The sequence below is a fragment of the Simplicispira hankyongi genome, from assembly GCF_003570885.1.
Lineage (GTDB): Bacteria > Pseudomonadota > Gammaproteobacteria > Burkholderiales > Burkholderiaceae_C > Simplicispira > Simplicispira hankyongi.
The window spans coordinates 168,458-225,102 of sequence record NZ_QXJC01000005.1; the positions used below are offsets into that span (position 1 = coordinate 168,458).

General features: G+C 66.3%; 48 protein-coding genes (2 of these 48 running past the window's edge). 22 read left to right on the forward strand and 26 right to left on the reverse strand.

What is annotated here, in order from left to right:
- The 6 genes from D3F03_RS12815 to D3F03_RS12840 all read left to right on the forward strand — a co-directional run.
- Nucleotides 1-724: the 3' portion of an IS4 family transposase gene (locus D3F03_RS12815; RefSeq protein ID WP_245960610.1), read on the forward strand. Its footprint begins 590 nt before the window's first position; only the last 724 of its 1,314 coding nucleotides appear in the window; its start codon lies off the left edge, out of view; the stop codon is at nt 722-724.
- A gap of 85 nt (nt 725-809) precedes the next feature.
- Nucleotides 810-1,631: a TfpX/TfpZ family type IV pilin accessory protein gene (gene tfpZ / locus D3F03_RS12820; RefSeq protein ID WP_119109805.1), complete on the forward strand. Its 822-nt coding sequence runs from the start codon at nt 810-812 to the stop codon at nt 1,629-1,631.
- Between the two features lie 157 nt (nt 1,632-1,788).
- Complete coding sequence (locus tag D3F03_RS12825; protein ID WP_119109806.1) at nt 1,789-2,811, forward strand: ABC transporter substrate-binding protein; 1,023 nt, start codon at nt 1,789-1,791, stop codon at nt 2,809-2,811.
- Nucleotides 2,795-3,631 carry an ABC transporter ATP-binding protein gene (locus tag D3F03_RS12830; protein ID WP_119109807.1) on the forward strand — a complete coding sequence of 279 codons (837 nt, stop codon included), beginning with the start codon at nt 2,795-2,797 and terminating at the stop codon, nt 3,629-3,631. The genes D3F03_RS12825 and D3F03_RS12830 overlap by 17 nt, the downstream gene beginning before the upstream one ends.
- Nucleotides 3,632-3,635: 4 nt before the next feature.
- On the forward strand, nt 3,636-4,463 hold the full coding sequence (locus D3F03_RS12835; RefSeq protein ID WP_119109808.1) for an ABC transporter permease: 828 nt from the start codon (nt 3,636-3,638) through the stop codon (nt 4,461-4,463).
- Nucleotides 4,460-6,025 (forward strand): O-antigen ligase family protein, encoded by a 1,566-nt coding sequence (locus tag D3F03_RS12840; RefSeq protein ID WP_245960611.1) that lies wholly within the window; start codon nt 4,460-4,462, stop codon nt 6,023-6,025. The genes D3F03_RS12835 and D3F03_RS12840 overlap by 4 nt, the downstream gene beginning before the upstream one ends.
- A gap of 9 nt (nt 6,026-6,034) precedes the next feature.
- On the opposite strand, the gene moaC is transcribed toward D3F03_RS12840, so the two are convergent.
- Entirely contained in the window at nt 6,035-6,532 is a 498-nt protein-coding gene (moaC, locus tag D3F03_RS12845) for a cyclic pyranopterin monophosphate synthase MoaC (protein ID WP_119109908.1), read from the reverse strand.
- Between the two features lie 142 nt (nt 6,533-6,674).
- Here moaC and D3F03_RS12850 point away from each other — a divergent pair, with 142 nt between their 5' ends.
- The gene (locus D3F03_RS12850; RefSeq protein WP_199665464.1) at nt 6,675-8,210 is read left to right on the forward strand and encodes a M48 family metalloprotease; all 1,536 of its coding nucleotides are present in this window, start codon (nt 6,675-6,677) and stop codon (nt 8,208-8,210) included.
- Here the strand turns inward: D3F03_RS12850 and D3F03_RS12855 are convergent.
- The gene (locus D3F03_RS12855) at nt 8,178-8,531 is read right to left on the reverse strand and encodes a phage holin family protein (RefSeq protein WP_119109909.1); all 354 of its coding nucleotides are present in this window, start codon (nt 8,529-8,531) and stop codon (nt 8,178-8,180) included. The two genes, D3F03_RS12850 and D3F03_RS12855, sit on opposite strands and share 33 nt — an antisense overlap.
- 21 nt (nt 8,532-8,552) lie before the next feature.
- Nucleotides 8,553-9,281 carry a TerC family protein gene (locus tag D3F03_RS12860; protein ID WP_119109810.1) on the reverse strand — a complete coding sequence of 243 codons (729 nt, stop codon included), beginning with the start codon at nt 9,279-9,281 and terminating at the stop codon, nt 8,553-8,555.
- Between the two features lie 460 nt (nt 9,282-9,741).
- Here D3F03_RS12860 and D3F03_RS12865 point away from each other — a divergent pair, with 460 nt between their 5' ends.
- On the forward strand, nt 9,742-10,089 hold the full coding sequence (locus D3F03_RS12865; RefSeq protein WP_119109811.1) for an HPF/RaiA family ribosome-associated protein: 348 nt from the start codon (nt 9,742-9,744) through the stop codon (nt 10,087-10,089).
- Nucleotides 10,090-10,185: 96 nt separating this feature from the next.
- Here the strand turns inward: D3F03_RS12865 and D3F03_RS12870 are convergent, their stop codons facing one another.
- Nucleotides 10,186-11,055, reverse strand: coding sequence for a gamma-glutamyl-gamma-aminobutyrate hydrolase family protein (locus tag D3F03_RS12870; protein ID WP_119109812.1), 870 nt, complete (start codon nt 11,053-11,055; stop codon nt 10,186-10,188).
- 152 nt (nt 11,056-11,207) lie between these two features.
- Between D3F03_RS12870 and D3F03_RS12875 the strand changes: the two genes are divergently transcribed.
- Nucleotides 11,208-11,516 (forward strand): DUF2007 domain-containing protein, encoded by a 309-nt coding sequence (locus D3F03_RS12875; RefSeq protein WP_119109813.1) that lies wholly within the window; start codon nt 11,208-11,210, stop codon nt 11,514-11,516.
- Between the two features lie 7 nt (nt 11,517-11,523).
- Here the strand turns inward: D3F03_RS12875 and D3F03_RS12880 are convergent, their stop codons facing one another.
- Genes D3F03_RS12880 through purB form a run of 3 tightly spaced genes read right to left on the reverse strand, consistent with a single transcriptional unit; the run spans nt 11,524 to nt 14,559 of the window.
- Nucleotides 11,524-12,084 (reverse strand): YaeQ family protein, encoded by a 561-nt coding sequence (locus D3F03_RS12880; protein WP_119109814.1) that lies wholly within the window; start codon nt 12,082-12,084, stop codon nt 11,524-11,526.
- Between the two features lie 14 nt (nt 12,085-12,098).
- Nucleotides 12,099-13,160 carry an acyltransferase family protein gene (locus tag D3F03_RS12885; protein ID WP_245960612.1) on the reverse strand — a complete coding sequence of 354 codons (1,062 nt, stop codon included), beginning with the start codon at nt 13,158-13,160 and terminating at the stop codon, nt 12,099-12,101.
- Between the two features lie 4 nt (nt 13,161-13,164).
- Nucleotides 13,165-14,559, reverse strand: a complete 1,395-nt coding sequence (gene purB / locus D3F03_RS12890; RefSeq protein ID WP_119109815.1) for an adenylosuccinate lyase — start codon at nt 14,557-14,559, stop codon at nt 13,165-13,167.
- 120 nt (nt 14,560-14,679) lie between these two features.
- On the opposite strand from purB, the gene D3F03_RS12895 reads away from it, so the two are divergent.
- A complete protein-coding gene (locus tag D3F03_RS12895; protein WP_119109816.1) occupies nt 14,680-15,294 on the forward strand; it encodes a glutathione S-transferase N-terminal domain-containing protein in 615 nt (204 codons plus the stop codon).
- A 12-nt stretch (nt 15,295-15,306) separates the two neighbouring features.
- Here the strand turns inward: D3F03_RS12895 and D3F03_RS12900 are convergent, their stop codons facing one another.
- The 9 genes from D3F03_RS12900 to D3F03_RS12940 form a co-directional block, all read right to left on the reverse strand.
- Nucleotides 15,307-15,756 (reverse strand): nuclear transport factor 2 family protein, encoded by a 450-nt coding sequence (locus D3F03_RS12900; protein WP_119109817.1) that lies wholly within the window; start codon nt 15,754-15,756, stop codon nt 15,307-15,309.
- Nucleotides 15,753-16,538: an SDR family NAD(P)-dependent oxidoreductase gene (locus D3F03_RS12905; RefSeq protein WP_119109818.1), complete on the reverse strand. Its 786-nt coding sequence runs from the start codon at nt 16,536-16,538 to the stop codon at nt 15,753-15,755. The genes D3F03_RS12900 and D3F03_RS12905 overlap by 4 nt, the downstream gene beginning before the upstream one ends.
- Nucleotides 16,535-17,077: a DUF3833 domain-containing protein gene (locus D3F03_RS12910; RefSeq protein WP_119109819.1), complete on the reverse strand. Its 543-nt coding sequence runs from the start codon at nt 17,075-17,077 to the stop codon at nt 16,535-16,537. Before D3F03_RS12910 ends, D3F03_RS12905 begins: the two co-directional genes overlap by 4 nt.
- Nucleotides 17,074-18,369 carry an MFS transporter gene (locus tag D3F03_RS12915; RefSeq protein ID WP_119109820.1) on the reverse strand — a complete coding sequence of 432 codons (1,296 nt, stop codon included), beginning with the start codon at nt 18,367-18,369 and terminating at the stop codon, nt 17,074-17,076. Before D3F03_RS12915 ends, D3F03_RS12910 begins: the two co-directional genes overlap by 4 nt.
- Nucleotides 18,370-18,371: 2 nt before the next feature.
- The gene (locus D3F03_RS12920; RefSeq protein WP_119109821.1) at nt 18,372-18,917 is read right to left on the reverse strand and encodes a chalcone isomerase family protein; all 546 of its coding nucleotides are present in this window, start codon (nt 18,915-18,917) and stop codon (nt 18,372-18,374) included.
- The gene (locus tag D3F03_RS12925; RefSeq protein ID WP_119109822.1) at nt 18,914-20,143 is read right to left on the reverse strand and encodes an SAM-dependent methyltransferase; all 1,230 of its coding nucleotides are present in this window, start codon (nt 20,141-20,143) and stop codon (nt 18,914-18,916) included. The genes D3F03_RS12920 and D3F03_RS12925 overlap by 4 nt, the downstream gene beginning before the upstream one ends.
- Nucleotides 20,140-21,009, reverse strand: coding sequence for a DUF1365 domain-containing protein (locus D3F03_RS12930; RefSeq protein WP_119109823.1), 870 nt, complete (start codon nt 21,007-21,009; stop codon nt 20,140-20,142). The genes D3F03_RS12925 and D3F03_RS12930 overlap by 4 nt, the downstream gene beginning before the upstream one ends.
- Nucleotides 21,006-22,310, reverse strand: a complete 1,305-nt coding sequence (locus tag D3F03_RS12935) for an NAD(P)/FAD-dependent oxidoreductase (protein ID WP_119109824.1) — start codon at nt 22,308-22,310, stop codon at nt 21,006-21,008. Before D3F03_RS12935 ends, D3F03_RS12930 begins: the two co-directional genes overlap by 4 nt.
- Nucleotides 22,311-22,551: 241 nt before the next feature.
- Nucleotides 22,552-23,175, reverse strand: coding sequence for a glutathione peroxidase (locus tag D3F03_RS12940; RefSeq protein ID WP_119109825.1), 624 nt, complete (start codon nt 23,173-23,175; stop codon nt 22,552-22,554).
- Between the two features lie 136 nt (nt 23,176-23,311).
- Between D3F03_RS12940 and D3F03_RS12945 the strand changes: the two genes are divergently transcribed.
- Nucleotides 23,312-24,295 (forward strand): MerR family transcriptional regulator, encoded by a 984-nt coding sequence (locus D3F03_RS12945; protein ID WP_245960613.1) that lies wholly within the window; start codon nt 23,312-23,314, stop codon nt 24,293-24,295.
- Nucleotides 24,296-24,307: 12 nt separating this feature from the next.
- Here D3F03_RS12945 and D3F03_RS12950 read toward each other — a convergent pair whose 3' ends face one another.
- From D3F03_RS12950 to glnE, 5 genes are all read right to left on the reverse strand, one after another.
- Entirely contained in the window at nt 24,308-25,510 is a 1,203-nt protein-coding gene (locus tag D3F03_RS12950) for an HD-GYP domain-containing protein (RefSeq protein WP_119109826.1), read from the reverse strand.
- 76 nt (nt 25,511-25,586) lie between these two features.
- On the reverse strand, nt 25,587-28,733 hold the full coding sequence (locus tag D3F03_RS12955) for an efflux RND transporter permease subunit (protein ID WP_119109827.1): 3,147 nt from the start codon (nt 28,731-28,733) through the stop codon (nt 25,587-25,589).
- 11 nt (nt 28,734-28,744) lie between these two features.
- The gene (locus D3F03_RS12960; RefSeq protein ID WP_119109828.1) at nt 28,745-29,914 is read right to left on the reverse strand and encodes an efflux RND transporter periplasmic adaptor subunit; all 1,170 of its coding nucleotides are present in this window, start codon (nt 29,912-29,914) and stop codon (nt 28,745-28,747) included.
- Nucleotides 29,915-29,971: 57 nt separating this feature from the next.
- Nucleotides 29,972-31,432, reverse strand: a complete 1,461-nt coding sequence (locus D3F03_RS12965) for an efflux transporter outer membrane subunit (protein WP_119109829.1) — start codon at nt 31,430-31,432, stop codon at nt 29,972-29,974.
- Nucleotides 31,433-31,580: 148 nt separating this feature from the next.
- The gene (gene glnE, locus D3F03_RS12970; RefSeq protein WP_199665466.1) at nt 31,581-34,325 is read right to left on the reverse strand and encodes a bifunctional [glutamate--ammonia ligase]-adenylyl-L-tyrosine phosphorylase/[glutamate--ammonia-ligase] adenylyltransferase; all 2,745 of its coding nucleotides are present in this window, start codon (nt 34,323-34,325) and stop codon (nt 31,581-31,583) included.
- Between the two features lie 98 nt (nt 34,326-34,423).
- On the opposite strand from glnE, the gene D3F03_RS12975 reads away from it, so the two are divergent.
- Both D3F03_RS12975 and D3F03_RS12980 read left to right on the forward strand, forming a co-directional pair.
- Nucleotides 34,424-38,587 carry a YhdP family protein gene (locus tag D3F03_RS12975; protein WP_119109830.1) on the forward strand — a complete coding sequence of 1,388 codons (4,164 nt, stop codon included), beginning with the start codon at nt 34,424-34,426 and terminating at the stop codon, nt 38,585-38,587.
- Nucleotides 38,584-39,399 carry a carbon-nitrogen hydrolase family protein gene (locus D3F03_RS12980; RefSeq protein ID WP_119109831.1) on the forward strand — a complete coding sequence of 272 codons (816 nt, stop codon included), beginning with the start codon at nt 38,584-38,586 and terminating at the stop codon, nt 39,397-39,399. Before D3F03_RS12975 ends, D3F03_RS12980 begins: the two co-directional genes overlap by 4 nt.
- Here D3F03_RS12980 and D3F03_RS12985 read toward each other — a convergent pair.
- Both D3F03_RS12985 and D3F03_RS17305 read right to left on the reverse strand, forming a co-directional pair.
- On the reverse strand, nt 39,396-40,043 hold the full coding sequence (locus D3F03_RS12985) for a YiaD family glycine zipper/OmpA-like lipoprotein (RefSeq protein WP_119109832.1): 648 nt from the start codon (nt 40,041-40,043) through the stop codon (nt 39,396-39,398). The genes D3F03_RS12980 and D3F03_RS12985 overlap by 4 nt on opposite strands.
- Before the next feature lie 135 nt (nt 40,044-40,178).
- A complete protein-coding gene (locus D3F03_RS17305) occupies nt 40,179-40,358 on the reverse strand; it encodes a hypothetical protein (RefSeq protein WP_199665470.1) in 180 nt (59 codons plus the stop codon).
- Between D3F03_RS17305 and mltA the strand changes: the two genes are divergently transcribed.
- Nucleotides 40,306-41,511, forward strand: a complete 1,206-nt coding sequence (mltA, locus tag D3F03_RS12990) for a murein transglycosylase A (protein WP_119109833.1) — start codon at nt 40,306-40,308, stop codon at nt 41,509-41,511. The two genes, D3F03_RS17305 and mltA, sit on opposite strands and share 53 nt — an antisense overlap.
- 101 nt (nt 41,512-41,612) lie before the next feature.
- Here the strand turns inward: mltA and D3F03_RS12995 are convergent, their stop codons facing one another.
- Nucleotides 41,613-42,095, reverse strand: coding sequence for an Lrp/AsnC family transcriptional regulator (locus D3F03_RS12995; RefSeq protein ID WP_119109912.1), 483 nt, complete (start codon nt 42,093-42,095; stop codon nt 41,613-41,615).
- Between the two features lie 188 nt (nt 42,096-42,283).
- Between D3F03_RS12995 and D3F03_RS13000 the strand changes: the two genes are divergently transcribed.
- The 5 genes from D3F03_RS13000 (at nt 42,284) to D3F03_RS13020 (ending at nt 51,900) form a co-directional block, all read left to right on the forward strand.
- Nucleotides 42,284-45,847 carry an indolepyruvate ferredoxin oxidoreductase family protein gene (locus tag D3F03_RS13000; protein WP_119109834.1) on the forward strand — a complete coding sequence of 1,188 codons (3,564 nt, stop codon included), beginning with the start codon at nt 42,284-42,286 and terminating at the stop codon, nt 45,845-45,847.
- Between the two features lie 224 nt (nt 45,848-46,071).
- A complete protein-coding gene (yajC, locus tag D3F03_RS13005; protein WP_119109835.1) occupies nt 46,072-46,404 on the forward strand; it encodes a preprotein translocase subunit YajC in 333 nt (110 codons plus the stop codon).
- A 94-nt stretch (nt 46,405-46,498) separates the two neighbouring features.
- The gene (gene secD, locus D3F03_RS13010; RefSeq protein WP_119109836.1) at nt 46,499-48,388 is read left to right on the forward strand and encodes a protein translocase subunit SecD; all 1,890 of its coding nucleotides are present in this window, start codon (nt 46,499-46,501) and stop codon (nt 48,386-48,388) included.
- A gap of 90 nt (nt 48,389-48,478) precedes the next feature.
- Nucleotides 48,479-49,429, forward strand: coding sequence for a protein translocase subunit SecF (gene secF, locus D3F03_RS13015; RefSeq protein WP_119109837.1), 951 nt, complete (start codon nt 48,479-48,481; stop codon nt 49,427-49,429).
- 116 nt (nt 49,430-49,545) lie between these two features.
- Entirely contained in the window at nt 49,546-51,900 is a 2,355-nt protein-coding gene (locus tag D3F03_RS13020; protein ID WP_119109838.1) for a DUF1631 family protein, read from the forward strand.
- A 121-nt stretch (nt 51,901-52,021) separates the two neighbouring features.
- Here D3F03_RS13020 and dprA read toward each other — a convergent pair whose 3' ends face one another.
- Complete coding sequence (gene dprA / locus D3F03_RS13025) at nt 52,022-53,167, reverse strand: DNA-processing protein DprA (protein ID WP_119109913.1); 1,146 nt, start codon at nt 53,165-53,167, stop codon at nt 52,022-52,024.
- 34 nt (nt 53,168-53,201) lie between these two features.
- Nucleotides 53,202-54,428 carry a LysM peptidoglycan-binding domain-containing protein gene (locus D3F03_RS13030; RefSeq protein WP_119109839.1) on the reverse strand — a complete coding sequence of 409 codons (1,227 nt, stop codon included), beginning with the start codon at nt 54,426-54,428 and terminating at the stop codon, nt 53,202-53,204.
- 181 nt (nt 54,429-54,609) lie between these two features.
- Between D3F03_RS13030 and def the strand changes: the two genes are divergently transcribed.
- The 3 genes from def to fmt all read left to right on the forward strand — a co-directional run.
- Complete coding sequence (def, locus tag D3F03_RS13035) at nt 54,610-55,119, forward strand: peptide deformylase (RefSeq protein WP_119109840.1); 510 nt, start codon at nt 54,610-54,612, stop codon at nt 55,117-55,119.
- Complete coding sequence (locus D3F03_RS13040; RefSeq protein ID WP_119109841.1) at nt 55,116-55,613, forward strand: hypothetical protein; 498 nt, start codon at nt 55,116-55,118, stop codon at nt 55,611-55,613. Before def ends, D3F03_RS13040 begins: the two co-directional genes overlap by 4 nt.
- Nucleotides 55,614-55,681: 68 nt before the next feature.
- Nucleotides 55,682-56,645: the 5' portion of a methionyl-tRNA formyltransferase gene (gene fmt / locus D3F03_RS13045; protein WP_119109842.1), read on the forward strand. It continues 23 nt past the right edge of the window; 964 of the gene's 987 nt are visible here — the first part of the coding sequence; the start codon lies at nt 55,682-55,684; its stop codon lies beyond the right edge, outside the window.

The following is a 56,645-nucleotide window of genomic DNA, read 5'->3' on the forward strand; positions in this document are numbered from 1 at the left end:
CCTGGATCACTCCATCACCTTGTTTGACCGCGCGTATTTCTCGGCGTCGTTCCTGCTCAACTGGCAGGGCGCAGGCGAGCAACGCCACTGGCTCATGCGGGCCAGAGACAACTTGCGCCATGAGGTTGTGCAATGTCTGGGCGCGGGCGACTGGTTGATTCGCATGCCCATCTCGCAGCGTGCCAGGAAACTTTACCCCGAACTGCCAAGCCACTGGCAAGCGCGCCTGATCCAGACCGAGGTGCAAGGCAAGACCAGACGCTTCATCACCTCAATGCTTGACCCCGAACGCTTTGGCGCATCGCAACTGGCACAGATGTATTGCCAGCGCTGGGAGATTGAGCTTGGCTTTCGTGAGATCAAGCAGTCGCTGCAACAGGGCGCAGGCGTGCTGCGCAGCAAGCAGCCGGAGTTGGTCAAACAGGAGGTCTGGGGCGTATTGATTGCGCATACTTTGCTCAGGCGCTGGATGCGCCTGATGGCCCAGCATGTGAAGGTCGAGCCTGTACGCATCAGCTTGCACACAGCCAAGCATGCCATCATTGGCGCACTGAACACCGTGCATCTGGCACGCGCTGGAGCGCTGCCCCAACACCTGCAGCTGCTGCTTGAGCAAGCCCGTTACTTTGTGCTCCCCCCTCGTCGTTCAGGGCGAAGCTTCCCCCGCGAGGTCAAGCGCTCTCGCAGCAAGTTCCCAACAAAGAAAATGCCAGTCAGGGCTTAACTGACTGGCATTGCGCTTTTGCGGGCGTTTTCGCTGATGATGGGAACTCTACGGTCTTTCCCTCTCTTCATTTTTTGCTGCTGCCGTGACTGAAGTCCCTGCTTTCCCTTCCGCATTCCGATCCCGCGGTGCCCATGCGCTGCGCGCTGCTACCATCCATCTGCTGTTGTCTGCGACCATGGCGGGCGTGGTTGCTGCCCTGGTGTTTGGCTTGTGGTTCCCCTCGCCGCTGCGCGAACTGGTGGGTGGTACTGAACTTTTCTGGTTGATCGTGGGGGTGGATGTGGTCTGCGGTCCGTTGCTGACCCTGGTGGTATTCAACCCCGGCAAGCCGCGCCCCGAACTGCGGCGCGACTTGGCCCTGGTGGCGCTCATCCAGTTGCTGGCACTTGGCTACGGCATTCATACGCTGGCACATGCCCGCCCGGTGGCGCTGGTGCATGAGGTGGACCGATTTCGCGTGGTGACCTATTCCGACCTGAACGAGGGCGAAGACGCGATTGTTCCCGATTGGGCGCAGCCCTGGAGCCTGGCGCGCCCGCGCACCGTGGGGCTTCGCCCTGTGAGCACTTCGGCTGAGAAGCTGGCCAGCATCGATGCCTCGCTGCAGGGCGTTGAGCCCAGCCAGCGCCCAAGCTGGTGGCAGGACTATGCGCTCAGCACCGCCCAGGTGCTGCAACGCGCCCGCCCACTGAGCGAACTGCGTGGCAAATACCCCAGCCAGGCGGCGCTGATGGATGCGGCGGTAGGGCGCGCATTGGCCAACCACAAGCCGGGCGAAACCACCGATGGCGCTGCGTTGCGCTGGCTGCCGCTGGTCAGCCGTCGAGCGATGGATTGGGTGGTGCTGATCGACCCGCACACCGCCCGCCTGCGCGGGTATGCCCATGTGGATGGTTTCTTTTGATTGAGTCCGCCTGCGGCGTGTGCGTGTCCTCGGCATTTCATACGCCTTGCACGGCGATGGAAGCGGGCAGGTGGTAGCATTTTCCTTTTGGTTGCGGCAGCCCGGCTTCGCGTGCCGGCATCCGATCCATCCAACAATTCGCCCCAGGAGACCCCCCATGCTCACCCGCCGCCACCTCATCGCCTCCACGCTCGCCAGCGCAGCCCTTCCCCACCTGGCCTTTGCCCAGGCCATCGAAAAGCCCAAGCTCACCATTGCCGTGGGCGGCAAGAACCTGTTCTATTACCTGCCGCTGACCATTGCCGAGCAGTTGGGCTATTTCAAGGACGAGGGGCTGGATGTCACCACCGTCGACTTCGCCGGCGGCTCCAAGGCGCTGCAGGCCGTGGTGGGGGGCAGTGCGGACGTGGTGTCGGGTGCCTTCGAGCACACGGTGAACATGCAGTTGAAGGGCCAGCCCATGCGCGCCTTTGTTCTGCAGGGACTGGCGCCGCAGATCGTGCTGGGCATCAACCCCAAGACCATGCCCCACTACCAGTCGGTGGCCGACCTGCGTGGCAAGAAGATCGGCGTCACGGCGCCGGGCAGCTCGACCAATGTGCTGGTGAACTACGTGCTGGCCAAGGCGGGCGTCAAGCCCAGCGAGGTCAGCTTTGTCGGGGTGGGCGCCAGCAACGGCGCGGTGGCGGCGATGCGCTCGGGGCAGATCGACGCGATCAGCAACCTCGACCCGGTCATCACGCTCTTGCAGCGCTCGGGCGACTTGAAAATCGTTTCCGACACGCGTCTCGTGTCAGAGGCCGAAAAGGTGTTTGGCGGCCCCATGCCGGCCGCCTGCCTGTATGCGCCGGAGCATTTCGTCCAGGCCAACCCCGGTACCGTGCAGGCGCTGACCAACGCCATCGTCCGCGCGGACCGCTGGATCCAGGCCGCCGGGCCGGGCGATGTGATCAAGGTGGTGCCCGAGAGCTATTTGCTGGGCGACCGGGCGATTTACATCGACGGTTTCCTGGCGGCGCAAAAGGCGCTGTCGCCCGACGGCATGTTCCCCACCGCGGGCGCGCGCACGGCGTACCGCGCGCTGGCCAGCGTCGACCCGAAGATGGCGGCGGCCAAGCTCGACCTCGATGCCGTCTATACCAACGCATTCGTCAAGAAGGCACATGCCGGCAAGCGCTGAAGCGGCCGGCGAACCGGCGCTGCATTTGGCAGGCGTTGCCTGCACCTTCATCAGCAAGGACGCCCCCGGCCAGCGCTACACCGCTGTGCAGGAGGTGGATTTGCGTGTCGGCGCAGGAGAGTTCGTCAGCGTGGTCGGCCCCACGGGCTGCGGCAAGAGCACGCTGCTGAACGTGGCGGCCGGCCTGCTGGCGCCGAGTCTGGGCCGCGTGGCGGTGTTTGGCGAGCCGCTTGTCGGCCTGAACCGCCGGGCTGGCTACATGTTCCAGGCCGAGAGCCTGATGCCCTGGCGCACGGCGCTGGCCAATGTGGCTGCCGGCCTGGAGTTTCGTGGCATGCCGGCCAGGCAGGCGCAGGCCCTGGCCCAGGAGTGGCTGGGCCGTGTGGGTCTTGCGGGCTTTGGCAACCGCTACCCCCACCAGATGAGCGGCGGCATGCGAAAGCGCGCCAGCCTGGCGCAGGTGCTGGTGCTCGACCCGGACATCATCCTCATGGACGAGCCGTTTTCTGCGCTTGATATCCAGACGCGCCAGCTCATGGAAAACGAGGTGCTGCAGCTCTGGCAGGCCAAGCGCAAGGCGGTGCTGTTCATCACCCACGACCTGGATGAAGCCATTGCCATGAGCGACCGCGTGGTGGTGATGAGTGCGGGGCCGGCCTCGCACCCTATGGGCGAATTCGTGATCGATATCGAACGCCCGCGCGACGTGGCCGAAATCAAGATGACGCCGCGCTTTCGGGAGCTGCATGCCGGCATCTGGGATGTCATGCGCGCCGAGGTGCTCAAGGGCTATCAGCAACAGTTGCAGAAAACCGCCTGAGACCATGTGGCAAAAAATCAAACCCCGCGCGGCGACGCTGCGCGCTTGGCAGCTTGGCCTGCTGGTGCTGCTCTTTCTGTTCTGGGATGCCATGACCCGGCCGGGCTTCATCCCACCGTTCATGTTCGACAACGACCGCCAGGCAGCCTTCTTTTTCGGCCAGCCGCTGGCGGTTTTTAGGTGTATCTGGGCGTGGTTTGTCACCGATGCCGACATTTACCGTCATCTGGCCGTCACGCTCATGGAAACCGCCATGGCATTTGCCGTGGGCGCCGGCACCGGCCTGGCCTGCGGCCTGTGGCTGGCGCTTGCGCCCATGGCGTCGGCATTGCTGGAGCCCTACATCAAGGCCTTCAACTCAATGCCGCGCATTGTGCTGGCGCCTATTTTTTCGGTGTGGTTTGGGCTCGGCATGGGCTCCAAGGTGGCGCTCGGCGTTACGCTGGTGTTTTTCATTGTCTTTTTCAATGTCTACCAGGGCGTCAAGGAAGTGAGCCCGGTGGTGCTCGCCAACGCCCGCATGCTGGGCGCGAGCCCGCGCCAGCTGCTGCGCCATGTGTACCTGCCCAGCGCCACAAGCTGGGTGTTCAGCTCACTGCACACTTCCGTGGGCCTGGCGTTCGTCGGCGCGGTGGTGGGGGAATACCTGGGCTCCAGCCAGGGCGTGGGCTACCTGATCCTGCAGGCTGAAGGCACTTTCGACATCAATACCGTGATGGCCGGCATTGTGGTGCTCACGGCGTTTGCCCTGGTGCTCGACGGCGCGGTCGGCCGTATCGAGCGGCACCTGATGAAGTGGCAGCCCAAGGCCGGCGAAGTCGAAAAGCTTTGACCCCTGTTAGCTTTCCCGGACGTTCCGATCCCCGGTCGGCTTCGCTGTCAGCGCTCGCAGTGCTGGCGGTCGCCTTGCCCTTCCTGTGGTGTTTCACCCGGCCGCCTTCCACCAACTTCTGGCCACTGGCAGCGAGCTGGCTGTGCGCTGCGCTGCTCTTGCTGGTATCGGCCGCGCAGGGATGGGTAGGCCAGCCGTGGCGTACGCAGCACCGGGCGCGCTTGCTGGCTGCGGGGCTGCTGTTGGCGGCGCTGGCCTCCAGCGCCATTGGGCTGGCGCAGTACTTCGGCCTGCACGGCGCGCTTGCCCCCTGGGTCTACGACGCGCCGATCGGCCAGGCCATGGGCAATTTGCGCCAGCGCAACCAGCAGGCGACGCTGCTCAGTCTGGGCGTGTGGGCCCTGGTCTGGTGGGTGGCGCAAAGCAGAGCGGCAGGGCGGCCTGCTGCCCCGCGTTGGCGTGTGGCGGCCCTGTGGGCGGCCATGGCCTTGCTGGCGGTGGGCAGCGCGGCCACGGCGTCGCGCACCGGATTGTTGCAGTGGCTGTTGTTGCTCTGCCTGGCAGGGCTATGGCGAGAACGCCTGGGCGCCGGGGCGTGCAAGTTGCTCGCTGGCGGGCTGCTGCTGTATGTCCTGGCAGGCTGGATGCTGCCCGCGCTGCTGTGGCGCACTGCGGGCGTCCACGGCAGTGGGGTCTTCACGCGCGTGGCGGCCTCTTACGGCTGCGGCAGCCGGCGCGTGCTGTGGTCCAACGTGCTCGACCTGATCGCCCTGCGGCCCTGGCTGGGTTGGGGCTGGGGGGAGCTCGACTATGCCCACTACATCACGCTGTTTTCCGGCGAGCGCTTTTGCACGCTGCTGGACAACGCCCACAACCTGCCGCTGCATCTCGCCGTGGAGCTTGGCCTGCCCGCCGCGCTGATGGCTTGCGCCATCGCCGGTGCGCTGGTCTGGCGTGCCCGCCCCTGGCAGGAGACGGCACCGCAGCGCCAGCTCGCCTGGGGCATTCTGCTGGCGATCACGGCGCACAGCATGCTGGAGTTTCCGCTCTGGTACGGCCCGTTCCAGTTGGCGGCGTTGTGCGCGCTGGGCTTGCTGTTCACGCCGGAGTCAGCGAAGAAATTCAAGGAAAAATGGCCTCTAGCGCAATATCTACAAGCGCTTCCAGCTATCATTTTAATAGTTATTGTGGGTGCTGTGGCGCGCCAGTACGCTGCGGTAAGCCAGCTCTATTACCCGCTGTCCGAGCGCAGCGCGGCTTTGCGCCTTGATGCCCAGGGGCGCGTCGTGGGGGCGCCGCTGTTTGACGATGCGGCCCGCTTTGCCCACCTGACGACGCAGACCGTGACCCCCGCCAATGCGGCCCAGGTGCATGCCATGGCCAGCGATCTGCTGCACTACTCGCCCGAGCCTCGGGTGATCGAGCGCCTGATCGAGAGTGCCGAACTGCTGGGCCTTGCCGACGAGGCACGGTTCCACCGCCGGCGCTACGCCGCCGCGTACCCGGCGGACTATGCGCGCTGGCTGCGTGGGGGCAAGGCGTCCGGGGCGCTGGGCCACTGAGCCCTGGTTTCACGGCTGCGCGCCCGCCACGAAACTCCCCGACTTGCCGCCATGCTTTTCCAGCACGCGCACGCCGTGGATGGACATGCCTCGGTCCACCGCCTTGCACATGTCGTAGATGGTGAGCAGGGCCACCTGCACCGCAGTGAGGGCCTCCATCTCCACGCCCGTGGGCCCGACCGTTTCCACCGTGGCGGTGCAGGCAATGCCAATGGCGCCCGGTTGCTGCGCGCTGGCGGGGCCGAAGTCCAGCGCCACGCGGGTGAGGGCAAGCGGGTGGCACAGCGGAATCAAATCGCTGGTTTTTTTGGCCCCCTGGATGCCGGCGATGCGCGCGATGCCCAGCACATCGCCTTTTTTGGCATTGCCAGCCTCGATCAGTGCCAGCGTGGCGGGCAGCATGTCGATGCGCCCCGTGGCGATCGCGATGCGGTGGGTGGCCGCCTTGGCGGCGACGTCGACCATATGGGCCTGGCCCTGGGCGTCGAAGTGGGTGAGTGCGGACATGGGCAAGAATGGCTGGCGCGGCGAACCTTCGCCGGAGCGGGCCATCATACGAAACTTGTGCCCGCCACGATGGCGGCGCAGGTCGCGAGGCGCCGTGTGCCGCCCAGGTTCTAAGATCGCCACCACATTCCAAAGGTTTTTGATGCGGATTTGGCCTCTATCGCATATTTTTCGGATGTTTATAGCTATTTGTTTTATAGCAAATAGCAGCTTGGCGGCGGCACAACCGCTCGGCACAGCCCGCCTGCCCACCTTGGGCGACGATGGCGAGATGAGCGCCAGCGCCGAGCGGCGCCTGGGCGACGACATTGCCCGCGAGCTCTACCGCGATCCGGACTACATCGACGACCCGCAATTGCTTGAATACGTCGGCACCATCTGGCAGGCGCTATTGGGGGCGGCGCGCTCGCTGGGCGAGATTTCGCCGGAGCTGGACGAGCACTTTTCCTTTGAGCTCTTTCTTGAGCATGACCGCACGGTCAACGCCTTTGCCCTGCCGGGTGGCTTCATGGGCGTGAACCTGGGCTTGATCGGCGTGGTGGCCACGCCCGACGAGCTCGCCTCGGTGCTGGCACACGAGCTCAGCCACATCACCCAGCGCCATATTGCGCGCCTGATCGGCCGGCAGGCGAAGACCATGCCGCTGATGCTCGGCGCCATGGTGCTGGGCATTCTGGCGGCCAGCAAGAACCCGCAGGCGGCCCAGGCGCTGGCGGTCGGGGGCCAGGCGCTGGTGGTGCAGAACCAGCTCAATTTCTCGCGCGACATGGAGCGCGAGGCCGATCGCGTCGGCATGGGCCTGATGGTGCCGGCCGGGTTTTCTCCGCGTGGCTTTGTCGACATGTTCGACAAGCTGCAGCAGGCCAACCGGATCAACGACAACGGCTCATGGCCCTATTTGCGCAACCACCCGCTGACCACGCAGCGCATTGCCGACATGCAGGCGCGCCAGCCGCGCGACGCCGTGCCGCCGCACGCGCCGGGGGCGTTCTCGCTGGAGGCCCACGGATTGCTGGCGGCGCGTGCGCGCGTGCTTGCCGGGCCAGGGGTGGACGCGCTGCGCCAATGGGAAGACGCGCCCGCCGACCGGAGTTTTGCCACGTTGGCGCCCGCCGAGCGCGCGGCGACCTTGTATGCCGGGGTGCTCGCGGCCAGTCAGCTCAACCAGCCAGCCACTGCGCGCAGCCTGCTGGCGCGCCTGCGGCCCCTGGTCGCGCAGGATGCGGCGGCCAGCCGCCAGGTGCGGCTGCTGGCCGCCGATGTCGCGTTGCGCGCGGGCCAGCCGGAGGCGGCGCTGCCTGAGCTGCTGGCCACGGGTGCAAGCCAGCAGCGGCCCGAGTTGCTGCTGCGCGCGCAGGCCTTGCTGGCGCTTGGCAGGGCCAGCGAAATCTCGGGCGACTTGCAAAGCTGGGTGGCGCTGCATCCGCACGATGCGGGGGTGTGGCAAGCGCTTGCATCGAACTTGCATGCACAAGGCCAGGTGCTGCGCGCGGTGCGCGCCGAGGGCGAGGCGCGCGCCGCGCAGTACGACTACGCGGGGGCGGTGGACCGCTTCAAGGCGGGCCAGGCATTGGCCGCCAAGAGCAGCACGCCGGCGGACTACGTCGAGGTGTCCATCATCGACACCCGGCTGCGTGCCATGCAGTTACTTCTTCGCGAACAGGCCGCCGAGCGCTGATTCGATCACCAGGCCGAGCAGCGAATACAAGAGCGAGCCCAGCAGCGCCGCGCCAAAGCCGCTGACGTGAAAACCGTCCAGCACGCCGGCCGCAGCCCAGAACATCAGCGCGTTGATGACGAACAGAAACAGGCCCACGGTGACGATGGTGACCGGCAGCGTCAACAGCACCAGCACCGGGCGCAGCACGGCGTTGAACAGGCCAATGACGAAAGCAGCAATCAGGGCAGAACTGAAGCTTTGCACCTGTACGCCGCTGTAGAGGTAGGCGACCGCCAGCAGCGCGCAGGCGCTGAGCAGCCATTTGGCGAGGATTTTCAACATGCGCTCAGCATAGCGCTTTCACGCCGCGGCAGTGCCGCGCCGGCCAGCAGCCCACTTGCCAATCGCCAGCACCAGCAGGGCCCCTGCGGCGCCGGCCCCGTACTTGATGGCGCCGCTGCTCTGGTCGAGCTTGGGCAGCGATGCCAGGGTGTCCGGGCTTGCCAGCGCCGGGTCGGAGACCAGCATGGTCCCGGCGATCCAGCCGAGCAGCATGCCTCCAAAGGTGATGATGGTGGGAAAGCGGTCCATCAGCTTGATCACGAGCTGGCTGCCCCAGACGATGATGGGAATGCTGATCACCAGGCCAAAAATCACCAGCGGCATTTCATGGTGGCTGGCCGCGCCCTGGGCGGCGCCAGCAATGGCAATCACGTTGTCGATGCTCATCACCAGGTCGGCCACGATGATGGTCTTGATGGCGGCGAGCAGCTTGTCGCTGGCGGCGATGTTGCTGTGGCCGTCGTCCGGGTCGGGCGCCAGGAGCTTGACGCCGATCCAGACCAGCAGCAGTGCGCCGGCGATCTTGAGAAAGGGAATCGCCAGCAGGGTGAGGGCAAAGAAGATCAGCACCACGCGCAGCACGATGGCGCCCGCCGTGCCCCACAGGATGCCGCGGGTGCGCTGCTCGGGTGGGAGCTTGCGGCAGGCCAATGCGATGACGACAGCGTTGTCACCGCCCAGCAGGATATCGATCATCACGATCTGGCCAACGGCAACCCAGAATTCGGGGGTCAGGAACTGTTCCATGGAGTTTTCCAGTGAAGTGCAGGCCTGTCGGGACTGGGGCGGGACCGGCAATGCGCAAGGAGTGCACAGCATGCCTTCGACCCGAGTCCCAACAGGTTCTCGAACCGAAGGTCTTGCTCGACCCGGCAGTACCGGGCCCGACAGGCCGGGCGCTTGCGCGCCGTGTTGACGACTTGTCGATGTCCGCAGCGCCTGTTGCCAGAGCGTTTGCGGGCGGGAGCTACTCCCCTTCAGATGAACCCTGATTAAACCTGAAATCTGCGCACTACGGTGCGACACGGTCCGTCACGGGGCCTCATGGCCTGGAGGGGCGGCTGTGCAACCGCCCCTGATGGGTGTCTGCTGTAGGGCAAGGCCGCGCATTGCCTGCGCGCGGGTGCAGGCGGTGCCAATGCAGGCATGATGGAGGCTGAGACTGACCGCCGGCCGCCGGCCGGCCTTGACCTGAAGGAGTGCACGCATGCAAATACAAGTTCATACCGACGACAACATTCAGGGCGGTGACTCGCTGGCCCGCTGGATCAGCGACGAAACGACCGCCAAGCTCTCGCGCTTTCGTGACCATGTGACCCGTGTGGAAGTGTTTCTCACCGATATCGATGCGGGCAAGTCGGGCGCGCAGGACAAGCGCTGCCGCGTGGAAGCGCGCCCCGCCGGGCGCCAACCGCTGACCGTTACGGCAGACGGCGACAAAGTGGCCGCTGCCTTCACGGGCGCCATCGACAAACTGGTGCGCGCGCTGGACACCGACATGGGGCGCCTGAAAGACAAGAATGGGCGCGACACCATTCGCGCGGCCGAGGAATGATGTGAGGCGTCAGAAGATGGCGATCAAAATTACTATCATTTGAATAGCTTGATACGCATACCAGATAAGCGCCAGAGCCAGAAAACCCTTGGGTTTTCAGCTCTGGCGTTTGAACGCCCGGCGCACCAGTTCCCCGGCGCGCGCGCGCAGCGCCAGCGGGCCGTGGGTGGGCGAAGCCTGCTTCCGCACAGTGGTACACGCGGCCAGAAAATCGTTCAGGATGGCCCTGTCATCCAGGGTATGCGCCCCGGCTTTGTGGAACTCTGGATGCCACTGGGTCGCTGCAATGTAGCCGCGCCCGCGCGCAGGTTTTAGCCGTATCGCCTCGGGCACGCCATCGGGTTCGCTCAGTGCTTCGACGACAAAGTCGGGCGCCACACGCTTGATCCCCTGGTGGTGAATGCTGTTGACTTTTGCATGCAGCTTGCCGGGGTACAGCTCTGCCAGGTGCGTCCCGGGCACGATGTTGATTTCGTGAAAATGCTGGTCGTAGGCGGTGGCGTTGCGGTGCTGCTGGGCGCCGGGGTGCTGGACCTGCAGGTCCTGGTACAGCGCACCGCCGAAGGCCACGTTGATCAGTTGCAGGCCACGGCAGACGCCAAAAATGGGCTTGCCGGCTTGAGCGAACGCCTTGACCACGGCCAAATCGTACAAATCGCGCAGCCGGTCGCCCACCCACTCTTCGCGCAGGGGCTCCTCGCCGTAGTTGCCGGGCCAGACATCCGCCCCGCCGTGCATGACGACGCCGTCCAGCCATTGTGCGTAATGGTCCAGCGTCGCGTCTCCCCGCGCGGTCTCGCCAACGGGGCAGGGCACCATCACCACCATGGCCCCAGCCGACATGATCCAGTGCGCAATCGACTGCTCTACATACTGCAGGGTTTTGCCGGTGAACATGGGGCGTGTGGGGTCCGCGTACTGAAAGCAGGCGGACAAACCAATTTTGAGGCGGCGGTCATTGGGCATCCGTCTTTGTAGCACCGCTCGCCGGGGGCGTGGTGTAGGAATGCAGGCTTTTCGCGGTGCCAGTGCCTTTGCCGTATCGCCGGCGCATCATCGAAGGCACTGCTATCGTGTGGTGCCCCAGCGCAACACCGCCACCCACCCAGAATCTTCACATGCACCGCCTCACCCGCGCTCCCAATGCCGCCCTGGCGACCCTGTGGGCTGACCTGCTGTGCGAAGGTGGCATGCCGGCGACCGTCCAGCGCCTGTACCTCAGTGCGGTGGCCGGGGAATTGCCGCCGCACGAATGTCTGCCCGAGATCTGGCTCGACCACGTTGAGCACAAGGAGCGTGCGCTGGCGCTGCTCGAAGCACTGCGCAATCTGCCGCAGCGCCGTTGGCACTGCCCGGCCTGCGGCGAACTGGTGGAGGGCGGCTTCGAGCAGTGCTGGAATTGCGGCGCCCTCATGCCACCGCTGTAGGAACCGCCTACTTCCAGCGCAGCGGCTCGATGTGCACGCTGGCGCGCTGGCTGCTGAGCGTGATGGCGCCTTCCTGCACCGTCGCTTGCAGCTGCATGCTGCGCTCGGCCAGGGTGGCCAGTTCCTGCGCCTGCTCGGCCGGCAGGCGCCAGACCTCCAGCTTGGCCAGGCGCGTGAGCTTGGTTTCGATGCCGCGCCACCAGATGTCGGCGGCGTGGCCAAAGGCATACACCTTGACCACATCGGCCTTGCTGCAGGCGCGGGTGAGGGGTTTGTCCTCGGGCTGGCCGACTTCGATCCAGACGCGCTTCCTGCCGGTGAAATCGGTCAGCGAGGCGTCCGGGTCGTCCGGATCCGAAAGGCCCGCGCCAAAGGCCAGGGCGGCGTCTCCATGGCACAGGTCCTGCAGCAGGTGCGCGTTGAGCGCCAGGGCGGCGAGGCGCACCATCATCCGTTCGTCGGTCTCGCTCGGGTGGCGGGCCAGGGTGAGTGCGTGGTCGGCGTAGTAGCCGTGGTCGATGTCGGCGATCGAAAGATGAGCCTTGAAGATGGTGGATTTGGTGGCCATGGAGGAGCAATCATTCAAAAAGGGAGAACCGCCTCGGCGGCAGGTCGGGCTTTGCGTGGCTTGAACGACAAGGCTGGACGCTCGACTAGCCGCCAGGAAAATACTGCCCATGCAAACGCCAGCATTAGGCTCAGCGCAAGCGCAACCGGAAAGCCCAACGCGCCGCCGCCGAGCGCGATAACGGTCTGCTGCATTGGAAATCCGTAGATGTACAGGCCATAGGAAAAATCGCCATGGCGCGCGGCCCCGGTAAGGCCGGGGGTGGCTGCGCTGCCCAGAATGACGGCGCCGGCGGCCAGGGCCAGCAGCGGAGCCTGGCCGGCCACGGGTTGCGGCCCCCACGCATGCAGCGCCAGGGCAGCCAGCAGCACCAGCGCCATGCTGCGCCCATGCCAGCGCAGCATGGCGCTGCGAAAACTCGCCAAGCTCGCACCGACCGCAAACATCATCCCGTATTGCAGCCCGAAGGACCACGTGGACACCGGCCGGCCCGATCCATACCGCCATTGCAGCGCTGCTGCCAGCGCCAGCAATGCGAGCGGTGCACTGAAGCGCCAGCGCAGCAGACCCAGGCTTCCCGCCAGGGCCAGCGCGATGTAACAGCCAACTTCCAGCTGAATCGTCCACAACGGGCCGTTGACACTCGCCGGTAGCGGATTGTGTTCAAACACGCCTGGAAGCGGGTAGCGCGTGTCCAGCCAGAGGTTTGAGAGGTAATCCCAGGTGCCTCCAGTGCGCAGATAGTCGCGCAAAGGCAGTGTGGTGAACAACGGCCCAAGCACCAAAACACTGAGCAGGACGACTGCCAGCAGACCGGGCCAGATGCGCAGCACGCGGCGCAGGGCAAAACGGCCCGCATGCGCGTCGGCTTCCCATGAAATACTGACCAAGTAGCCGCTGAGCGCAAAAAAAATGATGACGCCCAGAGCACCTGGTTCATTGCCCAGAATCAGGGGAACGGGCATGCCCATCAGCGCAAACTGGTGTCCCCAGATCACCAGCAGCGCCGCCATCAGGCGCACCGCGTCGAAATTGTTCAGCCGCGGCGCATGCAGAGCGTGCGGCGCTGCGGACACGGGTCTACACCCGCCGCGCCAGCGCCACCGCCATGCCCGTGTAGCTGCCGGGCGTCATGGCCAGCAGCCGGTCCTTTTCGGCCTGCGGGATTTCCAGCGACGCAATCAGGCCGTGCAGGGCCTCGCGTGTCACGCTCTGGCCGCGGGTGACCTCTTTGAGCTTCTCGTAGGCGCCGGGCACGCCGTAGCGGCGCATGACGGTCTGGATGGGTTCGGCCAGCACTTCCCAGGCGCCGTCCAGGTCTTCGGCCAGGGCGGCTTCGTTGAGTTCGAGCTTGTTCAGGCCGGTGAGCAGCGACACGTAGGCCAGCGTGGCATAGCCCATGGCCACGCCGATGTTGCGCAGCACCGTGCTGTCGGTCAGGTCGCGCTGCCAGCGGCTGATGGGGAGCTTTTCCGACAGGTGGCGCAGCAGCGCGTTGGCCAGGCCCAGGTTGCCTTCGGCATTTTCGAAGTCGATTGGGTTGACCTTGTGCGGCATGGTGGACGAGCCAATCTCACCGGCTTTGAGGCGCTGCTTGAAGTAACCCAGTGACACATAGCCCCAGATGTCGCGCGAGAGGTCGATCAGGATGGTGTTGGCGCGCGCCACGGCGTCGAACAGCTCGGCCATGTAATCGTGCGGCTCGATCTGAATGGAATACGGCTGGAACGTGAGGCCCAGGCCCACCGGTTCCGGCGTTTCCACCACGCTCTTGCTGAACGCCTCCCAGTCAAAGCCGGGCCAGGCAGCAAGGTGCGCGTTGTAGTTGCCGACCGCGCCGTTCATCTTGGCCAGAATCTTCACACTGGCGATGCGCTCGGCTGCCGTCTGCAGGCGCACCAGCACGTTGGCCAGCTCCTTGCCCACGGTGGTGGGGCTGGCGGTCTGGCCGTGGGTGCGGCTGAGCATGGGCACGGCAGCGTACAGGTGCGCCATCTCGCGCAGCTTGAGGACGATGCGGTCCAGCCCCGGCAGCAGGACCTGGTCGCGGCCCGAGCGCAACTGCAGGGCGTGGCTGGTGTTGTTGATGTCTTCGCTGGTGCAGGCGAAGTGCACGAATTCGGCGGCTTTTTCCAGCTCGGGCCGGGCTTCGAATTTGCTTTTGATCCAGTATTCCACCGCTTTCACGTCGTGGTTGGTGGTTTTCTCGATCTCCTTGATGGCCGTCGAATCGGCTTCGGAGAAGTTCTTCACCAGCCCCAGCAGGTAGGCGCGTGCGCCGGTGGTCAGCGGCTTGAACTCGGCAAAACCGGCGTCCGAGAGGGCAATGAACCAGCTTACCTCCACCTGCACACGCCGCTGCATGTAGCCGTGCTCGCTCATGATGGGGCGCAGCAGTGCCAATTTGGCGGCGTAGCGGCCGTCCAGCGGCGAGAGGGCGGTAATGGGCGAGAAGTTCGTGGTCGAGGCGTTCATGGCGGCCGATTGTAGGCGGCAGCCAACACCTTACGGCCGCAGTCAGGAGCGCTCGATAGAATGGAATCTGCTTGCCAGTTTGGCTTACACCGGTGCCCGCCCCGCACCACGGAACCCACCATGAAACTCATCGGATCGACCACCAGCCCCTACGTGCGCAAGGTGCGCGTAGTGATGGCCGAGAAGAAGCTCGACTACCGCTTCGTGGAGGACAGCGTCTGGGCGGACGACAGCACCATTGCGACTGCCAACCCGCTGGGCAAGGTGCCCTGCCTGGTGCTGGACGGGGGGGACGCCATGTTCGATTCGCGCGTCATCGTCGAATACCTCGACACCCTCTCGCCCGTTGGCAAGCTCATTCCTGCCTCGGGCCGCGAGCGCGCCGAAGTCAAAACCTGGGAAGCGCTGGCCGACGGCCTGCTCGACGCGGCCATCCTGGTGCGGCTGGAGCGCACGTTTGCCGGTCGCACGGAGGCCCAGCGCAGCCAGGCCTGGATGGATCGGCAACTCGGCAAGGTGCAGGCCGCGCTGCACGCCATGAGCAAGGGCCTGGGCGACAAGGCCTTCTGCAGCGGCATCCACTTGTCGCTCTCGGATGTCGCCGTGGGCTGCGCGCTGGGCTGGCTCGAGTTTCGCTTTCCAGAAATTGCCTGGCGCACCGAACACGCCAACCTCGCGCGCCTGCAGGACAAGCTCGCTGCGCGCGCCAGCTTTATCGAGACAGCGCCTGCCTGAGCTGCGCTGGAATCAGCTGCGCGCCTGGCGCTTGAGCCAGCGCATCAGCGGCCTCAGCAGCGGCAGCTTTTCATACAGCTCCTCCGCCGCGTCCCAGTAGTCGCGGTGTAGCGTGATGCGGCCCTGTTCGTCGAACACCAGCTGCGAGGCACCGCGAATCACCTGATCCTGTCCGCGCCTGAAACGGCGCATCCGAAAGCAGAAATCCCAAGTTAGAAAGCAGGCCCTGCCTTGCAGCACGCGGCCGGTCACGACAAAGTGCGGCGCGTCCAGCGTGGCAAACATGTGCTCGAAGACGCCGCCAATGGCACGCAGCCCCTGCACCTCGTTGAACGGGTCTTTGAATGTTGCGTTCGGCGCGTAGATCAGGTCCAGCGCGGCCAGGTGCGCGGGTTCCAGGTGCTCGAAAAAGGCCACCGCGCGGGCCATGGCGTCAGGCGGGCTCAACACGCTTGGCTTCATGGCTGCCCCGTCAGCCGGCGCACGGCCGGAAAGAACAGCCCATAGGGCATTAAGCGCAGCAACTTCATCGCCAGCGTGAAGCGTCGCGGGAAGTCCATCTCGAACTGCCCGCGCTCCCAGCCGCGGACGATGGCCTGCGCTGCCGCTTCCGGCGTGGTCAGCGCCGGCATGGGAAAGGGGTTGCTCGCGGTGAGCGGCGTGGCCACAAAACCTGGGTGCACCACGCTCACCCCGACGCCTCTGGCGTGCAGATCCAGGTACAGCCCTTGCGCCAAGTGGGTCAGTGCCGCTTTGGTCGGCCCGTAGGCCAGGCTGCGCGGCAGGCCGCAAAAACCAGCGACGCTGCTGACCAGGCAGATATGCGCGGCGGAGCCCGATAGGGCGGCGACCAGCAGGGCGGGCAATACCGCCGCGAGCACATTGAGGGCGCCGCGGTAGTTGACATCGTCGTGGCGCAGCATGGCCGCGAGATCGAAGTCGGCAGCACTCTGGCTCTCGTAGATCCCGGCGCAATAGCAGACGAGGTGCAACGGCCCTTGCGCCCGCAGCCCATCCGCTGCGGCCTGCACGGCTTTCGCATCGGTGCTGTCGAGCGCCACCGCCACACTGCCGGGGTGCGCTTGCGTGAACTGGTTCAGCGCCGATTCGCCCCGGGCCGACACCACCACCTGCGCGCCGCGCGCGTGGAGCAGGGCGGCGGTGGCGCGGCCGATGCCGCTGGACGCGCCGATGATCCAGACGCGGCGCCCGGTCCAGTCGGCAATGCGGGGGTTCAGGCTCATGGCGCGCGCTTGGTAAACGAGAGTGTCAGGTCGCCCAGGTGCACGCCGAATTTGCTCATGCGGGCGCGGTTGAGCATGACGCGGTCGTCCATCAGGTACATCCAGTCGTCGAGCTGCACCTCGTAGGTGCGCCCGTCCACCGGCAGATTGAGCGTGTAATTCCAGTGAAAAGCGTTGCCCTGCGTTTGCCCATTGGCATCGCCCGCCACATCAGCGGCCGTTCCGGTGTACTGGCCATTCGCGTGGCGGTGCAGGTGCCAGATGCGTTGCTCTGTTTTGCCGTCCGAGTAGGTAAAGCGCTCGTCCAGCGTGCCTTCTTCACCTTGCCAGCTGCACACCATCACCACCGTAAAGCGCCGCACCACCTGGCCGCTGCGGTCCTGGAAAATGCCCCAGGCGTCGAGCGTGCCGTTGAAATACTGCGCCAGGTCGAGCCCCGGCTTTTCCGCCGAGTAGTCGGCCAGTTTCTGCGTGCCGCAGCCCTGCAGCAACAGCGGGGCGGCGAGGGCGGCGCCTAGCCAGTGGCGTCTTTGCATCATGTGAATTTCCTTTGAACGGGCATGGACGCGGTGTTGCCTGCGCGCAGCACCAGGGCGTAGAGGGCCGCCGCAGCGGCCAGTTTGAGGGCGCAGGGCAGCAGGGCGTAGGCGAAGCTGAGGGTATGCAATGCGGCGGCGTCGCGTGCGCCCGGCGCGTAGCCCAGGGCGGAGAGCAGCGGCAAAGCCAGGCCAGCGGCCAGCGCCAGGTTGAGTTTGGCCGCCAGGTTCCACCAGCCAAAGTAGGCGCCTTCGTGCTGACTGCCTTCGCTTTGCGCGGCTGCCACGCCGGCCAGCAGCGCACTGGGCAATGCCAGGTCAGCGCCCAAGGCTGCGCCCGAGAGCGCGCAGACCACCAGAAAGGCAGTAGCGTCGCCCGTGCCCAGCAGCGCCGTCCAGGCAAACGCCGCCACGGCCAGCAGCATGCCGGCCAGCCAACTGGGCGCCAGGCCAAAGCGCGCCACCGCCCGCAGCCACAGCGGCATGGAGAGGGCCGCGCAGAGAAAGTAGGTGGCGAGGAACCAGGGCTCCTGCATCCCAGGGACTTGCAGAACATCCTGCACGAAGAACAGCACCAGCGTGGCCGGAATGGCGCTGGCGATGCCGCTCACCACAAACACCAGCAGCAGGCGCCGGAAGGCGCGCACGCGCCAGGGCTGCCACAGCGCGGCCCGCGGTTCAGGACCCATGGGGACGGCCGCAGTGGGCTGGGGCGCGCGCGTCCAGGCCAGCCAGCCCAGCAGGAGCAGCGTGCAGAACACCACCAGCGCCGCGCACAAGCCAGCCAGCAATGGCAGAAGCGATGCCAGCACCACGCCCGCCAGCCCCGCCGATTCGCGCCAGGCCATGATGCGTCCGCGCTGCAAGTCGCTTTTTCCGAGACGCGCCCCCCAGGCCTGGTGGCTGATGCCGAGCTGGCTCCAGGCGGCGCTGGTGAGCACCAGTCCGGCGAAGGCCCAGGCGGCCAGCGCGAGCGGCGTGCGCGGCAGCGGGAACCACAGCGCTGCCATGCCCAGCGCGAGCAACAGGGCCGAAAGCGCGCCTGCCGCCAGGCTCCAGCGCGCCGGGCCACTCCCAAGCCGGTCGGCCAGGCGTCCCAGCAGCGGGTCGGTCAACGCATCGAAAGCCCGCGCCGCGAGCAGCACCGCGCCCAGCGTCGCCAGCGGCATGCCAAATTCGCGCGCGTACAGATTGGGCAGCAGCACGTAGAGCGGCAGCGCGGCGAACGCCAGCGGCAGGGCCAGCAGGCTGTAGCTGGCCAGCTGGCGGCGGCTGAACTCGGCGGAGTGGGACATGGTCAAGGCGTCGCCAGCAGCGCCGCGCGTAGCGTGGGTTCCGAAGTTTGGGGCGACAGCCAGATGCCAAAGAAGAGGCGGGCAAACAGCGGGTCGTCGATCTGTCCGCGGGGCTGGCCGTTAAAGAGAAAGCGCACGCCCTGGCCTGGTTGGTACAAGCCGACCAGGCGGTCGCCCGCCGCCACGTCGGGCAGCAGCGCCGCGAGCTGTGCCTGCCAGTGCCCGGTTTGTGCTTCGGTCAGCGCTTGCTGGCGCTGCATTTCTTCGAGGGAGCGCCCGGCGATCGCACGGGCCGAGAATCCACGGGCGTAGCGCAGTTCCAGCGCCAGGCTCTGGTGGGTCCAGGTGCGCGGGGTGAAGCCGGGCTGCACCCACAACTTCGCCTGGTACACCTCCATGCCAAGGAAGCGCAGCGTGCCGCTGCCTGCAAGGTGCGCCCCCGCCAGGGGCGTGTGCGGGGTGCCGCTGGCGAGTGCTGTCGCCTGAAAAAATAAGAGAAAAAGGCCTCTGGCGCTTATTTGGTAAGCGCTAGCAGCTATGGTTTTCATAGTTTTCTCTTGTGCAGGGTGTACTGCACCACGTCGATGTCGCCCATGGCAAACGCGGCTTCGCAGTAGGCCAGGTAGAACTCCCAGATGTGCAGGAAGCGCTGGTCAAAGCCCTGGCGCAGGATCTGCGCGCGCTCGGCAATGAAGCGCTCGCGCCAGCGCTTGAGCGTCTCGGCGTAATCAAAGCCAAAGGCCAGTTCCTCGGTCACGGTGAGACCGGCCGCCTCGGCTTCGCGGCGGAACTCGCGCGGACAGGGCAGGCAGCCGCCGGGGAAGATGTACTGCTGGATGAAATCGGTCGAGCCGATGTAGCGCTCGAACAAGCGGTCGTCGATGACGATGCTCTGGATGCAGGCGCGCCCGCCGGGTTTGAGCAGGCGCGCGACGGCCTGGAAGTAGGTGGGCCAGTACTCGCGCCCTACGGCTTCCACCATCTCGATGGAGCAGATGGCGTCGAACGGTGCATCGGCTATGTCGCGGTAGTCCTGCAGGCGCAAATCGCGCTGCGCAGCGGGCACGCCGAGCCGCTCGAGCCGCGCATTGGCAAAGGCCAGCTGCTCGGTCGAGAGCGTGACGCCGGTAATGCTGGCGCCAAACTCGGTCGCCGCCATTTCGGCGAGAGCCCCCCAGCCGCAGCCAATCTCCAGCACCCGCTCGCCCGGCTGCACGCGCGTTTCAAGCAGGGCGCGGCGTACCTTGGCCTGCTGAGCGGCGTGCAAATCCTGCGTAGCCTCGGGGCCGGAGAACAGCGCCGACGAGTAATTCATCGTCTCGTCGAGCCAGAGCTGGTAGAAGGCGTTGCCCAGGTCGTAGTGGGCGTGGATGTTCTTCTTGCTGCCGGCGCGCGTGTTGCGGTGCAGCAAATGGCGCAGGCGCGAGACCAAGCGCCCGGCCCAGTTGCCGTAGACCACGCTTTCCACGGCATGCCGGTTGGCGATCAGGAGCTTGAGCAGGTCGGTCAGATGCGGCGTGCTCCAGTCGCCTGCGATGTAGCTCTCGGCAAAGCCAATGTCGCCCGAGCGCAGTGCCGCGCCGCAGACCTTCCAGTTGTGGAGCACGATGGCGCCATGCGGCGCACCGCCGGGGCCGAAATGGCGCAGGGCGCCGTCCGGCAGTTGCAGCGTCAGGCTGCCGTGCTGCAGGCGTGCCAGCAGGCGCAGCACGGTGCGCGCTGCGGCGGGAATGCCGGGCGGCAGGGCGAGGGGGTTGGCGGTGGTGGTGTTCATGGCTGTCTCCTCGCTTCCCGGTGCTGGGGGTATTGCTGGTGGCTGATGGGCGTCGGCGGCGGCGCTGGTTTGCTGCGAAAGCCCACGCGCAGGGTCCACAGGCGCAGCGCCTGCCAGTGGATGCGGGCGATGACGGCGAGCGTCATCACCGGGTAGCGCCAGAGCGCACGGCGCAGCGCCGCGCGGGTGGCCGGTTCGAGCGCCCCGCTGACGCTGGTCTCGATGAGAGCGCCGGCCGTGTCGTCGTGGTCAATGCGCGCCACGGTACGCAGCACGCCGTCGTTTTGGCTGAACAGAAAGCGGAAGCGGTAGCGGCCGGAGACGTCGCAAAACGGCGAGACGTGGAACACCTTTTCCGCCCGCAGCTCCTTGCCCCAGGCGGGTTCGTCGAGCAAATAGCAGTGGCGCTCGCCGAAGGTGTTGTTCACCTCGACGACGATGGCCCGCAGGCTGCCGTCGGCGCGCTCGCAGTACCAGAAACTCACCGGCTTGAAGGTGTAGCCCAGCACGCGGGGGTAGCAGTGCAGCCAGACTTCGCCGCTGGCGTCGTCGATTCCCTCCGCGTGCAGCAACGCGTCCAGCCAGGCGAGCGCGCCGCCCGACGCGGCGGGGCGGCCATCGCCGTGGTCCACATCGTGAAAGCTGATCGCGCCGCGCCGGTTCACCGCCAGTGCTCCCGCATCGGCGCCCCGGGCCAGCGCGCGCATTGGCAGCAGCAGAAAAAATGTCGCGTAACGGAAGCGGTTCTGCCTGGGCCGCAGGCGCGTGTGGCGCACCTGGCCAAAGCCGATGAGCGGCCGTGCCGGGGCGCAGGCCGCGCCGGGGCTGGAAAACTCCCGCGGTGCCGCCGCGCTGGGGGTGGTCATGCGGCCTCCGCCAGTGTGCCGGGCAGACTGGCGCGCACGCCCTCTGCCGCCGCCAGGCCGGATTTCAGTCCGTCCTCATGGAAACCATAGCCTGCCCAGGCGCCGGCAAACCAGGTGTGCTGCCGGCCTTGCAGGTTGTCCAACTGGCGCTGTGCGCGGATCGCTGCCGCGTCGAACACCGGGTGGTCGTACGCGTATTCGCCCAGCACCTGCTCGGGCGCGATGGTGCCGACCGGGTTGAGCGAGACGACCACCTGCTGGGCGAACGGCAGGGGCTGCAGGCGGTTGATCAGGTAGTGCAGGCAGACGCGCGCCGATTCCAGCCGGACCTGGGGCGCGCGTTCGTAGTTCCAGGCTGCCCAGGCAGCGCGGCGCTGCGGCAGCACGCGGGTGTCGGTGTGCAGCACGGCGCGGTTGGCCTGGTAGCGAATGGCGCCGAGCAAGGCGCGCTCCTGCGCGCTGGGTTGGGCGAGCAGCGCCAGTGCCTGGTCGCTGTGCGTCGCCAGCACCAGTCGGTCAAAGTGCTCCGTGCCGTGGTCGGTGGCGATGCGCACGCCGGCAGCGTCGCGTTCGATGCGGCGCACGGGGGTGTTACAGCGCGCATCGGACAGGCCCTGGACGATCTTCTGCACGTAGTTGCGGGAACCCCCGGCTACGGTGAACCACTGCGGCCGGCCGGTGATTTGCAACAAGCCGTGGTTGTGGCAGAAGCGGATCATGGTCGCCACGGGGAACTTGAGCATCTGGTCTGTCGGGCAGCTCCAGATGCAGCCCAGCATGGGCAGCAGATACCAGTCCCGGAACGCCTTGCCCAAGCGGTTCTCGGCGAGAAACTCGCCCAATGGCTGCGCCAGCGCACGCTCCTGGTTCGCCTCGGCGAGCCGGGTGCACACCCGGTTGAAGCGCAGCAGATCGGCCAGCATGCCGAGAAAGCGAGGGCTGGCCAGGTTCCGGCGCTGGGCGAAGACGCTGGCGAGGCTGCTGCCGCTCCATTCCAGGGGATTGGCGCCATGCACGCGCGGCACCTGGACCGAGAACGACATGTCGGAGGGCGCGGTGACCACCCCCAGCTCGGCAAACAGCGCCAGCAGGGTGGGATAGGTGCGCTCGTTGAGCACCAGAAAGCCGGTGTCCACGCCATGCGTCACCAGGCCGCCTTCGCCTGGCAGCGTGACGTTGGCGGTGTGCGCGTGGCCCCCGAAATGATCGCCCGCTTCGAACAGCGTGGTGGCGACATGGGGCGCCAGGCGGTGCGCGGCCGCGAGGCCGGCGATCCCGGCGCCAACGATGGCGATTCTCATGCCGGCCTCCGCTCAGGAGACCCAGCCATGAAGAAGAAAAAAGTTGCGAAGCGTCCCGACGCGAAGAAGAGAGGGAGGGAGGAGAAGCGCCTCGGGATTTCAATCGACCCACGGGGAGCCGAAAGGCTTCGCAACACTAAGAAAACACTGCGCACAATGCACCAGCGTTCTGCATGGAGTGTGTGCCTTGCGGGGAAGTTCCGCAAATTTTTCTGGCAAAGACAACAAATTGTGCCTGCCGTCATGGCGCACTCCGGGGCATGGGGGTGGCCAGCTGCCGCTCCAGCGAACGCACCAGGCGGGCATTGTCCGGGCCCGTCATGCTGGCAAAGGCGTCCACCACGCGGCCGTCCCGGCCGATCAGGTACTTGTAGAAATTCCAGCGGGGTGGCTGACCGCTCTGCGCGGCCAATTCGCGGTAGAACGGCGAGGCCTGCGCACCCGCCACGCTGCTCTTGGCAAACATGGGAAATTTCACGCCGTAGGTGTTTTCGCAGAAGTCGGCGATCTGCCGGTTGTCGCCGCTCTCCTGGGCAAAGTCGTTGGAGGGAAAACCCAGCACCACCAGGCCCCGGTCCCGGTAGCGCGCGTACAGCGCTTCCAGCCCGGCGTACTGCCCGGTGAAGCCGCAGTAACTGGCCGTGTTCACCACCAGCAGCACCTTGCCCGCGTACTGGCAAAGCGCTTGAGGTTTTTCGTCCTGCAAACGGTTGAAGCTGTGCCGCAGCAGCGGCGGGCAGGAAGCCGGTGTCTCAGTAGCCGCGACCGCTTGGCTGGGCGCTGGCGTCGCGGCAGGGCTGGACACGCCGGCAAGCAGGCCGAGGGCGAAAGCCGCAGCACTTCGGGGAAAGGGAAAAAATTTCATTTGTCTAATCTATTTGTCTAAGACATATGTAGAATTTAACCATATTTTGTCCAACTCTGCTGGCCCTCCGCCATGTCCAATACGCGGGTGGTGCAGCACTGGATTCGCCGATGTCTGCGCGCCAACCTGTTGTCCCGTGAACCCTCCACCCTTGTCCTGTCCAGAGATTCCCGCCGCCTATTCCATTGCAGCGGTGGAGCGCGAGAGCGGCCTGTCCAAAGACACCTTGCGCATGTGGGAGCGGCGCTACGGTTTCCCGGCGCCCTTGCGCGATGCACAGGGTGAGCGCCTCTACCCGGCGGCGCAGGTCGAGCGCCTGCGGCAGTTGCGGCGTCTGATCCATGCCGGGCACCGGCCGGGCAAGGTGGTGGCGTTGGGGGCGGACGAACTGGCAGTCCTGCTGGCCTCTGCCGCCGTCCGGACTCCCGCGCCGGCATCGCGTACCGGCCGCAGCGCGCGCGCTTTGCCCGCCGTGGCGGCCCAGGGTGTGCTGGTGGCGCAATGCCTGGATCTGATCGCTGCGCACGACGTGGCGGCGCTGCGTGAGCAGCTCACGCGCGCCGTGCTGACACTGGGGCTTCAGGGCTGCGTACTGCAGCTCGTCGCCCCTTTGACGCGCGAGGTCGGCCTGGCCTGGCTGCAGGGGCGCTTTCAGGTGTTCGAGGAGCACCTCTATACCGAGTGCGTGACGGGTGTCCTGCGCGGCGCCATTGCCAGCGTTCCCGCGACGGCAGCAGCAGGAACGCCGAGGGTGCTGTTGACAACCTTCACCCAGGAACAGCATGGCCTGGGGCTGCTGATGCTTGAGGCGGTGCTGGCGCTCCAGGGCTGCTTGTGCCTGTCGCTGGGAACGCAGACCCCGCATGTGGACATCGTTCGCGCCGCACAGGCGTTTCGCGCGGACATCGTGGCGCTGAGTTTCAGTGGCGTCCTGGCGCCCGCCCAGGTACGCACAGGCTTGCGCGAGCTGCGCGCGCAGTTGCCTATGCCGGCTCGGCTGTGGGCGGGCGGGCAGGGTGCAGGCGTGATACCCGACGAGGCGGCCGGAGTGGACTTGGTGCGCGAGCTGGAAGCAGTTGCACAGGCACTGGCAGACTGGCGGGTCGCCAACACCCGGTGACGGGGCCCGCGGTTACACCATGGCGGCGAGGCGGTCGATGGGCAGCCGCATGCGCAGTTCCTGCTGGCTGACCACGCCGGTGATGCGCCAATTTTCCTGCGCCGTATCGCGCCGAATCAGCTCGCCGGTGGGCATGCCGCTGCGGCTGCGCACCACCGCCACGCGCGGCGTGGTGGGCGTGGCGCCGCGTTTGAGCACCACGCCGATTTCCTGACTCGCCAGCTTCACCAATGCGCCGGGTGGGTAGATTCCCAGGGTGTTGAGCATGGCGGCGCCGGCCTCGTCGACCTGGCGATTTTCATCGTAGTAACAAGCCTTGATGGCAGCGGTGACGGTCATGGGCGTACGCCCGGCACGCGGTGCCAGCCGGGCAGCAAAAATATCGCTGCGTTGCACCAGGCGGGCGATTTGCCCAGCTTCGCTGCGCCCGGCGAGCGGCCCGGGCGCGCGGTCGTGGTGTTGGCGCACGGCGTCCAGCCATAGGGGGTCCGAGACGCCAAGTGCCGCGAGCAGCGTGGCCGACCGCTCCGCATGGTCCTGGATCTGGGCGATCTGGGCAGCGGAGAGGGGCCCGTTTTGCTGGGCCAGCCGGTCTTGCAGCTCGGTCATCGAAATGTTCATGGAGAGCGCCACGCGACCGGCACGTTCGACCTGCTCGCTGCTCCAGCGCAGGCCGTCGCGCGCGACGAGCATGCACACGCTGGCCACCAGCAGCACATGCGTGGCGCTGTAGATGCGCGTCTCATCGCTGGAGCGCTGGATCAGCGCCAGCAGGGTGGCGTCCGGCGCTTGCAGGCAGGCGCGTGCGACTTCGCCTTGCAAAGCCAGAAAGCGCGCGCTGAAATCCGCCGCATTGGGGCTGCCGAGCAGTTGCGTGGTGGACCACTGCAGCTCGGGCCAATCCACTGGTCCCTGGCGCGCACGGGCGGTGTTGGCATGGGCCGAGCCGTCGATCTTCATCGCCGCGATTTCGCCCAGCGACGTGTCCGATATCAGCATTTGCTGCAATTGGCCGAGGTAGGCGCGGTAGCTCTCGCCGGATTCCTCGATGTCCACGCACAACTGCACGCCGCGCTCAAGCAGCAGGTCCACCTCGTCCTGTTTGCGCAGCACATAGCCCTTATTGGCCAGCAGGGTGCCGTCGGCACCCCTGAGCGCAAAGGGCAGGGGTTGGCCGAGTGCAAGCGAGTCGGGGTTGAGGGCGACAAGGTTCATGGTGCAGCGTCACATTATGAAACCTCCACCTGCCGCTCAGGCACGCAATAGCGCCTGTGCTTGCAGGCAATTTGCTCTATTGGTCGGCAGGCGCCTGGCGCACGCGCAACCCCGGGGAGGGATCGGGCTGTTTTGGCCGGCTGCGCGGTAGCTGGCGGCGCAGCCACTGCCCCAGATCGTCGATGTAGGTGAACACGGCCGGCACCACCAGCAAGCTGAGCACGGTCGATGTCAGCAGCCCGCCAATCACCGCCACCGCCATGGGCGAGCGAAAGCTCATGTCGGCGCTGCCCAGCGCCAGCGCGATGGGTAGCATGCCGGCGCCCATGGCCAGCGTCGTCATGATGATGGGGCGGGCGCGCTTGTGGCAGGCGTCGAGCAGGGCGTCGATGCGGCTCATGCCCAGGGCGGCCGGCCGGCCGTCGCTTCCGTCGTGCCCGCGCCGCGCCACGATGGCGTATTCCACCAGCAGGATGGAGTTTTTGGTGGCAATGCCCATGAGCATCACCAGCCCGATCAAAGACGGCATGGAAAAGCTCTTGCCCGCAATCAAGAGGCCGACGAAGGCGCCGCCGAGCGACAGCGGCAGGGCCATCAGAATGGTCACGGGCTGTAGCAAATTCTTGAACAGCAGCACCAGCACGATGTAGATGCACACCACGCCGGTGAGCATGGCCAGGCCGAAGCTGGCAAACAGCTCGCCCATCATCTCGGCGTCGCCCACGTCGATCAGGCGCACGCTGCCGGGCAGGTTGCGCACCGCGGGCAGGTTTTTGACCGCGTCGGTCACTTCGCCCAGGCCCCGGGACCCCAGTTCGATCTCGAAGTTGACGTTGCGCGCGCGGTCGTAGCGGCTGATCACCGCCGGGCCGCCAGCGACCTCCAGCATGGCGACTTCGGCCAGGCGCACCGGGCCATTGGCGCCGGGCACCGCCAGGCGCTCCAGCACCGACAGGTCTTCGCGCGCCGTGTCGTTCAGCCGCACCACGATGGGAATCTGGCGCTGCGCCAGGTTGAGCTTGGGCAGGTACTGGTCGTAATCGCCCACGGTGGCCACGCGCAGCGTCTCGGCAATGGCGCTGCTGGTGACACCCAGGTCGGCGGCGCGGGCAAAGTCGGGGTGCACGGCGATTTCGGGGCGCACCAGGCTGGCGTTGGAGCTTACCCCGCCGATGCCGGGGATGGTGCGTATGCCCTGCTCCACCGAGCGCGCGGCGCTGGCCAGCGCCTGGGGGTCTTCGCTGGCGAGCGCCAGCACGTACTTGTCGTTCGAGCCGCCCAGACCGATTTTTACGCGCACGCCAGGCAGGTCAGCGAGCGCCGCGCGCAGGCGCTGCTCGATCTCCTGCTTGAGCGGGCGCTCGCCACGCGGCGCCAGGCGCAGCGTCAGCGTGGCCTTGCGCGGGTCGCCGGCACCGCCGCCGCCGGCAAAGGGGTCGGTTCCTGCCGAACCGCCACCGATCGTGGTGTAAATGCTTTGTACATGGCCCACGCGTTGCACGCGCTCGGCCGCCTGCGCCACGGCGGCGCGGGTGTCGGCGAGCCTGCTGCCGGGCGGCAGCTCAAGGTTGACCTGCGTCTGGGCGTTGTCGTCCGCGGGAATAAAGCCGGACGGCAGCAGCGGGATCAGCGCGAGGGAGCCGACAAAGAACACCAGCGCCCCCGCGATCGTCAGCACGCGGTGCCGGAGGCACCAGGACGACGCACGCATGTAGGTGGCCAGCCAGCGCGGCTCGCGCTGCTGTGCGGCGACTGGCTTCATCAGGTAGGCGGCCATCATGGGCGTGAGCAAGCGGGCCACGACCAGCGAGGCAAACACCGCCAGCGCCGCCGTCCAGCCAAATTGCTTGAAAAAGCGCCCGGCGATGCCGCTCATGAAGGCCGTGGGCAGGAACACCGCAATCAGCGAGAAAGTGGTGGCGATGACGGCCAGGCCAATCTCGTCGGCGGCTTCCATGGCGGCTTCGTAAGGGCTTTTGCCCATGCGCAAATGGCGCACGATGTTTTCCACCTCGACGATGGCGTCGTCCACCAGGATGCCCACCACCAGCGAGAGCGCCAGCAGCGTGATGATGTTGATCGAAAACCCCAGCAGGTGCATGCCGATGAATGCCGGGATGACCGACAGCGGCAGCGCTACGGCAGAGACGATGGTGGCGCGCCAGTTGCGCAGGAACAGCCACACCACCACCACGGCGAGGAGGGCGCCTTCGTACAGCAGGTGCATCGAGCTGTCGTACTCGTCGCTGGCGATCTGCACGAAATCCACGGTGCGGGTGAGCTGCAGGTCGGGCCGCTCGGCGAGCAACTGGTCGAGCGCGCGCTGCACGCCGGCGCCCACCTCCACCTCGCTCGCGCCCCGGCTGCGCGAGACCTCGAAGCCGATGACCTGTTGGCCATCGAGCAGCGCGGCAGTGCGCTGCTCGGCCACGGTGTCGCGGATGGTGGCGACCTGGTCGAGGCGGATATGGCGGCCGTCGCCCAGCGGAATGTCCAGCGCGGCAAGTTCACCCGCCGTCTGCACCGTGGCCAGCGTGCGCACGGGTTGTTCGGCGCCGCCCAGGTCGGCGCGGCCGCCAGCGCTTTCAATCTGAACCTGGCGCAACTGGTGCGACACCTCGGCCGCTGTGGCGCCCAGAGCCTGGAGCTTGAGCGGGTCGAGCGCCACGCGCACCTCGCGCGCCACGCCGCCCACGCGGTTCACCGCGCCGACCCCCGGCACGGCAAGCAGGCGCCGCGTGAGCGTGTCGTCCACGAACCACGACAGCGCCTCGTCGTCCATGCGCTTGGAGGCAATGGCGAACGCCAGAATCGGCTGGGCCGAGAGTTCGAGCTTGGCGACGATGGGGTCGCGCAGGTCGGCTGGCAGGTCGGTGCGCACGCGCGAGACCGCCGAGCGCACGTCGTCCACCGCCTCCTGCACCGGCTTTTCCAACTGGTATTCGGCGGCGATGGTCGCCACGCCATCGGTCAGCGTGGTGGTGATGTGCTTGAGCCCTTGCGTGGTGGCAATGGCGTTCTCGATCTTGCGCGCCACGTCCGATTCGAGCTGGCCCGGCGCGGCCCCCGGCAGCACGGCCGTGACCACGACCACCGGCAGGTCCATGTCGGGGAAGTTCTGCACCTTCATGGCGCGGAACGACAGCAGACCCGCCAGGGTCAGCAGCACGAACAGCATGACCGCAGGAATCGGGTTGCGGATGGACCAGGCAGACAGGTTCATGCGGATGCTCCTTATTTGCTAGCTTCTTGCGCAGGTGCAATAAGCGCTGGAGGCTTGTTTTGATCTAAATTTTCGGTGGTGCGCACCAGATCGCCATCGTTCAGGAACGCGCCGCCGCGCACCACGATGCGCGCGCTCGCCTCCAGGCCCGAGACGATCTCGATGCGCTCGCCCACGCGCTGGCCGGTCTGCACCCGGCGCATGACCACGCGGTGGTCGTCGCCCACCTCAAACACCTGGCTGAAGCCGTCGCGCACCACCACGGCCGATTGCGGCACGCTCAGCGCCTGGCGCGCGCCCAGCACAAACTCGCCCTGGGCAAACATGCCGGCGCGGATGTCCGCGTGCGCCGGCAGGTCCACATAGACCAGGGCGTTGCGGGTCTTGGGGTCCACCGTGGGCGCGAGCATGCGCACGCGGCCCGTCACCTGCGTGCCGGCGGTGGTCGTCACGCGGACCTCATCGCCTGCGTGCAGGCGCGGCAAATCGCTGGCGCTGACTTCGGCGCGCCATTCGAGCCGGCCCTTGCGCACCATGCGAAACAGCTCGGTGCCGGCGCCCACCACCGCGCCCACGGTGGCGCTGCGCGATGAAATCACGCCACTGTCGGGCGCCAGCACGCGGGTGTACTGCAGGCGCAGTTGCTGCGCGTGCAGCATCGCTTGCGCGGCCTCCACGCGCGCCTGCGCGGTTTGCGAGGCGGTGGCGTACTGGCCGATCTGCTGCTGGCTGAGCGCGCCTGAGGCAATCAGCGTCTGCGCCCGCTCGGCATTGGCAGCGGCTTCGGCTGCGTTGGCCTTGGCTTCGAGCAGGCTGGCGCGCGCCTGCGCTACGTCGGCCTGCACGGTGTCGGCGGCAAACACGGCCAGCACCTGGCCGGCGCGCACCTGGTCGCCGACGTTGGCGCGCACCTCCGTCAAGCGCAGGCCATTGCTTTCGGCGCCAATGCTGGCCTCCTGCCAGGCGGCGACATTGCCGTTGGCCGGCAGGCGCAGGGCAATGGACGAGCGCGTGGCCTGCGTGGTCGTCACGGCAAGCGCTGGGCGTGGTGCGCTGGCCGGCGCGTCCTTCGCCTCGCTGGCGGCCCGCGAGGCGTGGGGCGCAAACAGTGCGCCCAGGGCCGCCAGCAGGCACAGCGTGGTGATGGTGGCAATCGAAAGGGTCAGTTTCCTGGGCTGCATGGAAGGTCCATTCCTGCGGTCAAATGAAGAGAGGCTGTGGGGTTGTTGGGCTGGGGTTCAGCTGGCGCTGGCGGTATGAGGCGTGGACGTGGACGTGGGCGTTGTGGCCCCGCCGGCATCCCAGCCGCCACCGACGGCGCGGTAGAGCGCGATCCAGGCGGCCATGCGCTCCTGCTGCAGGGCCACCAGCGCGGTATCCGCGGCGAGTGCGGTGCGGCGCGCGTCTTCCAGCTCGACCAGGCTGGCCAAGCCCGCGCGCCAACGCGCCTCGGTCGCCTCGAACGAGCGCTGGTAGCCGGCAGCCGCCTGCTGTGCGTCGGTGCTGCGCGTCTCGGTGCTATCGAGTTGAACCAGCGCCTGCTCCACCTCGCTCACTGCCTTGCGCACCTGGGCCCGGTAGAGCACCACGGCCGCGTCGTAGCGCGCCACGGCGGCGTCGACCTGCGCAGCGCGGCGGCCGGCGTCGAAGATCGGCAGGCTCAGGGCCAGCGGCCCCAGGGACCAGGTGTTGCTGCTGATGCTGGTGCCGCCCGTGTGCAGCCAGCCACGGCCGATGGAGCCGCTCAAGCTCAGGCGTGGGTAGCGATCGGCTTGCGCGCCCCCCACCTCGGCGCTGGCCGCGGCGACTTCGCGCTCGGCGGCATACACGTCGGGGCGCTGCGCCAGCGCCTGCGCGGGAACGGTGGCGATGGCAAACAGCGCCTGCGGCGTGTGCGGCGGCGGTGCGGCGGCCAGCCGTTCGCGCAGCGCCGCCTCGTCCAGGCCGGTGAGCGCCACCAGGGTTTTCAGGTTGATCTCGCACTCCATGCGCTGGCGCTCGGTGCGTACCTTGGCATCGGAAGCGCTGGCGCTGGCCAGGGCTGCCGTGGCCGGCGCCGTGAAGCCGGCCTTTTCGCTCGCCAGCGCCAGGCGCGCCGTCTCGCCGCGCGAGCGTGCGTCGGACGCCGCCACGGCCAGTTGCTGCACGCAGCTGCGCCAGCCGCTGACCTGCAGCGCCACCTCGGCCGCCACCGACACGCGCGCTTCGTGCCACTGGGCGCCGGCGCCGGCCAGGCGCTCGCGCGCCGCGTCGCTGGCGGCGGTGTTGCCGCCAAACAGGTCGATCTCCCAGCCCGCCTGTACGCCCGCCTGTGCGGTGCTGGCCAAGGCCTCCACCTGCTCATTGAAACCGCGGCTCGCACTGGCCTGCCCATCGAGCGAGGGCAGCAATGCCGCCCGGGCGGCGGCCTGTGCGGCGCGCGCCTGCACCAGATGCGCGCGGGCCTGTGCGAGATCGGGGCTGGCCGCTTGTGCAGCCGCGATCAGCTCGACCAGCAGCGGGTCGCCCTGGTGCTCCCACCAGTGCTCCAGGTCGGCCAGCTGACCGTGGTGCGGCAGGGGTGCTTGCCAGGCCGTGGGCACGGGCGCGGTCACCTGGGCGGCGGGGCGCTGCACGGCGCAGGCGACGAGCGCCAGCGGCAAGGACAGCGCCAGGGCGCTGCGCAGGGTGCGCGCCCGGCAAAAATGCAAGACATTCATACAAACGAACGGGGTTGGGCGGGGCGCTGGGGGCCGAACAGGTGCAGGCGCCAGCCCAAGGGGCTAGGTTTTTAGCAAAATTGGCCGCTAGCGCTTATCCATAAAGCGCTTGCAGCTATTATTTTTGTAGTTATTTGGGTGCGGCCCGTCATGCCGAGAATACCGCAGCCCACAGCGCCAGGACGGCCTCGCGTTCGGCTTGCACGATCTCTGGCGGCACGCGGGTGGGCTCTTCGTTCAAGCGCGCGCGGTGCTGTATCTGGCGCAGGCGCCGGTAGGCGGCGCCGGCTGCTGCCCCCACGCCTGCTGGCAGCAGGCCGGCGTCTTCCGCGATCTGCAGCAAAGCGATATTGCCTTTGTTTTCCACCAGAGCGTGGTGTGTGCGTGATTGCGACAGCACCAGAAACTGCATCGCGAACTCCGCGTCCACCATGCCGCCCTGGCTGTGCTTCACATCAAAGCTGCCCGCCGGCACCGGGTGGGCGGCGCGCACGCGTTCGCGCATGGTGGTGATTTCCTGTGCCAGCGCGGCCGGGTCGCGTTCGGCGGTAACCACGGCGGTGCGCACCGCGTCAAAGCGGCGTTCCAGCTCGGGGCTGCCAAGCACGAAGCGCGCCCGCGTCATGGCCTGGTGCTCCCAGGTCCAGGCGGTGTTGCTGCCACGCCGCTCCTGGTAGTTGGCAAAGGCTTCGAAACTCGTGACGAGCAGGCCTGAGTTGCCGTTGGGGCGCAGGGCGGTGTCGATTTCGAACAAATCGCCCTCGCCGGTCTTCACGGTGAGCCAGTTGATGAGCTTGCGCACGAAGGCGGCGTAGATTTCGGGGGCGTTCTCGTCGTCGTCGTCAAAAACGAACACGATGTCCAGGTCGCTGCCGTAGCCCAGCTCTTTGCCGCCGAGCTTGCCGTAGCCAATGATGCCGAACTGCGGCACTTCGCGGTGGCGGCCGCGCAGCCGCTCCCAGCACCAGCGCGCGGTCAGGCGCAGCGCGCTGTCGGCCAGGGCGCTCAGGTCGTCGGCCACCTGCTCGACGGTGATGCGGCCTTCCAGGTCGCGCGCCAGGGTGCGGAAGGTTTCCGCGTGGTGGGCGCGGCGCAGCAGGTCGAGCAAGGCTTCGTCGTCGTCTTCCTGGGTCGATTGCAGCGAGTGGCGGCGCAGCTCCAAATCGCGTTCAAAGTCGGCCGCCACGAAGCGCTCGGCCAGCATCTCGGTGCCGGCCAGCTCGTCGATCACGCCGGGGTGCTGCTGCAGGTAGCGTGCCGGCCAACGGGCGGCGCCCAGCAGGTGCAGCAACTGCTCGTGCACCGCCGGGCGTTCCAGCAACAGCGCCAGGTAGCTCTCGCGGCGCAACAGCGTTTCAAGCCAGTCGACGAGGCGAACGGCGGCTTCCTCGCTGACGCGGCCCTCGGTGACCCACTGGGCGGTGCGCTGCACCAGGCGCAGCAGGCGCACGCGGGCCTCGTGGCGCAGAGCGGTCACGCGCGGGTTGCTGCGCCATTCCGCGACGCGCTCTTGGAGCTGCCCGGGGAGCGCCTCGATCAGGCCTTCCAGGTCGGGGGCGCTGGCCATGGCCTCGCCGGCTGCGTTGCGCGGCGTGCAGCGCTTGCCGTTGCAACCGCGCTCCTCACCGCCGAGCAGCTTGTCGAACTCCTCTGCCACGAGCTCGCGGTGCGCGTCCAGTTCGTGCAGGAAAGCGCAGCAGTTGGCACTTCCCAAGGTGTCGGCAATCCAGGCCAGGTCGTCGTCGCGCGTCGGCAGGATGTGCGTTTGCAGGTCGTCCAGGTACTGGATGCGGTGCTCTACCCGGCGCAGGAAGACATAGGCACGCGCCAGCGCCTCGGCCGTCTCTGGCGGCATCAGCCCGGCCTGGGCGATGCGCGGCAACGCGTCCAGCGTGGGGCGCCGGCGCAGTTCGGGGAACTGGCCGCCGCGCACCACCTGCAGCAACTGCACGGTAAATTCAATCTCGCGTATGCCGCCGCGCGAGAGCTTGACGTCGTTGGCCCGCTCCGGGTGGCCGGCGCTGCGCCGCGCCGCGTGCTCGCGAATCTGGCGGTGCAGGGCGCGCAGTGCATCGAACACGCTGTAGTCCAGGTAGCGGCGGAACACGAAGGGCAGCACCACGCCGCGCAGCGCCTGCACGCCCTCGCCGGTGATGCTCGCGCGCGGCGCCACCACGCGGCTCTTGAGCCAGGCAAAGCGCTCCCATTCGCGCCCCTGCACCTGCAGGTACTCCTCCAGTGCCGCGAGCGATACGGCAGCCGGGCCCGAATTGCCGTTGGGCCGCAGGGCCAGGTCGACACGGAACACGCAGCCGTGCTCGGTGACTTCGCCCACCAGGGCGTAGATCATCTTCACCGCGTGGGCGAAGTATTCGTGGTGCGAGATGCGGCCGCGCCCCTCGGCGGTGCCCGCGGTCTCGCCGTCGCAGGCGTAGACATAGATCAGGTCGATGTCGCTCGACACATTGAGCTCGCGCGCTCCGAGCTTGCCCATGCCGATCACCCACAGATCGACAAAGGCACCGCCTTCCCCTTGCGGGGCGCCGTGGCGGCTGTCGAGCTCGGCGCGGGCGTGCCGGCAGGCTTCGTCCAGGGCCAGCTCGGCGAGATCGGTCATGGCGTGCGTGACGTCGGCCAGATTCGCCTGTCCGGCGCAGTCGAGCCGCATGGTGCGTTCGAGCACGATCTGGCGCAGGATGCGCAGCGCCACCGGCAGCGCGTGGCCCTGGGCGCGCAGCGCTGCCAGGGCGGTTTCCATGGCCTCCCGCACCGGCATACCCGTTGGCAGCAGCGCCATTTCAGCCGCATAGCGGCGGTGCAAGCGCTGGAAAAACCGGGAATGGGCGGCCGGTTCGGTCGTGGCGGCGGCGCGGGCGGGCAGTTCTATGGGCATGGCCTGTGCGGCACCTCTGGTGCTGCGGATGGGACTCGGGTTCTAGGACCCCTGGGCGCCCTCAGCGGGTCATAATTCTTGTCAGCTCCCGCCAAAACATGACAGAACCTGTTGCCCACCCCACACGCCTCCTGAAACTGGTGGCGCTGTTCGCGCGGTGGTCACTGGGTCTGCTGCTGGCGTTCAGTTTGCTGCTGGCGGTCGCCTGGGGCGTACTTCACGGCTGGATTGTGCCGCGTATCGGGCAATACCGTGCGTTCATCGAGGCGCGCGCCGAGCAGGCCCTGGGCGTGCCCGTGCGGCTGGGCTCGATCAGCGCGCGGACCGAGGGCGTCATTCCCACGTTGGAGTTGGGTGATCTGGCCTTGCTCGATGCCCAGGGCCGCGAGGCGCTGCACCTCAAGCAGGTCGTGGTCGCCCTCTCTCCCCGCTCGCTGTTGAGCCTGGAGTTCGAACAACTTTTCATTCAAGGCCCAGACCTGGACGTGCGGCGCACGCCGGATGGGCATATCTGGGTGGCGGGCTTGGACCTCAGCGCAGCAGGCGAGGGCAGCGGGGCGGCGGACTGGCTTTTTTCCCAGCCCGAGGTGGTGGTGCGCGGCGGGCGGGTGCGCTGGACCGACGAACTGCGCGGTGCGCCGCCGCTCTCGCTGGACAACGTGGAGGTGTTGCTGCGCAATGGCAATTGGCGCCACGCCGCACGGATCGATGCCACGCCGCCGGCTGGCTTTGGCGAGCGTTTCACGCTGATGGCGCGCATGCGCGAGCCGCTGCTGTCGGTGCACAGCGGGCGCTGGCAACAGTGGAGCGGGCAGGTGTATGCCTCTTTTCCGCAAGTGGACGTGTCGCAGCTTGGGCGCCATGTGGATTTGGGTCAGGTCGCGCTCACGCAGGGAGCCGGGGCCCTGCGCGCCTGGCTGGACGTGGAGCATGGTCAGGCCAGGGGCGGCGCAGCGGATGTCGCCATTGCACAGCTCGATTTGCGCCTCGCCCCGGAGCTCGAGCCCTTGGTCCTGCACGGCGTTCAGGGCCGCGTGGGCGGCCAGCGCGATGCAGCAGGCTTTCAAATCTTCACGCAAGGCCTGCGCTTTGCCAGCGAGGACGGGAACTGGCCTGGCGGCAACCTGCGTCTGTCTTACCAGCAGGCGCAGCGTGGGGCCGTGGCACGCGGGCAGTTCGACGCCGACCAGCTCGATCTTGCGGCGCTCGCGCGCATTGCCGAGCGGCTGCCGTTTTCCAAGGAGGTGCATGCCCAGCTCCACCGCTACGCACCCAGCGGCCTGGTGGAACGCATTGCCGCGCGCTGGCAGGGGGCGCTTGAAGCGCCGCAGAGCTACGAGGCGCGCGGGCGCGTCAGCGCGCTGGCCCTGGCCGCTACGCCCGCGGCAGGCGAGGCGCTGGCGCCGGGCGAGCAGGCCCCGCCGGGGGTGCGCGGACTGGACGTGGATTTCGACCTGACGCAGCTAGGCGGCAAGGCGGCGCTGCAAATGACTGGCGGCGCCCTGGTGCTGCCGAACGTGTTCGAGGACGCCACGCTCCCGCTGGACGAACTGCATGCCGATGTGACCTGGAAGCTGGCCGGTGAGCGCATCTCGGTCGAAGTGCCACGGGCGCAGTTTGCCAATGCCGACGCCGCCGGCGAAGCGCGTGCCAGCTGGCACACCAGCGACCCGGCCAAGTCGTCTTCCAAGGCACGCTTTCCTGGCGTGCTCGACCTGCGTGGGCAGTTGACCCGCGCCGACGGTACGCGCGTGCACCGCTACCTGCCGCTCTCGGTCCCTGCCGAGGCACGCCACTATGTGCGCGACGCCGTGCAGACCGGACGCGCCAGCAGCGTCACGTTCCGGGTGCGGGGAGATCTGCACGACATGCCATTCACCGACCCGCGCCAGGGGGATTTCCGCATTGCAGCGCGTGTCAACGGCGTGACCTATGCCTATGTGCCGCCGCAGTTGCAAGCGGCAGGCGAGGCCCCCTGGCCGGCGCTGGTGAAACTCTCGGGCGAGTTGATTTTCGAGCGCGCAGGCATGCAGGTGAAGGGCGCGGTCGGAAGCTTTGCTGGTCTGCCAGGTGTCGAGGCACGCAATGTCGAGGCCAGCATTCCCGACTTCTCGCACAGCGTGGTGGGCGTGGCGGCGGACGCGCGCGGCCCCCTGGCGCAATTGTTGGGCTTTGTCGCGGCATCGCCCCTGGCACACATGACAGGCGGTGCGCTGGCGCAGGCCAGTGGCACGGGCAGCGGTCAGTTGCACCTGCGCCTGCATCTGCCGATCAGTGAACTGCAAGCCTCCAAAGTGCAGGGCAACCTGCAGCTGGCCGGCAACGACGTGCGCATCACGCCCGATACGCCGCTGCTGGCACGCGCGCGCGGCAGCGTCCAGTTCACGGAAAGCGGCTTCTCGCTCTCGGGCGTGCAGGCGCAGGCGCTGGGCGGCGAGGTGCGTATCGAGGGCGGCATGCGGGGGGCGCCGGAGGGCGCCGGTGTGCAATTGCGTGCCCAGGGAACGGCCAGCGCCCTGGGTCTGCAACAGGCCAGCGAACTGGGGCTGCTTTCGGCGCTGGCGCGCCACGCCACGGGGAGTGCGCCGTATACGCTGGCGCTCACCGTGCGCCGTGGGATGCCGGAAGTGCTGCTGACCACGGGCCTGCAGGGGATGGCGCTTGACCTGCCCGCGCCGCTCGCCAAATCGGCCGACAGCAGCTTGTCCGTGCGCTTTGAGAACCAGTTGACCGCGGCCTCGCTGGCCCTCCCTGCAGAGGCGACTGCTCTGCAGGACAGGCTGAGCGTGGAAGTAGGCTCGCTGGCCGCGCTGACCTATCTGCGCCAGTTGGGCAACGCTGCACCCGAGGTGCTGCGCGGCAGCATTGCGTTGGGGGTGCCGGATGTCCAACTGCGCACTCTGCCCGAGAAAGGCGTCGAGGCGAACCTGCGCTTTGGTGACCTGGACCTGGACGCCTGGCAGGCCGCGCTGGCCGCTCCGATGGATGGCACGAAGGCCGTTGGCGCACCCAGCGCGACTTCCGCCGTTCCAGGCGCATTGCAGCGCTACCTGCCCGACATTTTCGCTCTGCAGGCGGGCAGCCTGCGCCTGGACGGCCGCACCTTGCACAGTCTGGTGGTGGGCGGCTCGCATGAGGGGGCGGTGTGGCGCGCCAACCTCGACGCGCAGGAACTGGCCGGCTACCTCGAATACCGCCAGGCGGCGAGCGGCAACCAGGGCGCGGGCGGGCTTTTTGCGCGGCTCTCGCGCCTTTCCGTGCCGGAGAGCGCGGCCACGCAGATCGACGCCCTGCTCGACGAGCAGCCCGCCAGCCTGCCGGCGCTCGACATCGTCGCCGAGGCCTTCGAGCTGCGCGGGCGCAAGCTCGGGCGCCTTGAAATCGATGCCCGCAACCGCGGCGGCGAAGATGCGCAGCGCGAATGGCGGCTGGCCAAGTTCAACCTCTCCAACCCCGATGCGGTGTTCACCGCCAGCGGCAACTGGACGCAGGTACAGGCCGCAGGCGTGCACACGGGTCCGCAGCCAGGAAAGGCCGACGCCGCCGCGCCGCAGCGGCGCACCGTGCTCGGCTTTGCGCTGGATATCCGCGACGCCGGCGCACTGCTGGGGCGCTTTGGCATGCAGGACGTGGTGCGCCGCGGGCGCGGGCGTATGGAGGGGCAGATCGCCTGGCTGGGCGCCCCCATCAGCCCCGATTACCGATCCATGACGGGGCAGGTCCATCTTGACGTCGGTACGGGGCAGTTCCTCAAGGCCGAGCCAGGTCTGGCCAAGCTGCTGGGCGTGCTCAGCCTGCAATCGCTTCCGCGCCGTTTCGCGCTCGACTTTCGGGATATCTTCAGCCAGGGGTTTGCCTTTGATTTCGTGCGCGGCGACGTGCGCATCGCACGCGGTGTCGCCACGACCAACAACCTGCAGATGAAGGGCGTCAACGCCGCAGTGCTCATGGAAGGCAGCGCCGACATCGAGCACGAGACGCAGGACCTGCACGTGGTGGTCGTGCCGGAAATCAATGCGCTGACCGCCTCGCTCGTGGCCACCGCCATCAACCCTGTGGTGGGCCTGGGCAGCTTTCTTGCGCAGGTGTTTCTGCGCGGACCCTTGATCGCGGCCGCTACACAGGAGTTTTCCGTGCACGGAACCTGGAGCGACCCGGAAGTAACGAAACTCCCCAGGCGGCTTCTGCAGGCGCCGCCGGAGCCTGCGCCCGCACCCACTCCGTCTGCGGCTGCTGCCGAAGCGTTGGAGGAAAAACCATGAAAATCGCTGCCCTGCAAATGGTGTCTGGGCCGCGCGTGCCGGACAACCTCGCCACTGCCCGCGCTCTGCTGGAGCGCGCTGCTGCGGGCGGCGCCGAACTGGCGGTGCTGCCCGAGTATTTTTCGGCCATGGGGCTGCGCGAGCGCGACAAGCTTGGCCATGCAGAGCAGCTGGGCGACGGCCCGGTACAAGCGTTTCTGGCGCGTGCCGCGCAGGAACTTGGCCTGTGGATTGTCGGCGGCACGCTGCCGCTCGCCTGCAGCGACCCAGAGCGCGTGCGCAACAGTTCGCTGGCGTTTTCGCCCCAAGGCGAGTGCGTGGCGCGCTACGACAAGGTGCACTTGTTCCGGCTGGCGCACGGCGACGAACAAATCGACGAGAGCCGAACCATAGAGCCGGGTGGCGCGCCAGTGCAGCTGCATCTCACCGACCGCAGTGGCCGGGATTGGTGCGTCGGCCTGTCCATCTGCTACGACCTGCGCTTTCCTGAGTTCTACCGGTTCCACGCGCAAGCAGGTGCTGATCTGCTCGTGGTGCCGGCTGCGTTCACGTGGACCACTGGCAGCGCCCATTGGGAGGTGCTGCTGCGCGCCCGCGCGATTGAAAACCAGGCCTTTGTATTGGCCGCGGCGCAAGGCGGCCGGCACGAGAATGGCCGCCGCACCTGGGGCCAGAGCCTGGTGGCCGACCCCTGGGGCAAGGTGCTGGAGGCACTGCCGGATGGGGCCGGCATGGTCCTGGCGGACGCCGACCCGGCGCGGCTGGACGAGGTGCGGCGCCAGTTGCCGGCGCTTTCGCACCGGGTTTTTTAGCCTCTGCCGGGCTCGCCAACGTAAATTTCGACGCGGCGGTTCTGTGCCCGGCCTTGTGCCGTATCGTTGCTGGCCACCGGCTGGTGCGAGCCATGGCCTTCGATGCGGATGCGCGCCGGGTCCACACCGCGCGCGGCCAGGTAGCTGCGCGTGCTGGCGGCGCGGTCCACCGACAGCGGGTCGTTCACGGCGTCGCTGCCTGTGCTGTCGGTGTGGCCGACGATGCGCACCTCGGTGTGTGGGTTGTCGCGCAGGCCCTGGGCGAACTGGTCCAGCAGCGGGCGGAAGGCACCGCGAATGTTGCTGCTGTTCGTGTCGAAGGAAATATCGCTCGGAATCTCCAGGCGCAGCTGGTTGTCGGCCGTCTGCGTCACGCCGACGCCGGTGCCGCGGGTCGCCTGCTCCATGCTGCGGCGCTGGTTTTCCATGTTGCGTGACCAGATATAGGTGCCCAGCGCTCCAACGCCCGCGCCCAGCACGGCGCCGGTGCCAGCGCTGCCGCCGGTGGCTGAGCCAATGACTGCGCCGGCGAGCGCGCCGACGCCTGCGCCGGTGGCCGTGCGGCGCTGGGTGTCGTCCATATTGGCGCAGCCGGTGATGAGGAGCGCGGTGGCGGCGGCGGCGAGGATTCGGGAATGGTGCATGTCAGAACTCCTTGGCAAATACAGGAAAAGGCCCACCCCCGCGTGGGCAGCAGGCTGGCTTTTCATTGTTTTCCAAGGCGCCTGGCGCCGCAGCGGCGTCAGCGGCCGTGTCGCTGTAGGACGCGGGCGACGGTGTCAGGCGGCGGGCGGTGGGGGTTCCGAGGGCGGCGGCGCCTTGGCGGTTGCTTTCTCGTCGCTGTCTTCCTTGTGCTGCCGCGGCGGTTCGCCGCGCGGCCGCCCCGAAAACATCGTCCACCAGACAATGAGCAGCAGCGCCACCATGGCGCCGAACGCCTCAAGCAAAATAACTCCCATGAATGTCACACTCCTGCGCCGTGCGCTCCTGGCCCTGATTGTAGGAAGCCTGGCGGCTTGCGCCAGTCGGCCCGCCCCAGAGCCCACGCCCGCCGGGCCACCGATCGCCGAAGTGGCGCCCCTTCCCGGAGAGCCGGCCGCCTTGCCGGCGCCGCTTGCCCAGCCGCGCAGCCACTGGGTGCCGGTGCATTGGGGCGCGCTGCCCGGCTTCTCGGACGATGCCCTGTACGAAGCCTGGAACGCCTGGATCAAAAGCTGCGAGCGCCCCGCGCCGGTATTCGCCCCGCTGTGCAGCGAGGTGCGCCAGCTCAGTATTGCCAGCCCCGAAGAGCAGCGTGCCTGGATGGTCGCGCGCCTGCAGCCCTACCGGGTCGAAGCGCCGGGTGGTGGGGGCGAGGGCCTGCTGACCGGGTATTTCGAGCCCGAATACGACGCCGCCCGTGTGCCCGGCAATGGCTTCTCGGTGCCGCTGTATGCGCCGCCGGCAGACTTGGGGCGTCGCCGTCCCTGGTATTCGCGCCAGGAAATCGACACCCTTCCCCAGGCCCAGGCGGCGCTGGCCGGCCGCGCCATCGCCTGGCTGCGCGATCCGATCGAGGCCATGGTGCTGCACATTCAGGGCTCAGGCCGGCTCAATCTGTTGGAGCCCGACGGCACCCGCCATCTGGTGCGCGTCGCCTACGCTGGTACCAACGATCTGCCGTACCGCAGCATCGGCCGCTGGCTGCTCGATCAGGGCCTGGTGCGCGACGCCACCTGGCCGGGCATCCGCGCCTGGATGGCGCAGAACCCGCAGCGGGTGAACGAGCTGCTCTGGGCCAACCCGCGCTACGTGTTCTTCCGCGAAGAGCCCATGGACGCGCTCGACGCCGCCTTCGGCCCACGCGGCGCCCAGGGCGTGCCGCTGACGCCGGGGCGCTCGATTGCGGTGGACAAGGCGAGCATCCCCTACGGCACACCGGTATGGCTGGCCTCGCCCGGGCCGCTCGTGCCGCTCTCGCGCCTGGTGCTGGCGCAAGATACGGGCAGTGCCATCGTCGGCGCGGTGCGGGCCGACTTCTTCTTGGGCTGGGGCGCGCAGGCAGGGGATACGGCGGGTCGCCTCAAGCAGCCGCTGCGCCTGTGGGCGCTGTGGCCGAGGCAGAGAAATTAAGAGTCAAATTGGCCTCCAGCGCTTTGTGCATAAGCGCTGGCAGCTATCAATACAGTAGTTTTTGTTGATGTGGCGTGCTGCGGGTTCCGATTTTTGCCAGACTACCGCCCGCCGCCCAGGTGCGACAGCGGCAGGGCGCCACCCGCCTTCACCTCGCCCAGCGAAAAGCTGGTGTGCATGTCTTTCACGTTCGGCAGGTGCAGCAGCACGTCTCGCGCGAATTGCGAAAAGCTGTCCAGATCGCGTGCCACCACCTGCAGCTCGAAAGTGCCGGTGCCGCTGATGTAGTGGCAGGACACCACTTCGGGAATCTGGCGGATGGCCTCTTCCATGGCGCGTGTGACGCCGCCGGTGTTGCGGTCGGCGTCCAGCCGCACAAAGGCCAGCACGCCCAGGCCGATCTTGCGCCGGTCGATTTCGGCACGGTAGCCCAGGATGAAGCCGGCCTGCTCCAGCGCGCGCACCCGCCGCCAGCAGGGCGCGGCGGAGAGCCCCACGCGCTGCGCCAGTTCCGCATTCGTCAGGCGCGCGTCCTGCTGCAGCTCGCCCAGGATGGCGACATCGAATTTGTCTAAAGCTTCCACAAAGCGCCCTGCAAGAGAAAGAACCTTGCTGAACATAGCGCATTTACGGCATCAAACGCAAACACCTATCGTCAGCGCCAATCTACACTTGTCGCCACAATGGGTGCGTGGCTTTATCTGGCTGTGCCCGCTGCGAACCTTCTCGCGCCACCAGCAGCGAACCCACGAAATTACTGGAGACCAACCCCATGAATGCGCCCCTGCCCGAGCACATCCGCAAAGCCCTCGAAACGGTCAGTCTGGAAGACAAATACACCCTCGGCCACGGCCGCGCCATGATGAGCGGCGTGCAGGCCCTGGTGCGCCTGCCCATGCTGCAGCGCCAGCGCGATGCGGCCGTGGGGTTGAACACCGCCGGCTTCATCAGCGGCTACCGCGGCAGTCCGTTGGGCACTTACGACCAGGCGCTGTGGGCGGCCAAAAAGCATTTGGCCGAAAACCATATCGTCTTCCAGCCAGGGGTGAACGAAGAACTTGGCGCCACGGCGGTGTGGGGCACGCAGCAGCTCGATCTGTACCCGCAGAGCAAAAAATACGACGGCGTCTTCGGCATCTGGTACGGCAAAGGCCCGGGCGTGGACCGCTGTTCCGACGTGTTCAAGCACGCCAACATGGCTGGCACGGCCCGGCACGGCGGCGTGATCGCCATTGCCGGCGACGACCACATCAGCAAGAGCAGCACGGCGCCGCACCAGAGCGACCATATCTTCAAAGCCTGCGGCACGCCGGTGTTCTTCCCGAGCAATGTGCAGGACATCCTGGACATGGGCCTGCACGCCTTTGCCATGAGCCGCTTTTCCGGCGTGTGGTCCGGCATGAAGACGATTCAGGAGGTGGTGGAGTCGTCTAGCAGCGTCTCGGTCGACCCCGACCGCGTGAAGATCGTGCTGCCCGAAGACTTCGTGATGCCGCCCGGCGGCCTGCACATCCGCTGGCCCGACGCGCCGCTGGAGCAGGAAGCGCGCCTGATGGACTACAAGTGGTACGCGGCGCTGGCCTATGTGCGTGCCAACAAGCTCAACTACAACGTCATCGAAGGCCAGAACGACCGCTTCGGCATCATCGCCAGCGGCAAGGCCTACAACGACACGCGCCAGGCGCTGGTCGACCTGGGGCTGGACGATGCCACCTGCCGCCAGCTCGGCATCCGTGTGCACAAGGTCAACGTGGTTTGGCCGCTGGAGGCCACCATCACGCGCGACTTCGCCAAGGGGCTGCAAGAAATCCTGGTGATCGAGGAAAAGCGCCAGGTCATCGAGTACCAGATCAAGGAAGAGCTCTACAACTGGCGCCCCGACGTGCGCCCCACGGTACTGGGCAAGTTCGACGAGGCCGAGGGCGAGAACGGGCAGGGCGGTGAATGGTCCATGCCCAACCCCAGCCAGAACTGGCTGCTGCGCGCCAAGGCCGACCTGACGCCGGCCATCATCGCCAAGGCGATTGCCAAGCGCCTCAAAAAACTCGGCGTACCCGAAGATGTGGTGGCCCGCATGGACAGCCGCCTGGCCATCGTGGAAGCACGTGAGCGTGCCTTGGCGGCCCCCAAAGCCGACACCGGCGACCGCGCCCCGTGGTTCTGCAGCGGCTGCCCGCACAACACCAGCACCCGCGTGCCCGAGGGCTCGCGCGCCGTGGCCGGCATCGGCTGCCACTACATGACGGTGTGGATGGACCGTTCCACCAGCACCTTCACGCAGATGGGCGGCGAGGGCGTCACCTGGGTGGGCCAGGCGCCGTTCACCAAGGACGCGCATGTGTTTGCCAACCTGGGCGACGGCACGTACTTTCACAGCGGGCTGCTGGCGATCCGCCAATCCATTGCCGCCGGCGTGAACGTCACCTACAAGATTCTCTACAACGACGCGGTTGCCATGACGGGCGGCCAGCAGATCGGCGAGCGGCCCGAGGGCCACTCGGTGCTGCAGATCATGAACAGCGTGAAGTCCGAAGGCGCGGTCAAGATCGTTATCGTCACCGACGAGCCCCAAAAGTACGACGGTGCACCGCTGGCAGCCGGTGTCACGGTGCACCACCGCGATGAATTGGACCGCATCCAGCGCGAGCTGCGCGAGATCAAGGGCTGCACGGTGCTGATCTACGACCAGACCTGCGCCACCGAAAAGCGCCGGCGCAGGAAACGCGGCCTGATGCCGCAGGCGACGAAGACCGTGGTCATCAACGAGCTGGTGTGCGAGGGCTGTGGCGACTGCTCGGTCCAATCCAACTGCCTGTCGGTGGAACCGGTCGAGACCGAGTTTGGCCGCAAGCGCAGGATCAACCAGAGCACCTGCAACAAGGACTACTCCTGCGTCAACGGCTTCTGCCCGAGTTTTGTCACCATCGAGGGCGGTTCGCTCAAGAAGCCGAAGAAGCAGGCCAAGGCCGGTGCGGCCGCACTGCCCCCGGTGCCCGAGCCGGTGCTGCCGAATGCGGAGCAGCCTTGGGGCATCGTGGTGGGCGGCGTCGGTGGCACGGGCGTCATCACCATCGGCTCGCTGCTGGGCATGGCAGCGCACCTCGACGGCAAGGGCGTGGTCACGCAGGATGCCGGTGGCCTGGCGCAAAAGGGCGGCGCCACCTGGAGCCATGTGCAGATCGCCAACCGGCAGGACAGCATCCACACCACCAAGGTCGACATTGCCAAGGCCGATCTGGTCATTGGTTGCGACGCCATCGTGGCGGCGAACCCGGCCAGCCTGGCCGTGATGCAGCCCGGCCGCACCTTTGTTGCGCTCAACACGCACAGCACGCCCACGGCCGCCTTCGTCACCAACCCGCAGTGGCAATTTCCGGGCATGGCGTGCGAGAGCGCCATCGCGGCGGCGGTCGGCAGCGAGTTGGTGGGCACCTTCGACGCCGAGCGCGTTGCCACGCAGATGCTGGGCGACAGCATCTACACCAACCCGCTGATGCTGGGCTACGCCTGGCAGAAGGGCCGGGTGCCGCTCTCGCACGCGGCGCTGATGCGCGCCATGGAGCTCAACGGCGTGCAGGTGGCCAACAACCAGGCCGCGTTCGAGTGGGGCCGGCGCTGTGCGCACGACCTGGCAGCGGTGCAAGCGCTGTTGGCTCCGGCGCAGGTGATTGAATTCGTCAAGAAACCCACGCTGGCGAGCGTGGTGGCGCGGCGCGTGGAGTTCCTCACGGCCTACCAGAACGCAGCCTATGCGGGCGACTACCAGGCCTTCGTCGCCAAGGTTCAAGCAGCAGAGGAAAAGCTGGGCGGCACGCGCCTTGCGGAAGCCGTGGCGCGCTATTTGTTCAAGCTCATGGCCTACAAAGACGAGTACGAAGTCGCGCGCCTGCATACCGACCGCAGCTTCACCGACAAAATCGCCGGTATGTTCGAGGGCGACTACAAGGTGGTGCACCACCTGGCACCGCCTTTGCTGGCCAAACGCAATGACAAGGGCGAACTCGTCAAGCAAAGCTATGGCCCGTGGATGCGCAAGGCCTTTGGCGTGCTGGCCCGGTTCAAGGGCCTGCGCGGCAGCGTGCTCGACCCGTTTGGCTACAGCCAGGAGCGCCAGACCGAGCGCGCGCTGATTGGCGAGTACCGTGCCTGCATCGATGAGCTGCTGGCCAAGCTCAGCGGCGAGAATCTGGCGCTGGCCGTGGAAATCGCCAGTATTCCAGAGGACATTCGCGGCTACGGCCACGTGAAAGACCGCCATCTGAGCGCCGCGCGTGCCAAGTGGAGCGCGCTGATGGCGCGCTGGCGCACGCCAGGGGCCGAACAGAAGCTCGCGTGAGAAAATCCTATATTGATAGCTAATAGCGCATGCTGCATAAGCGCTAGAGGCTGTTTTCTATTAAAAAGAATCCGCAGAGGTTCGCTCAAAGCGGGCCGTAAACCGCACGCTGCCCCCGCCCAAAGCGGGCCGCATACAATGGCGCGCTTGCGGTTTAGCCGCCTTTCTTGCGCCCGCAGCTTCAGTGCAGCGTGTCTGCCATCCGTTTTCCTTGGAGTTTTCCTGTGTTCATTTCTTCTGCCTTTGCCCAGACCGCGCCGGCCGCCGCCGCCGGTGGCGACATGATGTCCACGCTCACCGGCATGCTGCCGCTGGTGCTGATGTTCATCGTGCTGTACTTCGTGATGATCCGCCCCCAGATGAAGCGCCAGAAGGAGCACCGCGCCATGGTGGAAGCCGTCGCCAAGGGCGACGAAGTGGTGATCGGCGGCGGTATGCTGGGCCGCATCACGCGCCTGTCCGAGCAGTACCTGCATGTGGAGATCGCCAGCGGCGTCGAGGTGCAAGTTCAGCGCGCTTCACTGGTGCAAGTGCTGCCCAAGGGAACGCTGAAGTAATTTTGGTCTCTCACTGGCGCGCACAGCCAGTGCGAGCGGCGCGACGCAGCTGCGTCGCGCCTTTTCTTTTGTTTCCGCGTAGGGACGCCCGAACATGAACCGTTTTCCGATCTGGAAATACGCCATCCTGGTGGTGGCCCTGCTGGTAGGCGTGATCTACACCCTGCCGAACTTTTTTGGTGAAGCCCCTGCGGTGCAGGTGTCGTCTGCCAAGTCAACCATCAAGGTCGATGCGGCGGTCGAAGAGCGGGTGCGCGAAGCGATCAAGGCAGCCGGTGTCACCACCGATCTGCTGCAGCTCGAAGGCGCGTCGGTGCGGGCGCGCTTCGATACACCGGACAACCAGCTCAAGGCCAAGGACGCCATTGAGAAAGCCCTGATTCCCGATCCGCAGGACCCGGCGTACATCGTCGCGCTGAACCTGGTGTCGCGCTCGCCCGCCTGGCTCTCGGCGATCCATGCTGCGCCCATGTACCTGGGCCTGGACCTTCGCGGCGGCGTGCACTTCATGCTGCAAGTGGACATGCAGGCTGCGCTGACCAAGAAGGCCGAGTCCTATGCAGGCGATCTGCGCACCACCATGCGCGACAAGAACATCCGCCACGGCGGTATCGCGCGCGAAGGCCAGAACATTGAGATTCACCTGCGCGACGAAGCCACGCTGACGGCGGCGCGCAACCTCATTGCCGACCAGTTCCCGGATTTGCAGACCTCGGTCAGCCAGGATGCCGATGGTGGACAGCTGCTGCGCGCCAGCATCAAGCCCGAGGCGACGCGCCGCGTGCAGGAGCAGGCACTCAAGCAGAACATCACCACGCTGCACAACCGCATCAACGAGCTGGGCGTGGCCGAGCCGGTGATCCAGCAGCAGGGTCTTGACCGCATCGTCGTGCAACTGCCCGGCGTGCAGGACACTGCCAAGGCCAAGGACATTCTGGGCCGCACGGCCACGCTGGAAGTGCGCATGGTGGACGAAGGCACCGAGGCGCGTGCCGCCGAAATCGGCCGCGGTGTGGTGCCGTTTGGCGATGAGAAATACCTGGACCGCAACGCCCAGGCGGTGATCGTCAAAAAGCAAGTGGTGCTGACCGGCGAAAATCTGACCGACGCCCAGCCGGGGTTCGACGGCCAGACGCAGGAGCCCACCGTCAACCTGACGCTGGACGCCAAGGGCTCGCGCATCTTCAAGGACATCACGCGCGAGAACGTCGGCAAGCGCATGGCCATCGTGCTGTTTGAAAAGGGCAAGGGCGAGGTCGTGACGGCGCCCGTCATCCGCTCGGAAATCGGCGGCGGCCGGGTGCAGATATCGGGTCGCATGACCACCATGGAAGCCAACGACACGGCGTTGCTGCTGCGTGCCGGTTCGCTGGCCGCGCCCATGGAAATCATTGAAGAATTCACCATTGGCCCGAGCCTGGGCGCTGACAACATTGCACGCGGGATCCACAGCGTGGTCTGGGGCATGCTGGCCATCGTGGTGTTCATGTGCTTTTATTACATGCTGTTCGGCGTGTTTTCCAGCATTGCGCTCTCGGTCAACATCCTCATGCTGCTGGCCGTGCTGTCCATGTTGCAGGCGACGCTCACGCTGCCCGGCATTGCCGCCATGGCGCTGGCGCTGGGCGTGGCGATTGATTCGAACGTACTGATCAACGAGCGCATCCGCGAAGAATTGCGCGAAGGTGCGTCACCGCAGATGGCGATCCACACCGGCTACGAGCGCGCCTGGGCCACCATCCTCGACTCCAACGTGACGACGCTGATTGCCGGCTTGGCGCTGCTCGCCTTCGGCTCCGGCCCGGTGCGCGGCTTTGCCGTGGTGCACGTGCTCGGGATTCTGACCAGCATGTTCTCTGCGGTGTTTTTCTCGCGCGGCCTGGTGAACCTGTGGTACGGCGGCAAGAAGCGGCTCAAAAGCCTGTCGATCGGTCAGATCTGGAAGCCAGAGGCGAGCGGAACTTCCGTTGCTTCAGTGAAATAAGGGAACTGTCATGGAATTTTTAGTTCCAGCGTCACATGCGCTCAGCGCATATGAGCCTTCTCTGAAAACTCCAATTAAGGAATAGAAATCATGGAGTTTTTCCGCATCAAGAAAGACATCCCTTTCATGAAGCACGCGTTGATTTTCAACGCGATCTCCTTCATCACTTTTGCTCTGGCGGTGTTCTTCCTGTTCTCGCGTGGCCTGCACCTGTCGGTGGAGTTCACCGGCGGCACGGTCATGGAGGTGGCCTACAGCCAGCCCGCCGATCTGGCGACGGTGCGCAAGGCCGTGTCCGATCTGGGCTACCAGGACGTCCAGGTGCAGAACTTTGGCACCGCGCGCGACGTGATGATTCGCCTGCCGGTGCAAAAAGGCGTGACCTCTGCGCAGCAAAGTGAGCGTGTGATTACGGCCCTCAAGGCGGCTGATCCGCAGGTGACGCTGCGCCGCAACGAGTTCGTCGGCCCGCAGGTGGGCGACGAACTGGTCAAAGGCGGCTTGATGGCGCTGGGCATGGTGGTGCTGGGCATCGTCATTTACCTGGCGTTCCGTTTCGAATGGAAATTTGGCGTGGCGGGCATCATCGCCAACCTGCACGACGTCGTCATCATTCTTGGCTTCTTTGCCTTCTTCCAGTGGGAGTTCTCGCTCTCGGTGCTGGCGGCGGTGCTGGCCGTGCTGGGCTATTCGGTGAACGAGTCGGTGGTGATTTTCGACCGGATCCGTGAGGCTTTCCGGCGTTTTCGCAAGATGAATACGCACGAGGTGATCGACCACGCAATCACCAGCACCATGAGCCGCACCATCATCACCCACGCTTCGACCGAAGCGATGGTGCTCTCGATGTTCTTCTTTGGCGGCCCTAGCCTGCACTACTTTGCCCTGGCGCTCACCATCGGCATCCTGTTTGGTATCTATTCCTCCGTTTTTGTGGCGGCCGCCATCGCCATGTGGCTGGGTGTCAAGCGCGAAGATCTCATGAAGTCGACGCGCAGCGAAACCGACCCCAACGACCCGAACGCCGGCGCAGTGGTCTGAAAACACCATGGCCCGCCGGCGGGCTCCAAGATCGTGAACACGTTCTAAGGAATTTTTGGTGTGGGTGCCGGGCCCCCTACCAACGCGGCACCGGACTTCCGTACTAATATCCGGCTATGCAGACGCCACGGGCTCCGGCCGCTTCTTCCCGCAGACTCGCGCGCATGGCGCGAGAGCGCTGGGGCGATGTTCTCACCAGTGGCGCTCCGGGGTTGGACAAGGCAGCGGCAGATTTTTTCGCTGCATTGATGGACCAGGTGGGCACCCAGCGCGAGCGCCAGGCACGGCGCGATGCCTGGCAGGGGTACCAGGACAAGCGCAAGGATTGGCTGCTGGAATTGGCGCTGGTATTGCGTGCCCCGCAGGAGGCACCCATTGCAGCGACGCCCCCTGCGCCGCGCGCAGCCTTCACCGTCGACAGCGGCCTGGAACTGGTGGGCGACGATGTGGTGGAGAACAAGATCATCGCATCGCGCATCGCGCTGACGGTGATGGAAGAGGTAGCGACCGAATTCGACGCCTTGCGCCTGCGCATGCGCTCGCTTGAGCAAACGGAACTGGCTCCTACGGACATGCTGCGCCCTGAGGCCGTCAGCCTGAAACTGGTGGAAGCCTGGCTCAAGGTGGGTTTGTCGCGCGACGACCTGCAAATGGCGGTCGAGCCGCTGCAAAGGGCCATGTCTGCACTCCTGCAGTCGGGTTACCAGGCCTGCAACAAGCTCCTGGCTGACCAGGGCGTGCAGGCGCAACAGGAAATGCGGGTGCGTATGGCTGCGCGCCCAAGCGGTTCAGGCGCTTCGAGTTACGGCGACTCTGGCAGTTCGGGCGGAGGCTTGGCCTCGCAAGCGCTGCAGCAATCGCGCCAATCGTTGCAGTCGAGCCGTTCCGGCATCCCACACTCCGGTCCCTCGGCGTATCCCCATTCCGGTGGCTACTCTGGCGCGCCCATGGGTGGGTTTGATGTTGCGGCCACGCCGCTGCTGCGTGCCAGGCAAAGGGCGCAGGGCGTCATGGTGCAGTTGCGGCGCCTGTTGGCGCCAGCCATGGGCGGGGTCGACTTGTCCCAGGCGCCGCCGGCCTCCGTCGCGCTGGCGCACGCGCTGGCGGCCCACCGCGTGCAGGCTGACGTCTACTACAGCACCATGGGCGCCGTCGTGGAGGATTACAGCCCTGCAGCGGTCGTTCAATTGGCTGGCGCGGTGCGGGAGCGCTCGGCAGAATTCAAGAAAAAGGCCGAAACCGATAGCGAAAAAGCCATCATCGAAGTGGTGGCACTGATGTTCCAAAGCATTCTGTCCGAAGACCGTATTCCGTCTGCAATCCGCGTCTGGTTCGCACGCCTGCAGGTGCCGGTGCTGCGGGTTGCTCTGGCCGAGCCCGAATTCTTCAGCAACACCGATCACCCGGCGCGCAAGTTGATTGACCGCATGGGCGCGGTGGCGCTTGGCTTTGATTCCGCATCGATCACCGGCAGTGCGCTAGAGGCCGAGGTCCGGCGCGTCGTGCAGGTGATCGAGCAGTATCCCGAAACCGGTCGCCGTGTGTTCCAGCTCGTGCACGATGAGTTTGAGAAGTTTCTGGCCAAGCATCTCACTGAAAAACAGAGAACCAACCAACTCGTCAGTGTGGCGCAGCAGGTGGAGCAGCGGGAAACCCTGGCCATCCAATACACCATTGAGCTGCGCACCATGCTCAGCGACATGCCAGTGCGTGATGAAGTGCGCGAGTTTCTGTTCAAGACCTGGGCGGAAGTCCTGGCGTTGTCCGCTGTGCGCCATGGCGCACAGCACGCCGAAACCGCGTCGTTCAAGCGCACTGCCGCAGACCTGGTCTGGGCCTCCAGCGCCAAGCCCAATCGCGGCGAGCGCGCGCAGGTCATTGCGGCGCTGCCGGATATCCTCCATCGATTGCGCGAAGGGCTTGCGCTGGTGGGCGTGGCTGGCGAAGCACAAGATGCGCAAATCAAAGTGCTGACCGATACGCTGGCTGAAGCTTTTCTGTCCAAGACCGCCGCCATTCCGCTCGAGCTCATCGAAGCGATGGCGCGGCGACTGGCCAATGTTGAAGAGTTCCTTGGCGATGCTGTGCTGGGAGAACTTCCGCTCGATGCCGAGCACATTGAGTTGATGACGGGGATAGACGCCAGCGCCATTCACGTGATTGCCGACAATGGCGCCCCCGTAGACGAAGCGATGGTGGCCTGGGCCCAGGAACTGGTGCCAGGCGATTGGTTCACCCTTGACCACAGTGGGGCCAGCGCCCAGGTGCAATATGCTTGGCACAGCCGGCACAAGCAGTTGCATTTGTTCGTATCGACCGACAGCATCAGCTACCTGATCCAGCTGCACCGGCTGGGTGCATACCTGCAGTCAGGGTTGCTGGTAGCCCGGGATGAAGAAGGTTTGACCGTGCGCGCCACACGCGATGCACTCGCCAAACTGGATGCAAACCCGGAACGTTTGCTGGAGTAATTCCACGCCCAAATCAAACGACTAGTTTGTCGGCTTCGCTTCGCCGAAGCCTGTACTGCCTGAATTTCGCTCTCGCGTAGTCGACTGATTGAGAAATGGAATCATTCTGGCCGTGCGGGCGTCAGGCCCGTACCAGCCTCTGGAAAAGGCCGCCAGGCAGGCGCGCGAGTTCCCCCGCCAGTTCGAGTTCCAGCAGTTGCACCTGAAGGCTTGCTGTATCCATTCCGGTACGTGCCTGCAGTGCATCGAGACCGACCGGATCAAACCCCAGGGCTTCTATCAGGGCGCCTTCAGCCAGCTCCGGCGCTGGCGCGGTTGAGCCAGATGCTGCGCCTTTGCCGAGGGGAAATTCCTCCAGTACGTCGGCCACGGTTTCCACGAGTTTGGCGCCCTCTTTGATGAGGGCATGGCAGCCCCGTGATTGCACGGCGTGGATGGAGCCCGGAATCGCAAATACTTCGCGGCCCTGTTCCACTGCCATACGGGCCGTGATGAGCGAGCCCGAAGCGGGGGCAGCCTCCACCACCAGGACGCCGTGCGAGAGCCCGGAAATGATGCGGTTGCGGCGCGGAAAATTGGCCGCCACTGGGGGTGTTCCCAAAGGGTATTCGCTGATCAGCAAGCCCTGGGCTGCAATGCGCCGCGCAAGCTCCAGGTGGCGCGAAGGGTAGACGCGGTCGAGCCCCGTGCCGACGACAGCCACTGTGGCAGGGCTGTCCGATTCAACACCTGCCTCCAATGCCCCCTCGTGCGCCGCGGCATCGATGCCCAAAGCCAAGCCGGAGACAATGCTCAGGCCCCCTTGTCGCAAAGCGTGCGCAAATTGCTGTGCCGTCTCGCGGCCTTGGGGGGTCGGGTTGCGACTGCCGACGATGGCCAGGCTGGTTTCGCGCTGCATGCGGGAGACCCGTGCGTGCAAGAAGCGCTCCGCACCCATCAGGTACAGCATCAAAGGCGGGTCTTCAATTTCCAGCAGGGCCGATGGGTACAAAGGATGGCCCAGCGGCGCAAGGGCACGCCACACACCGGATTCCCCCGAGGCGGAGAGCCAGTTCCAGGTGCTGTCCAGCAGAGCCGTATGCCGTTCGGGGACCTGGAGCAGCGCTGTCGCTTTGGCTGGCGTGACGCACTGCAGCCAAGCTGCCTGGCTTTGCGAGAAGATTGCTTGGGGGCTGCCAAAGGCCGCCAAGAGGCGGCGTGCTGCTGCATTGCCCAGGCCATGCGAGTGGCCAAGGCGCAGCCAGGCGGAGAGCTCATCGCGGGGCATCGCCGCTGGCGGCGTAGGCAGCGCCGCCATTGCCTCAACGTGGATTGATCAGGAGGTCACCCACGCGCACGGTGTTGTGCACATCGAGAATGAGGGCATAGGACACGCGGTCAAACGTACGGAACACCATGGCCATGCCATTTTTTTCGTGGGGCAGTCTGATCGTGGCCTTGGCTTCGTCTGTGGTGTCCTTCATGCGCTGGCCAGCCGTCAGTAGTTGCAGCACATGGCCGCTCTCAATGCCATCCTGCCGACCGACGTTGATGGCCACGACCTGGTTTTGGGCTGCATTGACCACGGACGATGCACCATAGATGGATACCACGCGTGCGTTGACTTCTTGCTCCGGTGCGTGGGGCACGTAGCTCATGAAGCCGCGCGTCGCCGCAGGCAGTAGGCGGTCGCCCGCGCGCACTTCTTCGCGAGTGCTGAGGATATCCACCGTTGCCGGAACGTAGTCGGACGTGACACCGCCTTTGCCATTTGGCGTGTCTTCGATGGATTCACCACGAACCAGCTCAGCTTTGCCCACGAATTGGGCTTCATAGCCCAGAATTTCACCTGTTGCAGGGTCCTTCAGCGCCACAGCATTGCGGTAAATGCCGAAGTAGCGGGGTTCGCCAGGTGCAATTTCGAGTGGTTTGACCATGTCGCCGCGGGCATAGGCACGGTCGCCAGCAGCCATCAGCACGCGCTCGTCCACCGTGGCGACGATGCGCGGCGCTTGCTCCAGCGTATTGGCCTCCACGACCTGAGGCTCGACGAGGAAGGGCTCTATCAGGTTGGGCTGCAAGGTGGGCAAGGCGCTGTCGGCGAGGCTCTCGGTGCGCGTACGGGGAGAAATACGTACTTCCTCGGGCTGGCCAGGAAGGCCCGAACGCAGGCGCGCAAACCCACCGGTCTTATCCAGATACAGCGTCTGGCCGGGGAAAATCAGGTGGGGGTTGGCAATGCTCTGCAGATTCATACCCCAGAGTTCGGGCCAGCGCCAAGGCTTGCGCAGGTACATGCCAGAGATAGCCCAAAGGGTGTCGCCGCGCTTGACCACGTAGACATCGGGAGCATTGGGTGCCAGGTCGGCAACTGGCACCCCCTGCTTGGCAACCTGCTGAGCCGTTGCGCGCTGGACTGGTGTGACAGGATAATTCTGTGCCCACGCGGCAGGCGGCGCGCCAAGTGCAGCCACAAGCAGCGCCACAGCGCCACCGGCGGTGCGAAGAATGCCCTGGCGTGCGGCGTGCTTAGTCGTGTTTCCTTGCATGGTTCCCTGCCCCCTCGCTGGTGCCGTCGCCTCCCCAGAACGTTGGAAAAGCGCAGCCAAAGACGTTACAAATCAACTGAGATTCTCTGCTCAAGCCCTTGATTGGGCAATGATTATTGGACCAGCAGGCTGCGTGCGAAGGAAAAAGTAGCGAAAATAGCGACATCCTTCCGTATTGACCATGGCGATTCTTCCTATTCTCTGTTATCCCGATCCGCGTCTTCACACCGTAGCCAAGCCGGTGGTTGCCGTGGACGAACGCGTGCGCCAACTGACCCAGGATATGCTGGATACCATGTACGAAGCGCACGGTATCGGCTTGGCGGCGACACAGGTCGATGTGCATGAACGGATTGTCGTTATCGACGTGTCAGAAGAGCGTAACCGCCCGCTGATTCTCATCAACCCCGAGATTCTGTGGGCCAGCGACGAAAGGCTGGTGGGAGACGAGGGGTGTCTCTCGGTGCCCGGTATTTACGATGGTGTGGAGCGTTCTGTACGGGTCCATGTGCGCGCGATGGATGCGCAAGGCAAGGAAGCAATAATCGAGGCAGAAGAATTGCTGGCCGTGTGCATTCAGCACGAAATGGACCATTTGCTCGGCAAGGTATTTGTGGAATATTTATCTCCTCTGAAACGCAATCGCATTCGCTCGAAAATGCTCAAGCGCCAGCGCGAGGAGCTCCTGTGAGTGCGCTTCGCACGTTGCGAACCTGGGGCGCTGCTTGTGCGCTGGCCGCCCTGCTCGCAGCCTGCGCTTCGGTCGGCACGCTGGCGCCCGGCGCCACGCGCGAACAGGTGCACAGCCGCTGGGGAGAACCGCGTGCGAGCTATGCACTGCCTGACGGCCAGCGTCTGTTCTACCGCCGCAAACCGGGCGAGCTCCAGCGGCTTGATTTTGATGCCGCCGGGCGCCTGACCGCCATGGAGCAGGTTTTCACCGCCGCGCGCTTTCGTGCTCTGGCGCAAGGGCATTGGGACGCCGCCGAGGTGCAGCGCAGCTTCGGCCCGCCGGAGCGCCGTGTGGCTGCAGGCGAGAATCAGGAAGAGGGTGGTTCCGTCTGGGTCTATTCTTGGCTTGACTTCGGCACGTGGCGGCTCGCTCGGGTCCGCATGAACGGTGCGGGGGCCGTGCAAGGCGTGGAATTTACAGACGACCCTCTGGCCGACGATCGCTACCGCTAACGGCGCGTCCAGCCCTTTTGCGTCGGCGCGCTCTGCCAGGCGCGCTTGCTGCTTTCCATCTGTTGCCCATGAATGTCATTTTTGCTGGTACGCCGGAATTTGCCCGCCAGGCGCTGGACGCCATTTTGGTGGCCGGTTTTTCCGTACCTCTGGTGCTGACGCAGCCCGACCGGCCTGCGGGGCGCGGCCTCAAGCTTGCGCCTTCGCCCGTCAAGCAACTGGCGCAGACACGGGGCGTGGCGGTGGCGCAGCCGCGGGGGCTGCGTCTTGATGGGCGCTTTGCTGAAGATGCGGCGCAGGCGCGCGCGGCCATCGAGGCCAGTCAGCCTGACGTGCTGGTGGTAGCGGCCTATGGCTTGATACTGCCGCAGTGGGTGCTTGATGCGCCCCGCCATGGCTGTATCAACATTCATGCCAGTCTGCTGCCGCGCTGGCGCGGCGCCGCGCCCATTCACCGCGCCATCGAAGCCGGCGACCCGGAGACTGGCGTCACGCTGATGCAGATGGATGCGGGGCTCGATACCGGCGACATGCTCGCGTGCCGGCGTGTCGCGATTGCGCCGGACGACACCACGGCAAGCCTGCACGACCGCCTGGCTGCGCTGGGCGCTCAGATGGTCGTCGAGGCGCTGAAACAGCTGGCGCACGGGCCGCTGGCACGCACGCCGCAGCCGTCAGAGGGCGTGAGCTATGCGCGCAAGATCAGCAAGGCCGAGGCGCGGATCGACTGGAGCCAGCCGGCCGTCGTGATTGCGCGGCGTGTGCGTGCCCTGCTTCCCGCACCGGGCGCCTTCACGCAGATCGGGGACGATGCTATCAAAGTGCTAGATTGTGAAATTGATAGCAATAACATCAATCAGGAAAATCGCTACGGCCATATTTTGTCTGTAAATGACGCCGGCGTGACGGTTGCTTGTGGCGAAGGCTCCTTGCGCTTGACGCGCCTGCAGCGCGCGGGCGGGCGGGCGCTGGCAGCGCGGGATTTTGTGCGTGGCCATGCGCTGCAGCCGGGCATGCAGTTCACCAGTGCGG

What these genes read in the sequence shown, in the direction of transcription:
- D3F03_RS12825 (WP_119109806.1), top strand. Translation starts at nt 1,789, where the DNA reads ATGCTCACCCGCCGCCACCTCATCGCCTCCACGCTCGCCAGCGCAGCC.
- purB (WP_119109815.1), bottom strand. Translation starts at nt 14,559, where the DNA reads ATGAACGCCTCGACCACGAACTTCTCGCCCATTACCGCCCTCTCGCCG.
- D3F03_RS12900 (WP_119109817.1), bottom strand. Translation starts at nt 15,756, where the DNA reads ATGAAGCCAAGCGTGTTGAGCCCGCCTGACGCCATGGCCCGCGCGGTG.
- mltA (WP_119109833.1), top strand. Translation starts at nt 40,306, where the DNA reads ATGAGCAGCAGCGCCACCATGGCGCCGAACGCCTCAAGCAAAATAACT.
- D3F03_RS12910 (WP_119109819.1), bottom strand. Translation starts at nt 17,077, where the DNA reads ATGATGCAAAGACGCCACTGGCTAGGCGCCGCCCTCGCCGCCCCGCTG.
- D3F03_RS12950 (WP_119109826.1), bottom strand. Translation starts at nt 25,510, where the DNA reads ATGAACCTTGTCGCCCTCAACCCCGACTCGCTTGCACTCGGCCAACCC.
- D3F03_RS13030 (WP_119109839.1), bottom strand. Translation starts at nt 54,428, where the DNA reads ATGCAAGGAAACACGACTAAGCACGCCGCACGCCAGGGCATTCTTCGC.
- D3F03_RS12865 (WP_119109811.1), top strand. Translation starts at nt 9,742, where the DNA reads ATGCAAATACAAGTTCATACCGACGACAACATTCAGGGCGGTGACTCG.
- D3F03_RS13020 (WP_119109838.1), top strand. Translation starts at nt 49,546, where the DNA reads ATGCAGACGCCACGGGCTCCGGCCGCTTCTTCCCGCAGACTCGCGCGC.
- D3F03_RS12985 (WP_119109832.1), bottom strand. Translation starts at nt 40,043, where the DNA reads ATGCACCATTCCCGAATCCTCGCCGCCGCCGCCACCGCGCTCCTCATC.
- D3F03_RS12850 (WP_199665464.1), top strand. Translation starts at nt 6,675, where the DNA reads ATGCGGATTTGGCCTCTATCGCATATTTTTCGGATGTTTATAGCTATT.
- D3F03_RS12875 (WP_119109813.1), top strand. Translation starts at nt 11,208, where the DNA reads ATGCACCGCCTCACCCGCGCTCCCAATGCCGCCCTGGCGACCCTGTGG.
- D3F03_RS12925 (WP_119109822.1), bottom strand. Translation starts at nt 20,143, where the DNA reads ATGAACACCACCACCGCCAACCCCCTCGCCCTGCCGCCCGGCATTCCC.
- def (WP_119109840.1), top strand. Translation starts at nt 54,610, where the DNA reads ATGGCGATTCTTCCTATTCTCTGTTATCCCGATCCGCGTCTTCACACC.
- D3F03_RS12870 (WP_119109812.1), bottom strand. Translation starts at nt 11,055, where the DNA reads ATGCCCAATGACCGCCGCCTCAAAATTGGTTTGTCCGCCTGCTTTCAG.
- D3F03_RS13000 (WP_119109834.1), top strand. Translation starts at nt 42,284, where the DNA reads ATGAATGCGCCCCTGCCCGAGCACATCCGCAAAGCCCTCGAAACGGTC.
- D3F03_RS12895 (WP_119109816.1), top strand. Translation starts at nt 14,680, where the DNA reads ATGAAACTCATCGGATCGACCACCAGCCCCTACGTGCGCAAGGTGCGC.
- D3F03_RS12930 (WP_119109823.1), bottom strand. Translation starts at nt 21,009, where the DNA reads ATGACCACCCCCAGCGCGGCGGCACCGCGGGAGTTTTCCAGCCCCGGC.
- D3F03_RS12960 (WP_119109828.1), bottom strand. Translation starts at nt 29,914, where the DNA reads ATGCAGCCCAGGAAACTGACCCTTTCGATTGCCACCATCACCACGCTG.
- glnE (WP_199665466.1), bottom strand. Translation starts at nt 34,325, where the DNA reads ATGCCCATAGAACTGCCCGCCCGCGCCGCCGCCACGACCGAACCGGCC.
- secF (WP_119109837.1), top strand. Translation starts at nt 48,479, where the DNA reads ATGGAGTTTTTCCGCATCAAGAAAGACATCCCTTTCATGAAGCACGCG.
- D3F03_RS12905 (WP_119109818.1), bottom strand. Translation starts at nt 16,538, where the DNA reads ATGAGCCTGAACCCCCGCATTGCCGACTGGACCGGGCGCCGCGTCTGG.
- D3F03_RS12835 (WP_119109808.1), top strand. Translation starts at nt 3,636, where the DNA reads ATGTGGCAAAAAATCAAACCCCGCGCGGCGACGCTGCGCGCTTGGCAG.
- D3F03_RS17305 (WP_199665470.1), bottom strand. Translation starts at nt 40,358, where the DNA reads ATGGGAGTTATTTTGCTTGAGGCGTTCGGCGCCATGGTGGCGCTGCTG.
- D3F03_RS12830 (WP_119109807.1), top strand. Translation starts at nt 2,795, where the DNA reads ATGCCGGCAAGCGCTGAAGCGGCCGGCGAACCGGCGCTGCATTTGGCA.
- moaC (WP_119109908.1), bottom strand. Translation starts at nt 6,532, where the DNA reads ATGTCCGCACTCACCCACTTCGACGCCCAGGGCCAGGCCCATATGGTC.
- D3F03_RS12940 (WP_119109825.1), bottom strand. Translation starts at nt 23,175, where the DNA reads ATGAAATTTTTTCCCTTTCCCCGAAGTGCTGCGGCTTTCGCCCTCGGC.
- D3F03_RS12965 (WP_119109829.1), bottom strand. Translation starts at nt 31,432, where the DNA reads ATGAATGTCTTGCATTTTTGCCGGGCGCGCACCCTGCGCAGCGCCCTG.
- D3F03_RS12920 (WP_119109821.1), bottom strand. Translation starts at nt 18,917, where the DNA reads ATGAAAACCATAGCTGCTAGCGCTTACCAAATAAGCGCCAGAGGCCTT.
- D3F03_RS12860 (WP_119109810.1), bottom strand. Translation starts at nt 9,281, where the DNA reads ATGGAACAGTTCCTGACCCCCGAATTCTGGGTTGCCGTTGGCCAGATC.
- D3F03_RS12880 (WP_119109814.1), bottom strand. Translation starts at nt 12,084, where the DNA reads ATGGCCACCAAATCCACCATCTTCAAGGCTCATCTTTCGATCGCCGAC.
- D3F03_RS12955 (WP_119109827.1), bottom strand. Translation starts at nt 28,733, where the DNA reads ATGAACCTGTCTGCCTGGTCCATCCGCAACCCGATTCCTGCGGTCATG.
- D3F03_RS12975 (WP_119109830.1), top strand. Translation starts at nt 34,424, where the DNA reads ATGACAGAACCTGTTGCCCACCCCACACGCCTCCTGAAACTGGTGGCG.
- dprA (WP_119109913.1), bottom strand. Translation starts at nt 53,167, where the DNA reads ATGCCCCGCGATGAGCTCTCCGCCTGGCTGCGCCTTGGCCACTCGCAT.
- D3F03_RS12980 (WP_119109831.1), top strand. Translation starts at nt 38,584, where the DNA reads ATGAAAATCGCTGCCCTGCAAATGGTGTCTGGGCCGCGCGTGCCGGAC.
- secD (WP_119109836.1), top strand. Translation starts at nt 46,499, where the DNA reads ATGAACCGTTTTCCGATCTGGAAATACGCCATCCTGGTGGTGGCCCTG.
- D3F03_RS12935 (WP_119109824.1), bottom strand. Translation starts at nt 22,310, where the DNA reads ATGAGAATCGCCATCGTTGGCGCCGGGATCGCCGGCCTCGCGGCCGCG.
- D3F03_RS12915 (WP_119109820.1), bottom strand. Translation starts at nt 18,369, where the DNA reads ATGTCCCACTCCGCCGAGTTCAGCCGCCGCCAGCTGGCCAGCTACAGC.